We start from the raw sequence: 57,671 nt of genomic DNA on the forward strand, positions 1-57,671 counted from the left end.
CAAGCATGTGGTTGCCCTATTCGAAAGGTTTTTCGAGCGGGAATCCATCCGCTGAAGTGACACATTTTGTCCATAGCCGCCCTACCTTCGCTTTTATCCTGATTTAGAGGACTCATCCGTTTGCGCGTTGTCTGGCTAGTTGTTCTGCTGTTGATCGTACATCTGGTTCTGGCGAACCGGAGCGGTCACGCGCAGGATATGTGGCCCCAACTGGCCATGTTGGCGGTGCAGGGCTCGGCTGTGTGGGCGGTTTTTACGCGCTACCGGCGCAGCCCGTCGCTGATTCGGATGCCCTGGCTGCTGCTGGGTTTGGCCGTGTTGATGCAGGTGCTATGGGCGGGCACCAATCTGCTGGCGACGGAACTGGGCGACAAAAGCGGCTACCTCGCTGCGCTCGCAACGGTGCTCTCCGGCCTGTACGTGATCCCGTGCATGTTCATGGTGACGCGCTCGTTTGCTTTGAACGAGCCGCGCGCAGTAGCGGTGCTGGACCTGGTGCTGTCGTGCATGGTGGCAGTACTGGTGTATCAGTTCTTCACCAAGATGCTGAGCGGTCCGCTGGCCTCCGATCCTTCCAGCATCTACGTGGTGGTCTATCTGGCGGATGCCATCGATTTTTCGCTGGCCATCATGGCCATGCTGCGCTTGTTCGGCGGGCGCAGTTTTCGCTGGCGCTTCTTCTACTACGCGGCCAGCGCCTATCTGCTGGTCAATGCAACGGTTGCCACTATCTACAACCGTATCGAAATGCATGGCTTGCCATGGTGGGCGGGCTCGCTGATCGACATTCCCCATGCGCTGCTGGTGGTGGTGGCCTTGCGACAGCCACCGCGCTGGCTGCGCGCGTATAGGCCTTCGCTGGCGGTTTCGCAGACCATCGCATCCTTTGCGCCCATCCTCCTGTCGATGATGGTGGTGATGCTCGGCATCAGCGCGTCACGCATCAACTTCGTTCTCAGTCTGCTGGTGGGATGTGCCGCGGTACTGTTCTACGGATTGCGCATGGCGTTTATCCAGAGTCGCAACATGGACCGGCAACGCGCCGTCGACCTGAGCACATGGCGCCTGGAGCAGCAGGTGGGACGCGATCCGCTCACCGGCATCGCCAATCGCACGACGCTCGACACGCGTCTGCGGGAAGCATTGGAAGAAGGGCACAGAACCGGAAGCCATTGCTCGGTGTTGATGGTCGATATCGATTTCTTCAAGCAATACAACGACAGCCTCGGCCATATAGCCGGCGATGCCTGCCTGATCCAGGTGGCAGGCGCTTTGAGCCGCAGTCGGGTGCGTGTCCACGATCTTGTTGCGCGCTATGGCGGCGAGGAATTCGCCATCGTGCTGGTTGATACCAGCGCAGAGGCTGCGCAGGAGGTGGCGCGCAGGTTGATTGATACCATCGAGCGGCTGCAGATCGCTCATCCCGCCTGTCCGCTGGGGCGCATCACGGTGAGCGTCGGCATTGCCACCCAGACGCCGCAGACACCTATGGATCCGGTGGCGGTGCTGGATGAGGCCGATCGTGCGCTCTATCGGGCCAAGAGCAACGGCCGGAATCGCTATGAACTGGCGATGCGTACGGCATTCGATCCACCTGCAGTGCTCCCCGGCGCCGGCTAGCCGGGTTACGGCAACGTGTACCTCATATCGACGAATCCCTGACTGCTGAAGGTTCACGCTGTGCATCTATCCGCAACGGAGTACATGCCATGACAGCACATCGTTCATCCGACAACCGTCGCGGCAGCAACATGGAAAAAACTTCCTATCGGCAGCGCAGCAATGAGGTCGAGCTTCGCTCCGTGTCGCGCGCGTTGCAGAGCGCGGGCGGTGCAGGCGGTATCAGCGGCACGGGGCAGGCTCTTCCGCACCATGGTTTCGACGATGACACCAGGCAAAAAGCAGTAGCCAATCCCATGGGTGACGAAGCGAAGCTGCCGATGCCCAAGGCCGGTAGCAGCTATCAGACAGGCGGTACGCACCTCAACCGCGATCGACAGGCTTAAACACAAGCATCGCTTGCCCGAAGTTGACGTTTGGCTGAAGAAAAACGGTTAACACTGCGTCTTTGTAGGGCGTAGCGGAAGCGATATTTTTTCGTGCTACGCTCTGAAGCAAGGTAAACGTGGCCGGATGCTGGTTGACCAGGTGACGGCATGCACCATGCCGCAGGGGGAATATCGATGGGTCTGTTCGTCTTTTTGGCGTTGATCGTGCTGGTCATCGTCTACGTTGTTTCGCTCTACAACGGGCTAGTTACGGCGCGGAACAGCTACAAGAATGCGTTTGCGCAGATCGACGTTCAGCTCACGCGACGTCACGATCTGATTCCCAATCTGGTGGAAACGGCCAAAGCGTATCTCGCGCATGAACGCGGCACGCTGGAAGCCGTCATCCAGGCGCGCAACGCCGCCGTCCAAGGGTTGGCTGATGCAAAGCGAAACCCTGGCGATCCCGATGCGATGGAGCAGCTCACCGCTACTCAAAACGGCTTGAATCAAAGCTTGGGACGCTTGTTCGCGCTCAGCGAGGCGTATCCGGATCTGAAGGCCAACCAGACCATGATGCAGCTTTCCGAGGAGCTCACCTCCACGGAAAACCGCGTCGCCTTCGCCCGGCAGGCGTACAACGATGCGGTGATGACGTACAACAATCGCCGCGAAGTGTTTCCCGCCTCGTTCGTCGCCAACAGCTTCAGCTTTGCGCCGGCGCAGCTGTTGCAGGTGGAAGATGCGGCCGTGCGCGAAGTGCCCAAGGTCTCTTTCAGCTGATCGCTCGACGTTGTCGATAGCGGTTGATCCTACCTGGAGGGGGCAGGATGGATTTCTTCGCCGAACAGGCTCGCGTGCGCAGCAGCAGTCGCGTATTGGTTCTGCTGTTCATCGCGGCGGTGCTCGCCATGGTGATCGCGGTGGACATGCTGGTGCTGCTGGTGTTCGGGCATCCGCGACACTTCGGCCGAGTGCCGGCGCCGCACATATTCCCGCTGCTTACGATCAGTACCGTTGCCGTGCTTGGTGTCATCACGGGCTGCGCGTGGTATCGCATCAGCAGCCTTTCCGAGGGCGGCAAGGCGGTGGCCGAAGATGTCGGTGGCCAGCCAGTGCTGCCCGACACGCAGGATCCGCAACTACGTCAACTGCGCAACGTGATCGAGGAAGTGGCGATTGCGTCGGGCACACCGGTGCCAGACATTTACCTCTTACCCAATGAGCCCGGCATCAACGCGTTTGCTGCGGGCTATTCGGCTTCCGACGCTGCCATCTGCGTGACGCAGGGTTGCCTGGATCATCTGACGCGCGACGAATTGCAGGGCGTGATCGCGCATGAATTCAGCCACGTGTTGAACGGCGACATGCGGCTCAACATCCGCCTGATGGGGCTCTTGTTCGGCATCATGGCGCTGTCGGTCATCGGTCGCCAGATTGCGTGGACGGGCGGCAACTCTTATTCCTTTAGCAGGGATGACGACGATAACGGTGGCAAGCTGTCGGGATATTTCCTGCTCGGCATTGCGCTCATCGTCATCGGTTCGATCGGGCATTTCTTTGGCCGGTTGATTCAGGCTGCCGTGGCGAGATCGCGCGAGGAACTCGCCGATGCATCCGCTGTTCAATTCACTCGGCAAACGCGTGGCATTGCCGGCGCGCTGAAGAAGATCGCCGTGCTGGAAGAGGGATCGCGGCTGCAGACGGCGAACCGTCACGAAGTCGCGCACATGATGTTCGGCGATGTGGATGATTTCAATGCTTGGTTCGCCACGCATCCGCCCTTGCTGACACGTATTCACACGCTGGAGCCCTGGTTTCGCGAGCATGAGCTGGCCGCACTCGAAGCACAGATGCGTGAATCTCCGCCGGCCGAAAATAAGGAAGCGAGCACTAAGGAGTCAGCCGATCATTTCTTGCCACCGTTGGACTGGCCCGGCCAGGTTGGGGCTGCCGTGCTTGCCGCGCAGTCGTCCGTCGCGCCAAAAGTCGCCGAGCCGAAGGACGTTGCCGAGCCGAAGGACAAGGTCTTGCAACATGTCGCGACCCTGCAGCAAGGCATTCCAGCGCACCTGACCGACGCTGCCAGGCAGCCCGAATCCGCGCTTGCCCTGGCGCTGGCGCTCGCCATGTCGGCGCATGATGAGCTTCAACTGAAGCAGAAGCGGTTGATCGCCAACGCCTTCGGCGATGACGTGCAGTCCACCGTAAGTAAGCTTGCCGGCGACAAAGCAGCCATGCCGTCGGCATCGCGCATGCCGCTGGTATCGCTCGCTTTCCCGGCGCTCAAGCAACTACCGCAGGGGCGCTTGCACACCTTGCTGGAAACATTGGATGCCGTCGTCAGCATCGATCCGCTGGTGAGTCTGGACGACTATTGCCTGGTGCGACTGCTGCGCATGCATCTGCTCGAGGCGATGAAGCCGAACCGAGCGCCGATCGACGGGCAGAAGAAACTGCCTGCGTGTCGCGACAGCGTGACCCTCGTATGCGCTGTCGTAGCGACCTACGGTAGCAACGATGACGCCGCTGCACGTCGTGCATGGTTGCTTGCGATGAATCAGGCGTTTCCAGGCATGACCGTCAACTGGCAGACCTTGCCGTTGGATTGGCAAACCCCCTTTGATCGTGCGCTGGATGATCTCGACGATTTGATGCACGCCGCCAAAGAAATCCTGATCCAGAGCCTGCTCAGCGCGATTCGTGCCGACGGCGTTGTTACATCGACGGAAGCGGAGTTGCTGCGTGTGATCTGCGCCAGTTTGCATTGCGCTGTGCCTGCGCAGGCGGAAATCAGTACGTAGGCTGGATGTAACGGTGTGCGATGAAATTCCCTGATTGAGTCCCTCTCCCTCCGGGAGAGGGTGCCGAGAGGCGGGTGAGGGTTCGGGCGAGGCGCAATGCTGACGACTTGCGCAAGGCTGCGTAATCGCGCGCTGATCGTACCCTCACCCCAACCCCTTTCCCGGAGGGAGAGGGGCTCGGTCGTGCGACGCGATTACACCTCGGCTTCTTCCTTGTACGCATCGATCGGAATGCACGCGCACATCACGTTCTTGTCGCCGTAGACGTTATCCACGCGCGCCACCGGCGACCAGTACTTCTGCAGCTTCAGACTGGGTAGCGGGAAGGCGGCGAGTTCGCGCGGGTAGGCGTGCGTCCACTCGGTGCCGGTCACCATGGTGGCGGTGTGTGGCGCGTTCTTCAGCGGATTGTCTTCGCGATCCAGGCGGCCGTCTTCGATGGCACGAATTTCGTCGCGGATCTGGATCATCGCGTCGATGAAACGGTCGAGCTCGTGCTGCGATTCGCTTTCGGTCGGTTCCACCATCAGCGTGCCGGCCACCGGGAAGCTCAGCGTGGGCGCGTGGAAGCCGAAGTCAATCAGGCGCTTGGCCACGTCCTCGGCGCTGATGCCGGTGCTGTCCTTCAGCGGGCGCAGGTCGAGAATGCACTCATGCGCCACCAGGCCGTTGCGACCGGTGTACAGCGTCTCGTAGTGCGACGCCAGGCGCTTGGCGATGTAGTTGGCGTTGAGCAGCGCCACCTGCGTGGCTTTGCGCAGACCTTCGCGGCCCATCAGCGTGATGTACATCCACGAGATCGGCAGGATACTGGCACTGCCGAAGCTGGCCGCGCTCACCATGCCAACTTTGCCTTCACCGCCAAGCGTGCGGGGAAGGAAGGGTTCGAGATGCGACTTCACCGCGCACGGGCCTACGCCCGGGCCGCCGCCGCCGTGCGGAATGCAAAAGGTTTTGTGCAGGTTGAGGTGCGAGACGTCCGAGCCCCACTTGCCGGGCTTGGCCACTCCAACCAGCGCATTCATGTTGGCGCCGTCGGTGTACACCTGGCCGCCGTGCTGATGCACGATCTCGCAGATGCGCACTACGTCTTCTTCGAACACGCCGTGTGTGGAGGGGTAGGTGATCATCAGCGCGGCGAGACGATCGGAATACTTCTCCGCCTTGGCGCGAATATCGTCGATGTCGACGTTGCCGTTGCTATCGCACTTGGTGACCACCACGGTCATGCCGCACATCTGCGCGGAAGCCGGATTGGTGCCGTGCGCGGATTCGGGAATCAGACAGATGTCGCGCCTGTCTTCGCCGCGCGAGCGGTGATACGCGCGAATGGCGAGCAGTCCCGCATATTCACCTTGCGCGCCGGAATTCGGCTGCAGGCTCACTGCGTCATAGCCGGTGCATTCCACCAGCATCGCTTCCAGCTCTTCGATCAACTGCTTGTAGCCCTGCGTCTGATCGGCGGGTGCAAGCGGATGGATGCTGCCGAATTCCGGCCACGTCACCGGAATCATCTCGGCGGTGGCGTTGAGCTTCATGGTGCAGCTGCCCAGCGGGATCATGGTGCGATCCATCGCCAGATCCTTGTCGGCCAGCGAACGCATGTAGCGCAGCAATTCGTGCTCGCTGTGATGCGTGTTGAACACCGGATGCTGCAGGAACGGCTCCTTGCGCAGCAACGTGGCCGGCAGTTCGTCCGGCGTGGTGGCATCCGCTTCATCGATGTCGACGATCTCGGCGCCGAACAGCTTGGCGAGTGCGAGCACGTCGGCGCGCGTGGTGGTTTCGTCCAGGCTGATACCCACGCTCTGGCCGTGAATCTGGCGCAGGTTGAGCCCAAAGCTTACTGCCTTGGCGCGGATCGCATCGGCGTCCACGTTGGTGATGTGCAGGGTGTCGAAGAAATCGGTGCCCACCGTCATGCCGGCGCGGCGCAACGCGGCGGCAAGAATGGCGGCGTAACGATGCGTACGGCGCGCGATGCGCTGGAGGCCTTCCGGCCCGTGGTACACCGCATACATGCTCGCCATCACCGCCAGCAGTACCTGCGCGGTGCAGATGTTCGAGGTGGCCTTCTCGCGGCGGATGTGCTGTTCGCGCGTCTGCAGCGTGAGGCGATAGGCCGGCTTGCCTTCTGCATCCACCGACACGCCGATCAAGCGACCCGGCATGGAGCGCTTGTATGCATCACGGCAGGCTAGATATGCGGCGTGCGGACCGCCGAAGCCGAACGGCACGCCGAAGCGCTGGCTGTTGCCGATCACGATATCCGCACCCCACGAACCGGGCGAAGCGATCAGCGTCAGTGCCAGCAGATCCGTTGCCACGGCGACGATGCCGCCGCGCGCATGCACTGCATCGGCAACCGCACGATAGTCATGGATCTGGCCATACGTATTCGGGTATTGCAGCAGCACGCCGAAGCTGTCGACGCTGGACGCTTCCGCGGCGTCACCCACGTGCAGTTCGATGCCGATGCCGTCCGCCCGCGTGTGCAGCACTTCCAGCGTTTGCGGATGCACGTCGTTGGCGACGAAGAACACGTTGCTCTTGGACTTTGCCGAGCGCTTGGCCAGTGTCATCGCCTCGCCGGCGGCAGTGGCTTCATCCAGCAGCGAAGCGTTGGAGATATCCATGCCGGTGAGATCGGCCACCATGGTCTGGAAGTTGATCAGCGCTTCCATGCGGCCTTGCGAGATCTCCGCCTGATACGGCGTGTATGCCGTGTACCATGCGGGATTTTCGAGAATGTTGCGCAGGATGACGTTCGGCGTGAGCGTGCCGTAGTAACCCTGGCCGATGAAATTTTTGAACACTTTGTTCTTGCGCGCGATAACGCGGATCTTCGCCAGCGCTTCTTCTTCCGTGATGCTTTCGGGCATTGCAAGCGGCTGCTTGGATTTGATCTGGCCCGGCACGATCGCGTCGGTCATGGCTTCCAGCGAGTCGTAGCCGATCGCGTGCAGCATCTGCGCGATTTCGGCATCGTTGGGGCCGATGTGACGCTCGATGAAAGCGTTGTGGTGCTCGAGTTCGCGCAGGGAAGGGGAAGTAGTCTGGCTCATAGGCAAGGGCGTCCGAAGAAAACGTGCAGGCCGCACGCGGGGCGCCCCTCTGTCCTTTTGCCTGAGAGTTTGGAAGCCAGGGTTTATGTGCCTGTACTTCGTGCCCCTTCGGCGCCGGATTCAACCGGTCTCTCCAGAGTCTTGGTCCACGGCGGTATGGAGCCTGAGCGATTACGGGCGTTGCGCCTTCGGCAGCGGGTGTTTGCCCGCTTCTCCCACCGTGTACATCAAGGCGGCAATTATACCTCGCGCCGCAGCGTCATAGCTCCCTCCCAGGAAGGGCTGGGGTGAGGGGCATCCTTGCCTTGAAACCTGCGTTTTACGCACGACTTTATAAGCGCAGCGGTTCACTCATCGGCGAGCGCAAATCATGAACAAGCCACCTTTCCGCCTCGACCACCTCGACCATGTCGTCCTGCGCGCCTACGACATTCCCACCATGCTGGCGTTCTATTGCGATGTATTGGGCTGCACAGTGGAGCGTCGCCAGGAAGCGCTAGGCTTGGTGCAGCTGCGCGCCGGTACCTCGCTCATCGACTTGGTCAGCATCGACGGCAAGCTCGGTCGCCAAGGCGGCGCGGGACCGGGTACGGCCGGGCACAACATGGATCACCTGTGCCTGAGCGTGGAAGGTTATGACGAAGCGGCCATCGTGGCGCATCTGAAGGCGCATAACGTGCGCATCGGCGAGATCGGTAACCGCTACGGCGCCGAGGGTGAGGGTCCTTCCATTTATCTCTTTGATCCGCAAGGCAACATGATCGAGCTGAAGGGGCCGCCGTCGATATAAGCGGTCGACGCCACCGGTCCATGCATACGTATGCTTCGAGAATGCATGGGCCATAGGTCATGAATTTAACGTTTGTGAGCTAGTTCTCGTTATAATGCTCGGCTTCCAGGCCGTTCACGGGTCGTTGCCAGGTCGGCAAACGCGTCACGTGTGCGTGTGTGGTTCCGCGAAGCGATTCCCCCTCGGCATTCGCGTTGGACTTCACTACGGCTTTCCTTATCGCGCGGATCCCGCATGAAGCGGCTGCGTGCATGCCGGACCTATCCGGGCTGTTCCTGGCGCATGGAGTTTGAGGCATCGGCCGGCTTCCCCACCGGTTGATCCGTTTACCGCGAAAGTATTCGCAGTGTTGTCCGCGGCGTGCGGGAGCAAGTGCTCCGGTGCGCACGGTCATGTGCGGCTGTTTGCGGGCAGAAGTGCTACATCGCGCTGCCGAGGCGCGCAACGGATGTTTTCTTTCAACGCTTAGCGCCGCGGCAGATGTCGTCGCGCTTGCAGTTCGAGGGTGCCGGTGTGTGTGAATCGGATTTGTCGGGTCGGCCGTTCAATGGCGATACCGTGAATGTTGCACAAGTGTCTGACCGCGAGGTCGGCAAATTGCTTGATGATCTTCCTTCGGCGCATGGTTCCCAAACCGTGCGAGACGGACGCGCGTGGAAACGTCGCCTGCACGATCCGGCCAAGCGGGCACGTCGCGCCGCGCGCGTGGTTCGGCACATCCGTTTCGTGTATTTCGCTCATGTGGATGACGACAGCATGTTCGGCGACTACCACCACGAACTGGTGACTGCCGAAGTACTGATGGATCGCGTGCTCACTGCGCGCGCCTCCGGCATGAAAGCGGTGCATACGCATCTGCATGGCGAAGCGGAGGAATGGCTGTTCAAGCGCCCGCCGCGCGGCAGCTTCCAGCAGGTTACGCCCGAATATATCCGCTGGTACGGGCGCGATGGCGCGCGTCGTGGCGAACCCATGGTGCGCGAGGAGCTGGCCATCGAACTGATGGCCGAGTACGGCTACAGCTACAGCAATGCGCTGGACATCGCCACCAACAATTCCGGCGCGCTGGCGCGCATGGATCAGACATGGCTCATCGCGCGCGCCAAAACGCCGATCTATTGCCGCCCGCTGCATGCCACGGAATTCCATCAACTCGCACGCACCATCGAAGCGGCGTACCACGTGCCCGTCGGCGATACGCAGGTGACGCGCGCCAACATGGACATCGCGCGCCGCGCCGCTGCGGTGCTCGGCACCGTGCTGGACGAATACGTGGAAACGCCGTTTCACACGCCGGCGCTTGCCGAGACGTTTCAGGAGTTTCACGGCGCGCATTTGCTGCGCGTTGCGCACGCGCGTCTTGCCGGCTTGCAGCCGATGCCGGTGACCGGCGTGCTGGGCTGGTTTTCCGCCAAGCGTGCGCGGATTTATGCGGAAGTGCAGGCTCGCCTGGCGGCGCGGTGAATGTCATGCTCGTCGAATACCACTCCCTCCCCTACTTGTAGGGGAGGGTTGGGGTGGGGTGAGTGCTTGCCTCACGCCCTCCCGCAAGTGTTCACCCCCTCCCAACCTCCCCCTGCAAGCAGGGGGAGGGGCCGTATACCGTGATCAGAGGGAGATTGCCTTCTGCCCCGCCGCCTTCAACTTCTCATTGAGCGCAGCTACATCGTGCTGCTTCAGCTGCTGCCACTCATCAAGCGTATGGGCCAGCGTCTGCGTCAAGGTTGCATAAGACGCCTGCGCATCCGTACTTGGATCGGCATCCGCATCGTCGACCGCGCTAAGCAGTTTTTCCAGATTCGCCGACAGGGCGCGCAGGCTATCCGTGCGATGCGGCGGTGAGCCTATCGTGTTGCGCGGATCGTCGTGCAGCGGCATACCGGAAACGTCGGATATCTGTGCAATCAGCGCCGCGATCTGATCATGCAGCGGGCCGCTGGCGTGTGCTTGGCGATCGTCCAGCGCCTGCAGCAGCTGCTTGGCTTCCGTGCCGGCCTTGGAGGCTTGTGCGGACGCCGTTTCCACCTTGCCGGCCAGTTCGAATTCACGCTGCATGGCCGCCACTGTCACCGTGACGCGCGGATCAGGCTTCACGGTGAGCGGCTGCTTGTAGCTGCGTCCATCCACCGTCAGCTCCACAATGTAGTCGCCGGCCGGCGCCCATACGCCGTCTTTCGCGCGTCTGCGCGGCTTCGCCTCACCCTTGGCGGCGTAACGCAGGTTCCACACGAAGCGATGCATCCCGGGCGTAGTGAGCAGGGGCGTGGGCACGGGTACCCATTCCGGCGCGAATTCGAGCTTGACGGGATCAAGCATCGGCGGCTTGTCGTCGCTGCTGAAGCTATGCACCTTGTTGTGTTGCGCGTCGAAGATCGTCAGCGTGACCGGTCCTTTCACGTGCTGCGGCAGCGCGTAATCGATCATCGCGCCATCCGGCGGATTGGCCGCCAGCGGTTCGTCCTTCGGCATCGGTGTGCCCGTGAATGCGGGATGACGCACGCGATAGGCATCCATCGGCTTGAACAGCGTGACGGCATTGGTGTTTGCACTGTCCATCTGCCGTAGTGCCGTTACGTTGTCCATGATCCAGAAACCGCGACCGTGCGTGGCGATCACCAGATCGTCCTGATGCACGTCGATGTCGCGTACGGACGTCGATGGCAGGTTCTGCTGCAACGCTTGCCAATGCGTACCGTCATCGAACGATACGTACATGCCTTTTTCAGTACCGGCATAGAGCAGACCCTTGCGTACCGGATCTTCGCGCACCACGTTGACGAAGCTGTCGGAAGGAATGCCATTGTCGATGCGCGTCCAGTTCTTGCCGCCATCGGTGGTGCGGTAGATGTAAGGCGCATCGTCGTCGAGGCGATGGCGATCGATAGCAAGGTAGGCCACGTCCGGGCTGAAGTGCGAAGGCTCGATGCCACCCACCTTCGACCACGGCGTCAATGCGCTCGGCGTCACGTTGTTCCAGTGCGCGCCTTCGTCATCGGTGCGCCACACCAGGCCATCATCCGTGCCCACCCACAAGGCTTTTGCATCGAGCGGCGAGGGCGCGATGGTATAGATCACGCCGCGCTGCTTGTCGACGTGGTTGTCGTCGGCGGCCGTGGGTGCGTCGAGAGTGGAGGGAACGCCCGCATCGGGGCGGGTGAGATCGGGGCTGATCGGCGCCCAATGCTCCCCGCCATCGGCCGTGCGGAACAGTCGCTGATTGGCGAAATACAGCACCTTGTGATCGCGCTTGGAGAACTGAAGCGGCAGCGTCCATGCCGCACGATAATGCGCAGCCGGGTAGGCCAGCGTGGGATCGATGTTGCGCACCTGATCGGTATGCATGTCGAGCTTGTCCACGCGTCCGCCGTAGACGATGTCGTGATCGTCCGGATCGGGCGCGATCATGTCGCTTTCGCCGCCGGGCGTGATCTCGTGGAACTGCTGCATGGTGATGCCATCGCTGCTACCGCCGCGGCTGGGCAGCGCCACCGCGCCGGAATCCTGCTGCGCGCCATACACCCAGTACGGGAATCGATTGTCGGTGCTGACGTGATAGATCTGCGCGGTGGGCTGGTTGTACCAACTGCTCCAGGTGGTACCGCCGTTGAGCGTGATCAGCGTGCCCTGGTCCACGCCCAGGATCTGCCGATTCGAATTGGTCGGGTCGATCCACATCTCGTGGAAGTCGTCGCCGGTGGGATCGCCTTTCAGCGCGATGAACTGCTTGCCGCCATCGTCCGAGCGCAGCACGATGGTGTTCATCACGTAGATGCGATCGGCATTCTTCGGATCGACCGTAAGGCGATTGAAATACCAGCCGCGCTGCCAGATGCGTTGATCGTCCGTGACATGCTTCCAATGCGCACCGCCGTCGTCGGAGCGATACAGGCCGCCTTCGCCGTCCCCTGCATCGATTAGTGCGTAGACGCGGTTCGGATCGCTCATTGCAGTAGCTAGACCGATACGGCCTGGATGCGCCGCAAAGCCGTTGCCCTGTATCTGCGTCCAATGCGAGCCGCCATCGTGCGACACGTACAAGCCGCTGCCCGGTCCGTTCGACGGCGGATACACGCTCCACGGTGGACGGCGCGTCTGCCACAGCGATGCGTAGATCGTGTTCGGATCATCCGGCTTGAACGCCATGTCGATTGCGCCGGTGTCGTTGTCCTTGAACAGCACTTTTTCCCAGTGCTCACCGCCATCGGTAGAGCGAAACACGCCGCGCTCGGCATTCGGCCCGTAGGCGTGGCCTAGCGCCGCGACGTACACCACGTCGGGGTTGTGCGGGTCGACCAGAATGCGCCCGATCTGCCTGCTGTCCTCCAGGCCGATGCGGCGCCACGTCTTGCCACCGTCGGTGGATTTGTACATGCCGTTGCCGTGCGCGATATCCGAGCGCATGTCCGCTTCGCCGGTGCCGACGTAAACGGTGTCTGGTCGTGAGGGTGCGATCGCCAGCGCGCCGATCGAGCCGACGTGCTGGTTGTCGAAAATCGACTGCCACGTGCGGCCGGCGTCATTGGTCTTCCATACGCCGCCATCGACCGCACCGAAATAGAAATGCCGGTCGTCGCCGGGAATGCCGCTGACCGCCAGCACGCGGCCACCGCGGAACGGGCCGATCAGTCGCCAGTGCAGGTCCTGAAATAGTGAGGGATCGACGGTGGCGTGGGCGGCGAGTGCTGTGGATATGCCGAGCGAGAATAGAGCGAGGCGGCGCAGGTGCACGGGGCATTATCTCTTGCGGGGAGTGGGTTTCTCCCTCTCCTCTCCGGGGAGAGGGCTGGGGTGAGGGGACACGCTTGCCTCGAGTTTGCCTGCTTCGCATAACCCATCATGCGCCGTCATTCCTGCGAACGCGGGAATCCATTTTCGCTTTGCCCAAGGACAAGATGGATTCCCACGTTCGCGGGAATGACGTCCATGTGATTGCGCGACCTTCTCGCGAGGTTGGCCCCTCACCCCAACCCTCTCCCCGGAGGGGAGAGGGAGCGGCCACTGCAATGTAACGCTATGGACAAGGAATCCAAAGGGTAAACCGATGGCATATAGCCAAGCGCACTCGCATGCGCGATAAGACACGGCTGTCTTGCCGTTGCCGGGATTTCGCATGTTGCACCTGCGTCGCGCCGCGTTGCCGTTCTGCCTGTCGCTTTCGCTGGTCTCCTTTTCGTCGCACGCGCAGGACGACGACCAACCCCAGCGCGCCCGCAAGGCTACCAACCTGCCCGCCGTGAACGTGCACGGTGAAGACTGGCGCAAATACCTCAAGGCCAAGCTGCAATATCAGATGCCCGAGGTGGATGGCCCCAAGATCACCGTCACCAAGAAAACTACGGTGACGCATCTGGAAAACCAGCCCACGGTGATCGGTAACAATCTCAACCAGGCGCTTGCGCGCACGCCCGGCGTGCAGGTGTCCGAGCAGCCCACGCCCACGCAGTTCAACTTCAACTATCGCGGCATCGGCAATCCGCAGGAATCGGAATTCGTGCTGGTGATGCAGGACGGCATCCCGCTGGAAGGCGACTGGATCGGCTTCCCGACGCTCTATGCGTTTCCGATGACGCAAAGTCTGTCTGAAGTGCAGCTGATTCGCGGTGGCTCCAGCCTGCTGTACGGGCCGGAACCGGCGCCAGTGATCAACATGGTTTCCAAACGCCCGGCACCGGGCACGCCGCTGACGGTGTCCACCGAGAACGTGGTTGGCGAGCATGGTTTGTTCTCCAGCTACAACGTGATCGAGCGCAACCAGGGCGCATGGGCGTTCCGCGCCGATACGGGCTACGTGCACAGCGACGGCATGCGCGCGAACGACGGTTCGCAGAATCGCCAGGCCGATCTGTATCTGGCGTACAAGCCGGACGAACACCAGCAGTGGTGGCTGGACTTTCATGCTTTCAGTGCCGTATCCGGCGATCCGGGACGGCTAAGCTACACGCAGTGGCAACAGGATCCGCGCACCGTCACCACGCCGTACAACCGCGACTGGGTGAATCGCGATCAGCTCGTGCTGGGTCACACGCATGACTTCGGCAACCGCTGGTCGCTGGAAGCCAAGCTGTGGTTCACCTACCAGGACCAGGTCAGCCGCGCGGCGAAGGCACAGTTGCCAGGCCAGGCGCCGCCGAGCAGTACCACGCTGCAGGACGAAGCATTCCGCACCTACGGCACCGACGTACGCCTGCGCAAAAACTGGGGGCAGGGCAATGCCTTCACCATCGGCACCGTGTTGTTCCATGGCAGCGATCCGTTTCGACAGTGGAGCACTCCCGATTTGACCGTGGCGCGCGATGATCACAGCGGCACGCAGATATTGAACCAGCGCCGCAGCTCGCAATACGCTTCTGTGTTCGCCGAAAACGTGTTCCGTCTGCCGCATCGCATTCACATTGTGCCGTCCGTACGGCTTGAACACGAACGTATCGCCGTGGACGAAACGGTGCGCCCGCCATTCCTCTCGCGTCCGCTGATCCACGAATCCGATACCCGCCACATGCCGTTGTTCGGACTAGGACTGGGCAACGACTTCGGCCACGGCAACGAAACGTATTTCAACGTCTCGCAAGGCTGGCGTCCGTTGCGTTATTTCGACATCGCACCGCCTTTCAGCAATCTCATGCAGGGGAATGCTGCGCAGCTTTCCAAGTCAGTGTCGTGGGAAGCGGGCGTGCACGGTGCGCCAGTGAATGGCTTGTATTACGACGTGAGCGTGTACTGGATCAATTTCCGCAATCGCCTGGAAACACGCTACATCAATGCGATCGACACGATCTACGTGAATACCGGCGACACGCGCAGTCGCGGTCTGGAAGGCCAGCTCGACTACGACTTCTTCGCGCGGACGGAATACGCAACGCAAGGTCAACACCTGGACACCTTCGTCAACGTCAGCCTGCTCAACGCGAGGTTCGTATCCAGCGCCATTGCAGGGCAGGTCGGCAAGACGCCGGCTTTCTCTCCCGCGTATTTGCTCAAGACCGGCGTTACGTGGCGCAACGAGCGCGTGAAGCTCAGCCTTACCGCGGTCTCCTCGGCGGCGCAGTACTGGCAGGATTCCGATCAGACCTACGGCAGCGGCCTAACCTATATGCCGGCGCGCATTCCGGCGTATACGGTGGTGGACGTGGCGTCGGATTGGCAGTTGAATCGTTCGCTGCGTTTGCTGGCTGGCGTGAGCAATCTTGCCAACCGGCGTTACTTTGATCGCGTTTGGCAGAATGGGATCGAGCCGGCGTTTGGAAGGACTTGGTATACGGGTTTTGCGTTGAGCTATGACTGATGCGACGGGTAGTTCCTTGCTTGGGAGCTTCCCTTTGCCAGGCCGTTATTCGCGCTTTCGCGGGAATAACGGCAAGGAACATTTACGTGGTTCGGGACAGCTGCCTCTGACGGCACGTTGTAGCTTTGTTACTTACAGCAGGAGTCCAGCATGTCGACACGCTCTTTCCTTCGCCCACTTTCAGCTATCGCCTGCGCCTGCCTGCTCGCCAGCGCCGCACCTTTGCACGCTGATGCATCCACACCCAACGACGTAAGCAGCGCTCTGCAATGGCGTGAAGTCGGCCCCTTCCGCGGTGGCTGGGCCACCATGGCCGCCGGCGATCCCACCAGGGCCGACACGTTCTACATCGGCACCGCTGGCGGCGGCGTGTGGAAAACGACCGACGCCGGTCGTACCTGGGTGCCGACCTTCGACAGCATTCCCGCTGCATCGATCGGCGCCATCGTCGTGGCACCATCCAACCCGAACGTGATCTACGCCGGTTCCGGCCAGGTCGCCGCGCGCTATGACGTGGCAGCCGGTAACGGCATGTATCGTTCCGATGATGGTGGCAAGAACTGGCAGCACATCGGCCTCACCGAGAGCAAGCACATCGGCCGCATCCTGGTCGATCCGCACGATGCGAACACCTTGCTGGTCGGCGTGCTTGGTCATTACTTCGGCCCGAACAAGGAACGCGGCGTCTATCGTTCCACCGACGGCGGCAAGACGTGGAAACAAACCCTGTTCGTGGATGCCGACACGGGCGTCGTCGACATGGCGGCCGATCCGTCCAATCCGAACATCGTGTACGCCGCAGCATGGCAGGTGCGCAATTACCCGTGGCTGTCGTACTTTCAACCGAACGCGGGCTCGGGCAGCGGTCTCTATAAATCCACTGACGGCGGCGCGACGTGGAAGCGCATCAGCGGCAACGGTTGGCCAACCGGCACGCTCGCGCGCATCGGCATCGCAGCCGCCAGCGGCAATCGCGTCTATGCTGTGGTGCATTCCGCCAAGCCCGGGAAGGACAGTGGCCTGTACCGCTCCGATGACGGCGGCGCAACGTGGCAAGCCGTCAGTCACGAATCCTGGCTGCCGAACGATTACTTCAGCCGCATCGCTGTCGATCCGCAGAATCGCGATCGCATCTATTCCGCGGGACAGTCGATCCGCCGTTCCGATGATGGCGGCAAGCATTGGGACATCTTCAAGGGTGCGCCGGGTGGCGACGATTACCACTTCCTATGGATCGATCCGCGCGATTCGCAGCGCATGATCGCCGCGAGCGACCAGGGCGCCGTCGTCACCGTCAACGGCGGCAAGAGCTGGAGCAGTTGGTACAACCAGCCGACGGGGCAGTTCTATCACGTCGCTGCCGACAATCAGTTTCCGTACTGGATCTATTCCGGCCAGCAGGATTCCGGCACGGTGGGCATCGCCAGCCGCAGCGACTACGGTTCCATTTCCTATCGCGACTGGCGCCCAGTGGGTGGCGATGAGCGCGACTACGATCTGCCGTATCCGGATGATCCCAACATCGTGTTCGGCTCCGGTCTCGGCGGACGCGTGTCGCGCTGGGATCGCCGCACCGGCGTTGTGCAAAACGTCACCGCGTGGCCAGTGAACAGCTATGGCCAGCGTCCCACCGATTTCAAATACCACTACACCTGGATCACGCCGATCGCGTTTTCCGCCAAGGCTCCGTATGCACTGTATCTCGGTGCGCAGGTCCTGTTCCGCAGCACCGATCAGGGTCAGCACTGGGATGTGATCAGCCCTGACCTCAGCGCGAAGAAACAGGGCGCGACCGAAGGCTGCGAAGGTAACCCGACCGCACAGCAGGCACGCGATTGCGGCTACGGCGTGATCTACAGCATCGCGCCTTCGCCGTTCACCAACGACGAAATCTGGGTCGGCACCGACGACGGCTCCATCCAGCTCACCCGCGACGCTGGCAAAAACTGGCAGAACGTCACACCCAAGGAACTGCCCAACTGGGGCATTGTCAGCTCAGTCGATCTTTCCCCGCTACAGAAGGGTACGGCGTACGCCGCGGTCGACAATCATCGCCAGGACGATTTCCGTCCGCACGTGTGGCGCACGCACGATTACGGCAAAACCTGGACGGATATTTCCGCCGGCTTGCCGCAAGATGATTTCGTCAGCGTGGTGCGTGTCGATACGCAGCGCGAAGGCCTGCTGTTCGCCGGCACCGATCGCGGTGTGTACGTTTCGCTCGACGATGGCGCGCATTGGCAATCCCTGCAACGCAACCTGCCTACCGCATGGGTACGCGATCTGTTGATCCACGGCGACGACCTTGTTGCCGGCACGCAGGGCAGGGCGATCTGGATCCTCGATGACATCGCGCCCTTGCGCCAGGTCAGCGCGAATGACACGCGCAAGACGGCGCTTTACACGCCTGCCGACGCCGTGCGCGTGCGCGCCAACGAAAACAAGGACACGCCGCTGCCGCCCGACGAACCGCTCGGCAAGAATCCGCCCGCCGGCGCCATCATCGATTACCAGTTGGCTAGCGCGGCCAAGGGACCCGTCACGCTGGATATTCTCGATAGCGACGGCAAGCAGGTCCGCCATTACTCCAGCGCCGACAAGCAGGAAAACCTGCCCGCCGAACGTTACTTCCAAAAAGGCTGGCTCGGTTCGCCGGAAACGCTGGGCACCAGTGCCGGCGCGCATCGCTTCGTATGGAACCTTCGCTATCCACGCCCAGAGGCGCTGCTTTACGGCTACAGCATCGCTGCCACGTGGGATTCCGATACACCGCTAACGCCCGAAGGGCCGCTGGTGCTGCCGGGCAAGTATCAGGTGGTGCTCAGCGTTGATGGCAAGTCCTATCGCGCGCCGTTGAATGTGGTTGCCGATCCGCGCGTCAACGTTGAACAGAACGCACTCGCCGAAGGTCTCGCCTTCTCGCGCGAAGTCGGTACGGCGCTGCAACAGGTATGGCAAACCCACGGCGAAGTGGATGCCGTACGTAGCCAGCTCGACGAAGCCGAGAAGAAACTAAGTAACGATGCCGCCCATAAATCGGTGCACGACGAGATCGACGCATTCCGCAAGAAAACCGATCCACTCGTTTCCGGCGACGGCGAAATGTCCACCAACCTGGAATCGATGAACGACGCGCTGACTGCCATTGCCGCTGACGTGGAAGGCGCAGACCGCGCACCTACCGATGGGCAGCGGCAGGCGTTCGCTCAGTACAAGACGAATCTCGATAAAGCCATTGCGCAATGGCAATCGATTCACAGTACAGACCTGCCAACGTTGAACTCGCATCTGCATAACGCAGGGATAAAGGCAGTCGCCGTGCCAGCAGTGAATCAGATCCATGCCGATGCACCCGTCGATTCGGACGACATCCCCTAAATCTCGCGGCACTCCAGCTCCCTCTCCCTTTCGGGGAGAGGGTTGGGGTGAGGGGCCAATCTTGCGAAAAACTTTGCGTCCCCTCATGGCCGTCATTCCCGCGAAAGCGGGAATCCAGCGTAAATACACTGTGCGAAGCACTCAAAACCGATTTTGTATCCTTGGACGTTCTGCACGCTTCTCCGGCTTTCAACGGAAGGTATGCCGTCCTGCTGATCGACTTTCAGGCATCGGGCGAAAGCCCCGGCGATGCCATTACGTTCGGTTATAGGGAAGCGGACGATGTAAAGGCATCGCTACGCTATTTGCACCAGCAGTTGCCGGAGGAGCGGATAGGCATCATCGCCACGTCGATGGGTAGCGCCGCCACTATCCTGGCGGGATCTGGCCTGGATGCAGACGCGGTGGTGCTGGAGCAGGTTTATCCGACCATTGAGCAAGCCTTAGCTGATCGCCTCACGATTTACCTTGGAGGAGTGGGGCGATGGCTGGCCCCTGTCATGCTCACTACCTTGCACGCGCATCTGGACATCTATCCAGATCAGCTACGGCCCATTGACCATATCGGTCATCTGTCCATGCCCAAGCTGATGATAGTGGGTGACCATGATCGCCATACGACGATCACAGAGTCTTACGCGTTGTTTAGTGCCGCCAAAGCACCCAAGGAACTGTGGGTTGTGCATGGGGCCGAGCACGTTGATATGTGCCGTTACGCAGGGGGCCGCCTATAAGGCGAAAGTACTGCAATTTCTTGGCGCTCATTTGCGCGAGAGGTGAGCTCAAGCATGCAATCCGTTGCTGGCGATGTGTGATATGCGTCGCCCTTCGCTTGGGCATCCCGTTGGGGTGCTGCTGCGCAGCAACAAGCTTGCGCAATTGTAATCATGCTTTTGACGCTTTTGCGCTAGAGTCGTGCGCGTCGCTAATGCGATGGTTGTTGTCCCGAGTTAACCATGGGAGACGAGTATGACTGTTGTGCCTGAGGCTGTTGAGGCGACCGGGGGAGCGGCGTCGGGTTTGTTGGCGAGGGAACGTACCATTGCGGGGCCACGCTTCAATCGCTGGTTTGTGCCGCCAGCGGCGTTGGCCATCCATTTGTGCATTGGCATGGCTTATGGTTTTTCGGTGTTCTGGTTGCCGATGAGCAAACTGGTGCCGGGCGCGGCGAGTTGCGGCGGCATCGGATTCTTTGCGCAGTTGTTTGGAGGATCGTGCAATTGGACCGTGCCTGCGGTCACGCATATTTTCGAAACCTTCATCGCCATGCTCGGTATTTCGGCGGCGATTTGGGGTGGCTGGCTGGAGCATGCCGGGCCGCGCAAGGCAGGCTTCATCGCTGCACTGTGTTGGGGCGGCGGACTGGTGATCGGCGGCATCGGCGTATCGATGCATCAGTTGTGGCTGGTCTTCCTGGGCTGCGGCGTACTGGGCGGTGTCGGCCTGGGGCTGGGCTACATCACGCCGGTATCCACCTTGATCAAGTGGTTTCCCGATCGCCGAGGTCTGGCGACGGGCTTCGCAATCATGGGCTTCGGCGGTGGCGCGATGATCGGCGCGCCGATCGCAGTGGCCTTGATGGCGCGCTTCACGCACGGCGACGTGCCGGGTGTGGCGAGCACCTTGATGGTGCTGGGCGTGATTTACTTCATCGCGATGTCGGCGGGTGCGTTCGGTTTCCGGGTTCCGCCTAGCGGCTGGAAGCCGGCAGGCTGGACGCCACCGGCCAACACGAACAGCTTGATCACGGCCAAGCACGTGCACTTGAACCGCGCGTGGAAAACGCCGCAATTCTGGATGCTATGGATCGTGTTGTGTATGAACGTGACGGCGGGCATTGGTGTGCTGGCAATGGCCAGTCCGATGTTCCAGGACGTGTTCGGCGGGCGCTTGCTTGGTATCGACGCGGCCACCGTGCTCACCGCCACACAGAAGGCATCGATCGCTGCCGCGGCGGCGGGCCTGGTCGGGCTGATCAGCTTGTTCAACAGCCTTGGCCGCATCTTCTGGGCATCCATCTCCGATTTCATCGGACGCAAGAACACGTATATCGTGTTCTTCCTGCTCGGCATCGTGCTGTATTGCAGCCTGCCGACGCTGGGGCATATGGGCCTGGCGGGCGTGTTTGTGCTCACCGTGTGCATCATCATGTCGATGTACGGCGGCGGCTTCTCCACTGTGCCGGCTTACCTGGCGGACATTTTCGGTACACAAATGGTCGGCGCCATTCACGGCCGCCTTTTGACCGCCTGGTCGGTGGCGGGCGTCGCCGGGCCGTTCTTGATCGCAGCGGTGCGTCAGGCGCAGTTGGACGCCGGTGTCGCCAAAAACCTGGTTTACGACCGCACACTCTATATTCTTGCCGGCCTGCTGCTGATTGGCCTTATCGCCAATTTAATGGTCAGGCCGGTCAAGGAAGCGCACCATATGACCGACGAGGAACTCGCACGCGAGCGTTCGCTGCAACACGAGGCGCCTCATGTCACGGCCCATGCCGATCAGGCGGCGCGTGGCAGCTTCGGCATCGTGGGCGTGGTCGCCTGGGCCCTGGTCGGCATCCCGTTCCTGATCGGTGTATGGATTGCGCTCAGCAAGGCTGCCGCACTGTTTTGAGGATTGAGCTGTTATGAAACCCGCTAAAAGCGTCCTGCCGTTGCCGCCGATCGACGACAAGATCCGCGACGCCGTACTCGACGTGACCGCCCGGCTGAAGGACCAGCCCGGCGCGCTGCTTCCCGTTCTGCATGGCGTGCAGGCTTCCTTGGGTTACGTGCCCGAGGAAGCCATCCCGCTGATCGCGCGTGAGATGAATCTGTCACGCGCGGACGTGCATGGCGTGGTGTCGTTTTATCACTACTTCCGCACGCATCCGGCTGGCAAACGCGTTATCTATCTTTGCCGCGCAGAATCCTGTCAGTCGATGGGCGCGGCGAAATTGGAGCAACACGTGAAGCAGCGGTTGGGCGTGGATTTTCACGGAACCACCGCGGACGGTGCATGGACGCTGGAGCCGGTCTATTGCCTGGGCAATTGCGCATGTTCGCCGGCGATGATGGTCGATGATGAATTGAAAGGCCGCGTGACGCCGGAAAGCTTCGACGCATGGCTGCTGTCGGAGGCGACATGAGCATCACCGTCTACGTGCCGCGCGACGCCAGCGCCTTGTCGCTGGGGGCAGACGTCGTCGCCGAGGCGATCGAAACGGAAGCCGCAACGCGCAACACCGGCGTTCGCATCGTGCGCAACGGTTCGCGCGGCCTGTATTGGCTAGAACCGATGGTGGAAGTGGAAACACCTGCGGGCCGAGTGGCTTATGGCCCGGTGCAACCCACCGACGTGCTGGGTTTGTTTGATGCCGATTTTCTGCACGGTGGCGAGGATGTGCTGAAGCTGGGACTTACCGAGGAGATTCCCTGGCTGAAAAGCCAACAGCGTTTGACCTTCGCGCGAGTCGGCATCGTCGATCCGCGCAACCTGGATGATTATCTTGCGCACGATGGCTATCGCGGACTTGCTGCAGCTTTGAAGTTGGAACCGGCTGCCATCGTGCAAGCAGTCACCGATTCGGGTCTGCGCGGTCGTGGCGGCGCGGCATTTCCTGCGGGTATCAAATGGAAAACCTGCCTGGATGCCGCCGCCGATCAGAAATACATCGTATGCAACGCGGACGAAGGCGATTCCGGCACCTTTTCCGACCGCATGATCATGGAAGGCGATCCGTTCGTACTGATCGAAGGCATGACCATCGCCGGCCTGGCCGTGGGAGCTACGCGCGGCTACATCTACCTGCGCGTCGAATACCCGCATGCGCAGCGCGCGCTGGAAGCGGCCATCGATGCGGCCAAGGTGCGCGGCTATCTCGGTGACAACATTTGCGGTAGCGGCAAGGCGTTCCATCTGGAAGTGCGCATGGCCGCCGGCGCGTATATCTGTGGCGAAGAAACCTCGCTGCTGGAAAGCCTGGAAGGCAAGCGCGGACAGGTACGCTTCAAGCCGCCGTTACCGGCCATCCAGGGTTTGTTCGGCAAGCCCACGGTGATCAACAACGTGATCACGCTGGCGACGGTGCCGATCATTCTCGATCGCGGTGCCGCGTTCTATCGCGACTACGGCACGGGTCGGTCGCGTGGCACGCTGCCGTTGCAATTGGCCGGCAACGTGAAGCGGTCGGGGCTGGTGGAACGTGCGTTCGGCCTGACATTGCGCGAACTGATCGAGGAATACGGCGGCGGCACTGCCAGCGAACGTCCGGTGCGCGCGGTGCAGGTGGGCGGTCCGTTGGGTGCTTATATCCCCGCATCGCAGCTTGACACGCCGATCGATTACGAAGCCTTCGCGGCGATCGGCGGCATGGTCGGGCATGGCGGTGTGGTGGTGTTCGACGATACGGTCGACATGGCGGCTCAGGCGCGCTTCGCGATGGAGTTCTGCGCAATCGAATCTTGCGGCAAATGCACGCCATGTCGCATTGGTTCCACGCGCGGCGTGGAAGTGATCAATCGCATCATCGCCGGCGACATCGCAGAACGTGAGCGCAATGAAGTGCTGCTGCGTGATCTATGTCAGACGATGGTGGCCGGTTCGCTGTGTGCGCTGGGTGGCATGGCGCCGTTTCCGGTGTTGAGTGCGCTGGATCATTTTCATGAGGATTTTGAAGCTGCGAAACAGCCCGCGGCTTCGTGAGACATGTCCCTCCCCCTGCTTGCAGGGGGAGGTTAGGAGGGGGTGAACACTTGCGGGAAAGTTCGTTGCAAGTGTTCACCTAACCCCACCTCCTCCTGCTCGCAGGAGGAGAAAGAAGGTGTCTTCCCCTGCAAGCAGGGGAGGGAGCGCAAAGGTTTGAGGAGGTAGTTCATCATGCTGTCCATCGTCGAAATCGACCGCGGCACACCCGCTGTCAAATCGGACAAGCAGGTCACGCTGGAAATCGACGGCCGCAGCATCCGCGTGCCGGAAGGCACGTCCGTGATGCGCGCTGCTTCGCAAGCCGGTATCAACATCCCTAAGCTGTGCGCGTCTGACATGCTGGATGCGTTTGGCTCCTGCCGCCTATGCCTGGTTGAGATCGAGGGACGCAAGGGCTATCCCGCTTCCTGCACCACGCCGGCCACGGAAGGCATGAAAGTCAGCACCCAGACATCGAAACTGGCCGAGATCCGCCGCGGCGTGATGGAGCTATACATCTCCGATCACCCGCTGGATTGCCTGACCTGTCCGGCCAATGGCCATTGCGAGCTGCAGGACATGGCTGGCGTCGTTGGCCTGCGCGAAGTGCGCTATGGCTACGACGGCGAGAACCACGTCTTTGCGAAAACGAAGGAAGGTGAGATCAATCTGCACTTTGCGCCGAAGGACGAATCTAATCCGTACTTCACCTTCGACCCTTCAAAGTGCATCGTTTGCTCGCGTTGCGTACGTGCCTGTGACGAAGTGCAGGGTACATTCGCGCTCACCATCCAGGGGCGTGGTTTCGATTCGAAAGTGTCGGCCAGCCAGGACAATCGCTTCCTCGATTCCGAGTGTGTGTCTTGCGGCGCCTGCGTGCAGGCTTGTCCCACCGCCACGCTGTCGGAAAAATCGCTGATTGAGCGCGGCCAGGCCGAACACAGCATGATCACCACCTGCGCTTATTGCGGCGTCGGCTGCAGCTTCCGCGCCGAGATGAAAGGCGAGGAAATCGTGCGCATGGTGCCGAACAAGGATGGTCATGCCAATCACGGCCATTCCTGCGTGAAAGGGCGCTTCGCGATCGGCTACGCCACGCATCCGGATCGTATCAACACGCCGATGATTCGCCAGAAGATCACCGATCCCTGGCGCATTGCGAGCTGGGATGAAGCGATTGCGCACGTCGCCAGCGAGTTCAAGCGGCTGCAGGAAAAATACGGCAAGTTCTCCGTCGGCGGCATCACGTCCTCGCGTTGCACGAACGAAGAAACCTACTTGGTGCAGAAGCTGGTGCGCGCCGGCTTCGGCAACAACAACGTGGATACCTGCGCGCGCGTCTGCCATTCACCCACCGGCTATGGTCTGAAAGCAACGATGGGCGAGTCGGCCGGCACACAGGATTTCGATTCCATCGAATACACCGACGTGGTGCTGGTGATCGGCGCCAACCCCACCGATGCGCATCCGGTATTCGGCTCGCAAATGAAGCGCCGCTTGCGTACAGGCGCGAAGCTGATCGTGGTCGATCCGCGCCGCATTGATCTGGTGCGCACGCCGCATATCAAGGCTGATTACCATCTCAAGCTCAGGCCCAGCACCAATGTCGCCGTGCTCAATGCTCTGGCTTATGTGATCGTTACCGAAGGACTAGTGAACGAGACCTTTGTTGCTGCGCGTTGCGAAAAGCCTGCGTTCGAAAAGTGGCGCAGCTTCGTTGCGGACCCAAAACATAGCCCGGAAGCCACGGAAGCCGAGACCGGCGTGCCTGCCCCAATGATCCGAAACGCTGCGCGCCTATATGCCACCGGCGGCAATGCGGCCATCTATTACGGCCTGGGCGTGACCGAGCACTCGCAGGGTTCCACCACCGTGATGGCCATTGCCAATCTCGCCATGGCCACCGGCAACATCGGTCGCGAAGGCGTGGGCGTGAATCCGCTGCGTGGGCAGAACAACGTGCAGGGCTCGTGCGACATGGGTTCGTTCCCGCACGAGTTCCCTGGTTATCGCCATGTCGGCGATGTGGCAACGCGCACTTTGTTCGAATCGGCCTGGGGCGTACATCTCCACGACGAACCGGGTCTGCGCATTCCCAACATGTTCGAGGCGGCCATCGATGGCAGCTTCAAAGGCTTGTACATCGAGGGCGAGGACATCGCCCAGTCCGATCCGAACACGCAGCACGTCACCGCGGCACTGGAGGCGATGGAATGCGTGGTGGTGCAGGATCTGTTCCTCAACGAAACCGCCAAGTTCGCCCATGTGTTCCTGCCCGGCTGCTCGTTCCTGGAGAAGGACGGCACCTTCACCAATGCCGAGCGCCGTATTTCGCGCGTGCGCAAGGTGATGGAGCCCAAGAGTGGCTATGCAGATTGGGAGGTCACGCAATTGCTGGCCAATGCCATGGGCTATCCCATGCACTACAAGCATCCGTCCGAGATCATGGACGAGATCGCGCAGCTCACACCTACGTTCCACGGGGTGAGCTTCGACAAGATCGATGCGCTCGGTTCAATCCAGTGGCCGTGCAATGAGCAGCATCCTGAAGGCACGCCGGTGATGCACGTGGACGAATTCGTGCGCGGTAAGGGCCGCTTCATGCTCACCGAATACGTCCCGACCTCGGAAAAAGTAAATACCGTGTATCCGTTGATCCTCACCACGGGGCGCATTCTCAGCCAGTACAACGTGGGCGCGCAGACACGCCGCACCGCGAATGTCATGTGGCACGACGAGGATCGACTGGAAATTCATCCGCACGACGCGGAGGAACGCGGCATCAGCGAAGCTGACTGGGTCGGTATCGAAAGCCGTGCAGGCACGACCGTCTTGCGCGCGCGCATTTCCGAACGCATGCAACCGGGCGTGGTCTACACCACCTTCCATTTCCCCGGCTCCGGCGCCAACGTCATCACCACCGAGAATTCGGACTGGGCCACCAACTGCCCCGAATACAAGGTGACGGCGGTGCAGGTGACGCGCGTCAACCAGCCCTCGGAATGGCAGAAGCGTTACGAAGCTTTTTCTCAAACGCAGCAGGCCTTGTTGGATGCAGCCGAAACGCCCTGACACGCCGCATCCCGGCCATGGCTATGTGACTCGCCGTGTGGATCGTTATCGCCACGGCGAGCACGAACAGATCAGTGATGCCATCACCGAAGAAGTGCCGGTTGCAATGCTATACAACGACGTACCCTTCGCAGTGATGATGGTGACGCCGTTGGATCTGGAAGATTTCGCGCTGGGCTTTTCGTTGAGCGAAGCCCTGGTGGCGAAGCCGGAAGAACTGCAATCCATCGAGGTGCGTTCGCGCCTGGAAGGCATCGAGCTGGCGATGCAGGTGTCATCCGATACGGTCGAGCAACGTGCAGGCAACGGCGGCGAACGCCTGCTGCCGGGGCGCAGCGGCTGTGGTCTGTGCGGCGCACGCATGTTGGAAGATGCTGTGCGTCATCCCGCGCCCGTTGGCAATGGACCGCGTGTCGAAGCGGCTGCGCTGGAACGCGCGCTCGAAACCTTGCATGCCGCGCAACCGGTGAATAGCGCCACGGGCTCCGTGCATGCGGCGGCCTGGGTCGATGTCGATGGCGCCATCGTGCTGGTGCGCGAAGATGTTGGCCGCCATAACGCGCTGGACAAGCTGATCGGCGCGATGGTCAAGGCGCGCATCGATCCAGAGCAGGGCTTTCTGCTGGTTACCAGCCGCGCCAGCTACGAAATGGTCACCAAAGCTGCGAGTGCCGGCATTACATTGATGGCCGCGATTTCCGCGCCGACCGCGCTGGCGATTCACCTGGCCGAAAGCACGCATCTGACCCTGGTCGGCTTTGCGCGACCGGGCAGCTATGTCATCTACACTCATCCGCAGCGACTGCTTCATGCCGCCGGAGCTACAGCATGAATATCGAACGCCTCATCGAGATGACCAACGACATCAGCCGTTACTTCGCCGCCGAACCCGACCAGGCATTGGGTGTAGCAGGTGTGGCCGATCACCTGAAGCGGTTTTGGGAACCGGGCATGCGCAAACAGATCGTGGCGCATCTTGCGGCGGGTGGGGAAGGGCTGGAGCCGCTTGCGAAGAAGGGTGTTGAGAAGTTGGCGGAGTTGGATAGCAAGCTGCATGCTTGAACGAACTCTGTCGGTGAGGCGAGGTTAGCCATTGCGATTTACGTGTTGTCCCGCGCCCACCACCGAATCGATTCTGCAGGCAATTTCACCGCCACGGCTTCGGGAATAGGTCTGCCGTTAGACACCGACACCCACAATCGCCCCATACCGCAACGAAGCCCCAACTGCATCGTTCGCCCAATCACATGCCGCACTTCGATTGACGCCGCAATGGCATCGGTCGAAGCGTCGCGTGCATCGACCAGGGAAACTGCTTCCGGGTCGATTGTCCAATCGACTTCCATCTCCGCATCCGCTCGGCCATCGACGGGAAACGCAATGCCACCATCCCGCCACACCAACCGCCATGCGCCATCCGAGGCTTCGATGCGTCCACGATGCACATTGCGATGCCCAAGCAATCGCGCGGCTGCACCACTCACCGGATGGGCGTAAACGCTGCCAGGCGGCCCGATCTGGATGATGCGCTGTTCATGCATCAGCACCAGCCGATCCGCCACGGCGGCTAGATGAGGATCGTGACTCACTGCCAGTGCAGGAATCCCGAACTCGTGCACTTCGGCGATCAATTCCGCCACCACGTCGTCGCGGGTAACAGGATCGAGCGCCGACGTAGGTTCGTCCAGCAGCAGCAATTGTGGGCGGCGTGCCAATGCGCGAGCCAATGCCACGCGCTGCTGCTGTCCGCCTGAAAGGGTTGCCGGATAGCGCTCGGCGAAATCCGCCATGTGCACGCGCTCCAGCAATTGCATCGCCTGCATGCGTCTTTGCGCACCGCGTAAAGCGAACGCCACGTTCTGCCAGGCATTCAGATGCGGAAATAACGCATAGCCTTGCGGCAGATAGCCCACGGCGCGGTGTTGCGCGGCCATGCCGCCGAACGGTTCGCCTTGCGCGGGAGTAAGGCCCGCAATCGCACGCAACAAGAGTGACTTCCCTTCGCCGCTCGCGCCGAGCAATACCGTGAAGCCTTCGACATCGAAGGCCGCATGAAGGGCGATCGGACGTTCGATGCGATAGTCGATGTGCATTAGATCAAACGCCTGTGGCGCGCGGCCAGGCCCAGCACCAGCGGCAAGGGCATGGCCACCAGAAAGAACACCCACAGCAACGGATACACCGCGCTAAGCCCGACATTCTGCAAGTTCACCCACAGTTTCACCGGAATGCCCTGCGGGTAATACGCCACGATCAACACTGCACCGAATTCGCCCAGTGCGCGCACCCAGGCCAGCGCGATCGCCGCTGCCAACCCCAACCGCGCCAGCGGAAGGCTGACACGCACGAAACTGCGCCACGGCGAATGTCCGAGCGTAAGCGCGATCTGCTCCAGCTCGCGCGGCACACCTTCGAAGGCCGCACGCGCGGCGATCACGTAATAGGGCAGCGCACTGTAGAACTGCGCCATCACGAACGCCGGCCCGGAATTGGTCAGCACCAGGCCCGCACGTTCCAGCATGCTGCCGGCCGGACCATAAGGCCCGTACATGGCGGCCAGCAGCAGGCCCATCGCCAGCGGTGGCGTGAGCAGGGCAAGCAGCAGCAGCGCATCGACCAGCCACAGACCGCGCACGCGATGACGCGCCAGCCACCAGGCGAGCGGCGTGCCCAGCGCGATGATCAGGATGAGGGCAAGCAGGCTATAGCAGAGCGATACGGCGATGGCGTTGCCGTCACCGTCAGCAAAGCCGAAGGTGTGCCATGGCGTGATGAAGGCGAGGCCGATGAAGGGGGTGGCGAGTAGTAGCAGCGTCAGCAGGCCGACAAGTGCAGGCAGGCGTGTTTGAGAGAGGCTCATGCGTAGAACTCTTGCACTTGCCGCAATGGCTCCCTCTCCCCTCCGGGGAGAGGGCTGGGGTGAGGGGACAACCTCGCCTGATGGTCGATCATGCGATGGAAACCAAAGCAGCGTTTGCGCGCTTGGGTGATGTTTCCGGCCAGCCTTGGCCCCTCACCCCAACCCTCTCCCCGGAGGGGAGAGGGGACTGCGTTATGGCAAGGTCACGCACCAACGGTGTCACAGACCATTCCCGCGCGGCGCACTGTAACCATGCTCGCGAAACAACGCTTGCCCTTGTGCACCCTGCAAAAACGCCACGAAATCACGCCCTAGTTCGGGTTGCTGTGCATTGCTCAACGCGCCGGCATAGAACACCAACGGCTGCACGCGCAGCGTCTTGCCGTTATCCAGTGTGAGGGATGCGCGGTCATACCACGGCTTCTGCATGTCGGGATTGCCGAGGTTGATTTCATCGGGCAACGCGATGGTGGGCAGGTGGTGCGATTGCGCGGCGCTCAGATAGCCGATGGCTGCATCGATCTGCCCGGCTTCCAGCCTTGACATCAGCGAAGGCTCGGTGAAGATCTGCGAGGGATTCTGCGGCGCACCGGCGATCGTCTTCAGTAGATCGGGCTCCCGGTAGTAATCCGCCGCCAATTGCAACGTGAGCAACACGTTCGCACCTTGCGGATCGATGGCGGGATCGGTGCGGCCCAGGCGAACGCCTTGTTCGCTCAGCACCTCATACCATTTCTTTTCGCCGCGCGCAGCAGCGGCGAAGTCGGCGGCAAAATGGCTATGGGGACTGTAAACGACGACCATCTGCGTGCTGGCCACCGGAACGGCGCTGGCGACCAGCCCGGCTTGTTTCAGTATCTGCATCGGCCCCGGCGTGATGGTAACGAACACATCCGCCTGTAATTGATGCGCAGCAAGCAGACGCGCCAGGGCGTAGGAGCCCTGGCCGATGCCCTGGTAGGTGGCGTGATGCGCCTTAGCGAAGGCGGGGCCGGCGGCGCTGTCCATCACCACGCCCATGGAGCCGGCGTAGGCGATGCGGATGGTAGGCGATGTTTGCGCAAGTGCGCTGTTGAAATGGATCAGACTCAACAACATGCATGTCGCTAGCAGAAGCTGCCAGCTACGCCAAAGGTTCCTTGGTGCTTTGCCGGAATGACGAGCAATCAGCTTTGCGGTTAGATCGCGCAACACCTTCATAAAGCCTCTCCTTGCGATGATTTATGCAAACGCTTGCGCGCACTATCACGCACATCCACATCAAACACGATCTGCAACACCTCGCCACTCAGCGTCGACAACGAAAACTGCAAGCCCTCGCGCGAGGGCAGGCGTTGGCTGAGCGCGCGTACCTCGGTGTCGGGCAGGCTGATATGCCACACGGTACCCTCGCGTTGCCAGCCGATGCGCGGCGCCAGGCTGAGCTGGTGCATTTCGATATGGCCGTCGGGCAGGGCGGTGCGATTGTCGACGGAGCCACCGGTCAACAGTCGTGCCAGTTCTTCTTCATCGATGCGCAGCCGTAGGCTCTGGCCTTCCAGTTGCACTCTCATGCGCTCACCTCCCGCCAGGTTTCTTCGGTATTGCAGTCGATCAGTTGCGCAGCTTCGTCGGCGGATAGTGCCACCTCGCGTACGCCGACACGTTCCTGCAGCACGCGCAGGGAGCGGCCGCGCTCATCGCTTGAAGCAATCATGGCATGCAGCGTGTCGCGACAGTGAGCATCCAGCCGCAGGCGCATCGGCAGCACGTGACCGGCAAAACGCACGCTACCGGCGCCCGGTTCGGCATCGCGCAGGCGTTGCAGCAGTGCGGGCTGCAGGCGAGGCATATCGACCGGAACGATCAGCAGCTCACCATCGCCGCACGTTGCAGCCACACCAGCGATGCCGCCGATCGGCCCCATGTGCGGCAGCGGATCGGCCACGCCGTGGTAATCCGGGCGTTCGCCGCTTACCTTCACTTCGTGTATTCCGGCCGCTTGCAGCACGGCTATCAGATGCTCGATCAGCGGCCGCCCGTTCCAATGCAGCAGCGCCTTGTCGCGGCCCATGCGCGAGGAGCGCCCGCCGGCCAGCACCACACCGATGCAAGGCATCGGCTCAGTGATCGTGGTCGTGACCGTGCTCATGCGCCGCTCCGCGCTTGGCGGCAGTCTGTTCGGCTTCGCGATGCTCCTCGCACAGCGAGCACCCTTCGCTCCATGCGCTGTCGCCGTCGGTGTAATGCTCCTGCTTCCAGATCGGCGCCTCGTGTTTCACCGCCTCGATCGCCATGCGGCAAGCCTTGAACGCTTCATCGCGATGCGGCGTGCCGGCGGCGACGATGACGGCGATGTCGCCGATGCGCAGATCGCCCTTGGCATGCGCGATGTACACCTTCATCGGCCCGCCGACTTTCCTGCGCGCGCGTTCGCCAATTTCCTGGAACGTGTTGAGCGCCAATGGCTCGAATAAGTCGTAGCTCACACCGGTGACGACACGGCCGAGATTGTGCTCGCGCACCTTGCCGATGAACATATCGATGCCGCCGAAGCGCGGGTCGGATACAAAGGCGAGCGCCGCGACGGGATCCAGGGATGCGTCGCAGATGTCGATGACGGCGGTGTGTAGATCAGACATATGTTGTCACTGGTAATCCAAGACTTCAGAGGCGACCGAAAACTCTACACGCCGTCATTCCCGCGAAAGCGGGAATCCATTTTTGCTTTTAGCTTCAGAGCAACATGGATTCCCGCTTTCGCGGGAATGACGGCCAGAGAATATGGAGCTGGCATATATTGCACTTATCCCCCGCTCACCGGCGGTAATATCGCAAGCTGCCCATTCTCCGGCAGCGTGCGATGGTTATGCAGAATCTCGTCCTCGCTAGCGAACGCCGAGCGTTGTACCAATCCTGCACTAATCTGCGGCGCATGCTCGCGCAGATGCTCACGCAGCAAGTCACGCAACGTACCGATGGTGCAGGATTCGGGTGCGTCCAGTTCGACGAAGCCGTGCGGATCGGCATCGCGCAAGGCGCCAAACAAGGTGATGCGAACTTTCATGCAGCACGCCCCGGCAAAGGAAAATCGGGATGGGGAAATTCGAAATGGCCTACGCCGTGCACGTCGACCAACGCGCCCGCAGGCAGCGCATCGACATCGGCTGGCACCACTGCCCATGCATTGGCATCTGACAGCGGACGAATGCGGTAGGACTCCTGACCTTCTAGCACTTCCACCGCAAGGCGGCCCTGCGCATCGATATGCAGGTGACTCTTGAGATGAAAACGCAGGCGCGGCTTCTTGCTGTACGGCTTGCTGAGCGGCACGCGATATGGCGTTTCCGGCGGCAAGCCCAGCATCACGCGCAATGCGGGTTCCACAAAGAAACGCAAGCCAACTGCCACGGCAATCGGGTTACCCGGCAGGCCGAACAACAGTACGTCGCCGGGCAGCCTTGCAAACAGCAGCGGCTTGCCGGGGCGTATCGCTACTTTGTGGAACAGCGTTTGCGCGCCAAGCCGTTCCAGCGCCTGCGGCACGAAATCGTAATGCCCCATGGAAACAGCGCCACTGGTCACGATCACTTTGGCGCCGGCGTTCAATGCGCGTTGCAAGGCCGCTTCGAAAGCCGCGGCATCATCGCCCACCGTTTCAACATGCACCACTTCCGCGCCTGCCAGCGGCAAGCGCGCAGCAAGAAAAGGACCGTTGGAATTGCGGATCTGCCCCGGCGCGAGCGTTTGCGCGGGATTGTCGACCAGTTCGCGACCCGTGCAGATCACCGCCACGCGTGGACGTACGCCGACAGGCACCTTCGCCACACCGAGCGCGGCGAGCAGCATCAGATGTTGCGGCTGCAGAACCGTGCCCGCCTCCAGCACTTTTTCGCCGTGCGCCACATCGGAACCTGCTACGCGCACGTTCTGCCCGGGCGTCACATCCGCGAGCAAGCGCACGCTGTCGGACGAGACGCGCTCGGTCTGTTCGATGGGAATGACACGATCGAGTCCATCGGGTACGCGCGCACCGGTCATGATCTCCCATGCACCAGCACGGGCACGCGCGATGCCATCGCCCGCGGCCTGCTCGCCTTCGATAGGCAGTTCGGTACCGGCGTGCACGATCGAATCGCCGCGCAAGGCGAAGCCGTCCATCGCGGAATTGTCGAAAGGCGGCAGATCGACGGTGCTGATGATGGGAGTGGCCAAGACGCGGCTCAGGCATGCCGCGGTAGGGCAATCCTCCGAAGAAAGTCTCGTGCTGGCATCGAGCACGATGCGCAGGGCGTTTTCGTAAGGGAGCGTGTCTTGATTCATGGATGCATGGAATGCCTTGGCGTATTTCCGTGCGCGCTATTCGTTCCTCCCCCTGCTTGCAGGGGGAGGCTGGGAGGGGGTGAACACTTGCAGGAAAGTCTGAGGCAAGTGTTCACCCCACCCCAGCCCTCCCCTGCAAGCAGGGGAGGGAGTGTTATCGCGAGGTCGTATGTCGCTGTATTCACGCGTGGCCTCCGTCCGCAACCATGCTCAAGGCATGCGCCAGGATCGGTGCGAGTATGTCCATGCCTTGCGCCACCGCCTTGGCGCTGCCAGGCAAGGCGATCACCAGCGTGCGGTCGATCAGCACCGCGTGCGCGCGACTCAGCCAGGCCAATGGCGTGTGCTGGCTGCTTTCACTGCGGAACAGTTCGCCGATGCCGTCGACGTGACGATCCGCCACCATCGCCAGCGCTTCCGGCGTGCGGTCGCGCGGCCCTAAGCCGGTGCCGCCGGTGCACAGAATCAGTTGCGCGCCATGCTCGGCAAGTTCGCGCAGGCGTGCGGCCAGCGGTTCGGGTTCGTCCGGATGCAACTCGACGTCGCTCACGTTCGCGCCGAGATCGCGCAAGCGTTCAACCAGCAACGGTCCCGACGCGTCGGCGTATTCGCCACGGCTGGCGCGGTCGCTGAGTGTGATCACGGCGGCGTTGACGTTATCCAGCTTCGCTACGCCGCGCGGTTTATAGCGGTCGCGTTCCGCATCGGTCATGCCTTCCGGATGCAGCCATAAACCCTTCTTGCCGCCTTCCTTGAACAGCAATCGCACACCGCCGATGGCAAGCGCGGGTTCCACCGGCTTGGTCAGGTCGTACAAGGTAAGCAACGCCGCGCTGGCGCCGGCGAGCGCTTCCATCTCCACCCCGGTGCGCGCGAACGTCGCTACTTCGCAATACACGCGAATCGCATGGCGCTCGGTGATCGGCTCGCACCGCACGTCGATGTACTCCAGTGGCAGTGGATGACACAGTGGCATCAGTTGGGAGGCGTTCTTCGCTCCCTGCAGGCCGGCGATTTCGGCCATTACCATCGCGTCGCCTTTCGGCAGGCGGCGCTCGACGATCTGTGCGAAGGCCGCAGCGCCCGCGCTCAATTCGCCGATCGCCACCGCACGGCGCGCAGTGATGCGCTTGCGGCGCACGTCCGCCATATGGAAATGGGCGCGGTCCTCCCGCTCGTGCATGGATCAGCCTCCGGTGGATGCAAGATGGGGAGTGATGCCGGTGCGGCCTTCGTGCAGGAAATGTCCCTGTTCCTTGCGACCGATCTGGCCGCCGATGGCGCGCACCAGGTCTTCGAGCTGGTCGTCCGACTGCAGCAACGGGCGCAGCGGTATGCCGAATTCGCCGAACAGGCACAGGCGCAAGTCGCCGGTGGCAGTCACGCGCAAGCGGTTGCAGCCGGCGCAGAAATCCTTGGAGTAGGGCGCGATGATGCCGATGCGGCCGGCGTAATCTGGATGGCGGTATTCGCGTGCGGGGCCGGCGTCGGCTGCACGCGGTAACAATTGCCAGCCCGCTTCGAGCAACTGCGTTTCCAGGGTTTCCGCACGCACGTGGTGCTCGCGGAAGAATGGCAGGTTGTCGCCGGTCTGCATCAATTCGATAAAGCGCACGCCGATGCGGCGGTCGCGCAGGTAGTCCAGCCAGGCCGGCAGTTCTCGATCGTTGACGTCGCGCAACAGCACTGCGTTGAGTTTCACCGCAGGCAGATCCGCTTCCAGCGCCATGTCCACGCCGTGCAGGATGTCTTCCAGTCGGTCATGGCCAGTGATGCGTGCGAAGCTCGCTCGATCCAGGCTGTCCACGCTGACGTTGATGGCGTTGAGCCCAGCGTCCATCCATTCGTACAGGCGCTTGCTGAGCAGGGTGCCGTTGGTGGTCATCGCCAGCTTGGTAATGCCGGGCACCGCGGCGGCAGTGCGCAGGATCTCCGTGAGATCGTGCCGCACGCTGGGCTCGCCCCCGGTGATACGTAACTTGTGCATGCCCATTTCCGTAAAGCCGCGCAGCAGGCGTGTGATCTCCTGCAGCGAAAGCGGCGCGGTGGCCTTCGCATCGGCGTGGTAGCCGTGCGGCAGGCAATACGTGCAACGGAAATTGCACGCGGGGATGATCGACAACCGCAAATACGGAAACCGACGGCCGTACCGATCAGCCAGCGGGGACATGGTGTTTGTGCTCCTTTCCAGGCCGGGGAGGCGAACGCGTTTCCACGTTCACCCTGGTGATCCTTGGGAGATCACGGACGCCAAACCGTATTCCGGATGAGGGAACCGCAGGCTGGGCGCCTCGGAGTTGTGAGTGTTTCAGTTAGTGTAACTATCCCCTGGGTGGGGGGATATGTCTATTACGGTTTTGTCAGGGGCGGCTTGGCGTTTATCGAAGCAGGCCGCTGCGCAAGGCGCATGCACCATCCTGCGCGCCCAGATCATAGGCTTCGTTCACCGTTGTCTTCGGCGTGCAATCCCAGGTGGAGACGGGAATGCGTTGGCTTGGCTGCCAATACGTCCGTCCCTGCCAGGTGAACAGCGGCGGCAGCTTCGGATAGTGACGGGTAAGCATCACCAGAGTCTTCGATCGTTCCTCATCGGATTGGGCAGGAATTGGCGCGTTATCGGTATAACCGCCGTCGATGGCATGCACGCCGCCCACGGGACGCGCCGACATGATCGGTGGTGCCGATGCCGCGGCAATCAGCAGCGATTGCGCTGTGTCGATATCGGGACAATCGTTTAACACCATGAAATCCTGCCGCAGCCCCAGCCACGCCGGGAGTCGCGGATGGATGCTGTTCCATAGGTATTTGTCTACCAGGTAGGCCAACGTGCCCGCGGCGACAGAGCCGCCCATGCCTAGCCATCGCGCCGGCCGCGTAAGGCCCACGGTAAGGCGCGATGATGCGTCGCGCAGCGTGGTGAATGTGGCTGCGTTCAAAAACGCATCCACCCATGCGGGATAGATGTGCTGGTGTGCAAATTTCAACTTGAATGCCGTCAGCGCGGACCAGTCGAAAATCCTTGGATTGCCAGCATAGAGTTTCAGGCAGGCTTGCCGCGCTTTCTCGGTGCCTTGCACCAGAAACGAGGCAGCCACAGCGGCGCCGGCACTGGTTCCCACCAGTTGCGCGGGCAGGCACATGCCGCGTTCCGTCAAAAAGCCCAGCGCGCCCGCCTGCCACCAGCAGCGGTTGCCGCCACCGGCAAAGACTAGGGTGTCGATGGTGTCGAACTCGAGTTGGCGGACTTCAGTCACCTTGCCGAGCATGCGTCGTTCTTCCTAATGTGAAGGCTCATAGCTCAGGCGAGCATGACATGCGCGTTGAGGTGTATGCCACCGAATGACAATGTCGCTTCACAACCGAAAGCGCCGCAGGCAATGATTTTTGGCAGCGAAACGAACATAAGAACAAACGTGAAAGGCCCGTCAAAATCCCTTTGCTTATGTGGCATCACTCACAGGTACAAGGCATGTCACTTGTTGCGAGAGCAAGCAGTGGGCACTATCCGGCCAGGGGAGCGGCGTAGGGTCGCATCTATGGAGGGAAGTCGAATGCGGACCATATCAGCGTACGTGCTTTTGGGCATTTTCGTGCGTGCGCGGCGATTGAGTCAGCAGCGCCATCGATAGTTAATCTCTTCGGATTCAATTCCACGCTGCTTGCGGCAGAGATACTGTCTTTTCAACTCCTCAAGAGGAACTGATCATGTCCCACGCTCAAAAGCAGACGCAGGCTCACGGGCTGTTTGATAAAGCGAGCAAGGCAATAGGGGAGATGCGCGCTACGATACAAATTAAGTACGACACGGCCTACCAACTGTTCCAATAGTGCGCACGACTAGCGAAGTTTATCGAGGTCCGGAATTTTCTCCCGTATTGGATCTGTTCGCCCGCATGTCGTTAGATTCATCGATTCCAGGATTGGTTATTGGTTTTGGACTCAAAGAAAAAAATGCGGCCACTGGTACGTACACAGTGCCCAGTCCCGATGTGGTATTTCTGACGTGCTTGGCGGAATATCCTGATTATGTGCCCAGCTATGAAGCCGTTAGCGGCAGGATTAACCTTGTAAATCACCAACCCATTGAGCGGGTTAGTGGAAGTTTGCATTTTGTAACTGAAAAGAAGGATGGAATTTCTTTCACGATCCTGGATGCGCAATTCGATATTGAAGGAAGGAATTAGATACCAGGGGTGCTACGGTCAATTCTGAATAGGCGGCATGATGCCCGGAAGGCTTACAGGGTGTGTTGCGCACAGGGAGGAATAGCTGTCGCGGCGAGCCTCGTCGCACACTCTGCGAGCCTTCTAGGCATCAACTATTGCTAGGTGCCCATGCCATCGTTCGCGCCGCATATCCCGCATCCCGCTTGTCAACCGATCCTGAAGTGTCAGTATCAGCGCGAGTTGTTCCAGCACCAGTCGCCCCGCGTGTCAAGATAGTAGGCTTCGTTCACCGTCGTTTTCGGCGTGCCATCCCAGATGGCAACAGGAATGAATGCGTTGGCTGGCCCGCCAATACGTCCGTTCTTGCCAGGGGAACAACGACCGATGCCGGCTAGACCCGCCAAGCCTGCAACAACGTGCGCGTCTGCTCGAGTACGGTCGCCTTGATCAACTCGCCTTTGGCGGCATCGATTTCCTTCCATCCCAGCATGTCCAGGCATGCGCCGGGCGGGTGGTAGAACGGCATCACCTGGCCTTTCAGCGTAAGTAGCCGGATGCGGGTTATCGAATCATTGGGGCCGACGCCGGTGATGCGCGCAAGCAAGTCGGCGGTGATTTTGTTCAGCGGTTGCTTCAAGCGTCGATGCAGCAGTTTGGATGCCAGTTGCGGTTCCTCGTCGGCGAGTTCGCGAGCGACGAACAGGCGGCGGCTTGAGGCGAAGGGTTGCATGAGCACGGATTCCAGCGTCACCGCCTTGATGCCGAGGAAAGCTTCAATCAAGGCATCCGTGTTGGCGTCGTTTTTCAGTGCATCGCGGGCCTGTCGCATGGCCGGCACGAAACGGGCCTTCAGGTCGTTGGCGATGTGTTCGGCGCAGGCTTGATAAAGCCCTTCTTTGTTTTCGAAGTAATACTGCAGCGCAGGGGCGTTGACGCCCGCGGCGGTGGCAATGTCGCGGGTGGAGGCGCCGGCAAAACCGCGCTCGCCGAACAGCGTCACCGCCGCGGCGATGATGCGTTCGCGCGTTTCGTCACCGCGTGCATAGCCGCCGGCCGGTGGGCGGCGAAGGCGTTTGACCTGGCTCATTCGTAATTCCCTACGGGTCTTGCCACAAAGATATCATTTGACAAAATTATTCCAATCGGAATAAATATTCCACTCGGAATAATTTTGGGGATCAGGGCATGTCCGTACCATCTGGCGCCGTATCGAAAGATGCCGCCGCTCCATCCTCCCGCCGCTCGAACGCCGGCCGCTTCCTGCTGCCGGTTGGCGCGCTGCTGCTCATCGCAGCCTTGCTTGCGTTGGGTTACTGGTGGCTGGTGGGCCGCTTCGTGCAAAGCACCGACGATGCCTACCTGCAGGCGGACAGCGTGACGGTCGCGCCCAAGGTCAGTGGCTATGTCACCGACGTGTACGTGGGCGACAACGTGGCGGTGAAGCCGGGCGATCCGCTGGTGCGGCTCGATGGCCGTCAATACCAGGCCACGCTGGATCAGGCGCAGGCGACCATCGATGCGCGTCAGGCGGATATCCAGCGTGCGCAGGCCGGCATCCTGCAGCAACGCGCGGCGATCGAGCAGGCCAAGGCGCAGTTGCAGGTGGCGCAGATCAGTAGTCGTCATGCCGAGGACGAAGTGCATCGCTACACGCCGCTGGCAACGACGGGCGCCGAGAGCGGCGATCAGTTGTCGGTGTTGACCAGCAATCGCGATCAGGCCCGCGCAACCCTGGCGGCGGATGCCGCAGCGCTCGATCAGGCGCAGGCGCGAATGGCCGATCTCGATGCGCAGATTGCGCAAGCACGCGCGCAGTTGGAGGCCGCGCAGGCGTCCGCGCGGCAGGCGCGGCTCGATCTACAGGATACGTTGGTGCGCAGTTCACTGGCGGGCCGGGTGGGCGATCGCACGGTGCGTGTGGGGCAGTACGCGCAACCGGGCACGCGCATGATGACGATTGTGCCGGTTCAAAGTGTCTACCTCACCGCTAACTTCAAGGAAACCCAGATCGGCCGGATGCGTGCGGGCCAGCGAGCGAGCGTGCATGTGGATGCGCTGTCCGGCACGGAGTTGCATGGCGTCGTCGACAGTTTCGCCCCGGGTACAGGTTCGCAATTTGCGCTGCTGCCGCCGGAGAACGCTACCGGCAACTTCACCAAGATCGTGCAACGCGTGCCGGTGCGTATCCGCCTCGATACCGATGATCAAACCCGTAAATTGCTGCTGCCAGGTTTGTCGGTGACGGTGGAAGTGGACACGCGTGATCCGGGCGAGCAGGCGTCATCGTCCACGGCGGTCAGCAACCGTGGCTGAGACCGCCGCCGCTCATCCAGAGCGCGCCAGTGCAGCCGACTGGGTCGCCGTGGCGGCGGGTGCGCTGGGCGCTTTGATGGCGACACTCGACATCTCCATCACCAATTCGGCGCTGCCGCAGATTCAGGGTGAAATCGGCGCCACCGGCACCGAGGGCACCTGGATTTCCACCGGCTATCTGATGTCGGAAATCGTGATCATTCCGCTGGCGGCGTGGCTGACGCGGGTGTTCGGCCTGCGCAACTTTCTGCTCGGCGGTTCAGTGCTCTTCATCCTGTTTTCGATGATGTGCGGCCTGTCGCACACCTTGACGGCGATGATCATTGGTCGCATCGGCCAGGGCTTGACCGGCGGCGCGATGATTCCCACCGGGCAGACGATCATCCGCAGCCGCTTGCCGATGTCGCAGTTGCCGGTAGGCATGACCATCTTCGGTTTGATCGTGTTGCTCGGCCCCTTGCTCGGCCCGGTGCTGGGCGGCTGGCTGACGGAAAACATCAGCTGGAGCTGGTGCTTCTTCATCAATTTGCCGGTGTGCTTGGGCTTGATCGCGCTGTTGCTGATCGGCTTGCCGTCGGATCGACCGCATTGGGATGCAGTGAAGCAGGCGGACTGGGTCGGTATCGCCGGGCTGTCGGCCGGCCTCAGCTCGTTAACGGTGGTGCTGGAAGAAGGGCAGCGCGAACGTTGGTTCGAATCGAGCATGATCGTGTGGCTCAGCTTGTTATCGCTGGCGGGCATGGTGTTGATCGCGATCTCGCAGTTCACTGCCAAAAAGCCGGTGATGCGGTTGAGTCTGCTGCGCAATCCACGCTATGCCAGCGTGATCCTCATCGTGTCGGTGGTCGGTGGCGTGTTTTACGGGGTGATCTATCTGATCCCGCAATTCCTCGGCTTGATCGCAGGCTACAACGCGGAACAATCCGGCTGGATCATGCTGGCGGCCGGTGTGCCGGCTTTTCTGGTCATGCCCTTGCTGCCGCGGCTGTTAGCCAGGGTGGATTTTCGCATCCTCGCCATCATCGGGCTGCTGTGTTTCGTGGCCAGCTGTCTGTTGGATATTCATCTCACGGCGCAAAGCGTAGGGCACGATTTCCTGTGGTCGCAGCTGATTCGCGGCGCGGGTCAGATGCTGGTGTTCATGCCTTTGAATCAGGCGTCGATGGCGGCGGTATCGCGCGAAGAAGCGGGTGACGCGGCTGGCGTGTACAACATGGCGCGCAATCTTGGCGGCTCGATTGGCTTGGCGATCATCGGTACGGTGATCGATCGTCGCAATACGTTTCATGTGGCGGAAATCCGCGAATCGCTCACTGCTAATTCGTTGCTCGGGCAAGAGCGTCTCGCCGCCTATGCGGCCAATTGGTTCGCGCGCACGGGCGATATGGCGTATTCCAAGATGCGCGCGCTCGGCCAGCTTGCGGCGCAGATTCAGCAGCAGGCGTTGGTGATGACCTTTTCGGAAACCTTTTACGTACTTGCCGTTGCGCTAGCGTGTTGCATACCGTTGGCGTTGTTGCTGAAGACACCACGCTACCACGCGCCGGTGAGCGAGGGTCATTGAGGATGTTTGACATGTCTACAACCGGCATAAGCTCGCCGCGTGTTTTGCTGGCCGTGCTGATCAGCACGCTCACAGCGCTGTCCGGCTGCACCGTCGGCCCTGATTACCACGGTGCGCCGCAGGTGACCCATGCGAATGCTTTCGTGCGTGCGCCAGTGACGGGTGTCACCACGACGCATGCTCCCAGTCAGTGGTGGACGACGCTGGGCGATCCCAAACTGGATGCCTTGGTCGACGCGGCGCTGGCGCACAATTCGGACTTACATGCCGCGCAGGCGCGCCTACGCGAATCGCGCGCACAGCTGCAGCAGCAGCGCGCCAAAGAATTGCCGACGGCTTCGGCGGATGCGGCGGCGTTGCGCATGCGTGAGCCGAATGTGTCCATCTTGCAGTCATCGCAATCGTCCAACACGTCGAGTGGACAAGGCCCGCTGCAACTGTATTCGGCGGGCTTCGATGCGTCCTGGGAAATTGATCTGTTCGGCGGCACACGCCGCGCCGTCGAAGCGGCATCGGCCCAGGCCGAAGCGGTGGATGCCGATCTCGCCGATACGCAGGTGACGCTTGCCGCCGAGGTAGCGCAGGCCTATATCGGTCTGCGCGATCAGCAGCGGCGTCTGGCCTTGGCCAATCAGTCCGCCGAACTGCAGCAGCAGACGCTCACCTTGATCCAGCAGCGTCGCGCGCGTGGTGTCGGCACCGATGCGGATGTCGAGCGGCAAACCACGCAGGTGGAAAACACTCGCGCAACGCTTATTCCGCTGGATGAGCAGATCACCGAATCGCTGGATCAGCTCGCCATGCTTACCGGCCAAGCGCCCGGCGCGTTGGATAGCGAACTGTCGACGCCCGCGCCGTTACCTGCGCTGCCGGCGTCAGTGCCGATCGACGATCCGGCCACGATGCTGCAGCAACGACCGGACATCCGTGCCGCCGAGCGCCGGCTTGCCGCCAGCAACGCGCAGATCGGCGAGCACACCGCCGACCTGTTTCCCAAGGTGACGATGTTGGGCTTTATCGGTTCCAACGCGGGCGACCCCGGGCATTTGACACGGAAAAGCGCATTCACCTGGTTAGGCGTGCCCTACCTGCAATGGGATGTGCTGGATTTCGGGCGCACGCGTGGCAGCATTCGCCAGGCCGAAGCGAGTCGTGACGAAGCCATTGCCCGCTATACGCAAACCGTGCTCGGCGCGCTGCAGGATGCAAACAATGCGCTGTCCCGTTACGGCCATCAGCGCGACAGCGTGCAGCGTCTGCAACAGATCGAAGTGTCGGCGGATCGCTCCGCGAGCTTGATGCACCAGCGATACGAAGCCGGTGCGTCTTCATTGATCGATCTGCTGGATACGCAACGGGCGCAGTTCTCCGCACAACAGAATCTTGTCGCGGGGCAGGCGGATTTGTTGAGGGACTTTGTGTCGTTGCAGAAAAGTCTTGGGCTTGGCTGGAAGCGCTGAAGCCCAGGAGCGCCAAGCGTAAGTTGGGGTTCGCATGCGCTCACCCAACCTAGATGGATTCTCGCAAGGCACATCGCCTCACTCGCTGCGCATATCCCGCACCACACTCGCCAAGCGATCCCGCAACGTCAAGATCAGTCCAAGCTGCCCAAGCACCAGCCGCGCCGTCTCATCGTTCACACCATCCGCATGCGGCATCATGCTTTGCTCTGCTTCGGTATCGGATGGTGAGGCGGGCGCGTTGGTGAGCAGCGCGTCGGCGAGGTGTTCCAGTTTGGTCACGATCAGGTTGCCGGCCAGCGTGACCGTGTCGCGGGCCTCGGGGTGGCTGATCGCCTGCCGGTGCGCACCCAGCGCGGAAATATGGCCCAGCATGGTGTGGGCGATGATGAGGAAGCGCAGCAGGTCTTCATTGCCGCGTTGCTGTCGACCGGGTTCGCGCAGCATGTTGGCGAGCATGCCGCTAAGCGCGGCGTCGGCGTTATGCGCTTCGCGGCGCGCGATGCGGTAGGGCAGGTCGTCACGCTTGCCGTGCACGTATTGCGCGATGACCTGCTGCAGGTAGCGCGCGTCGTTGCGCAGGGTATTGGACAGCACCTGGTCGAGCTGGCGGCCCTGCCAATCCGGCAGAATCAGGTAGATCGCAATGGCGGCGATGGCGGCGCCGATCAGCGTGTCGAGCAGGCGAGGCCACATCACGTCGTAGCCGTTGCCGGCCTGGTTGAAGCACAGCACCGCGAACAAGGTGATGGAGGCCGTGGCGAGGGTGTAGCGCCGCAGCCGCGCGGCGAAGAACGCCACGCCAGATAGCACAATCAACAACAACTGCCACGGCGTGCCCGGCAGCAGGCGCAGCGTAGCCCAGCCGATCACCACGCCGATCATCGTGCCGGATACGCGTTGCAACATGCGCGCGAGCGTGGCGCCGTAGCTCGGCTGGCAGATCAGCAGGGTGGTCAGCAGAATCCAATAGCCATGCTGAGGATGCACGAGCCGCAGCACGCCGAAACCGGCCATCAGCGCCAGTGAGAGGCGAATCGCGTGACGGAAGCGCGGGGAACGTGAAGTGAGCTGGATGGTGACGCGTTCCCAGGCTTCGCTCAAGGATTGCGGGCCGGGATTTTGCAGAGCACCGTCTTCGCCCGCGAGTGTTGCCGGTGTGTGTTCGTTTTCCAGCAGGGATTGGATGGCCGCGATATTGCGCAACAGCGCGTCCAGCGAACGCAGCAGTTGTTCGGATGGCGCGTGGGCGGTGTGACGTTGCGCGTGAATGGCATGACGCAGATCGTTCTGCGCGGCACGCAGGTCGGTCGTGGTAGTGGGCGCGGTGCGCAGGCGCAGCGCCTGGGCCTGTTCGTGGCACTGGCGCGCCTGTAGGCGAAGGATGTGTTCGCAGCGGAACAACACGTCGCTGTGATAGAAGGCTTCGGCCAGTTCGGCATGGGGGTAATGCGAGGAACTGACACGCTCGTGGATGTCCTGCGCCTTGAAGTAGAGTTGCAGGCGCGCCGCCGTGGCACCGCGCGGGCGGCGCATGCCGATGCGATCGATCAGCACGATGCGCGTATCGTTGAGCGCTTCCACCACCTGTTCGTTTTGCATCGCCAGCGTGAGCAGCAGCGCATCGCGATCAATGCCATGTACCGGCGTGAACAGCGACGCTTTGGTTTCCAGATAATCGCCCAGCGCATCGAACACGCGCGCCAGTGCATGGCGCACGGCGAGCTGAGGCGAGAGTACGCTCCACAGCAGCGATAGCGCGCCGTACCAGGCAGCACCGGCGAGCAACTGCAAAGGTTCGATGAAGAGGAACATCGGCGGATGCGGCTGATCGGTGCCGATCATGGTGTAGACGGCCAGCAGCAGCGTACCGCCAGCGATGGTGGCGTAGCGCGCGCTTATCGAGCCGAGCATCACCAGCGCGAAGGTCATCAGCCCGAGCGCCAGCGCGAATGGCAAGGCGCGGGGCAACAACCATTCCACCGCGAAGGCCACGCCAGCGAAGCAGAACAGGGTGACCAACAGGGTGGTGAGGCGGCTGCGCCAGTGATCTTCGGTTTCGGCGAGCGCACAGGCGATCACGCCCAGCATAGCCGGGATCATCGCCGCGGCATGCTGGCGCCAAAGGCAATAGAGAATCACGCCCCCGAGCGCGAGCAATACCCGCTGGCATTCGGCGAAGCGGTCCGAGCCGCGCAGGCGGCGCCAGTAGTGGAGAAGGGCGGGTTGAGCGGGCATGGGGAAAGGATACATGCTGCTATGCAACATTTACCTTTCAGGCTGCACGCTCTTCGGAATCGCCGTGAATCGCGTAGGCTGGGATACCAATCCCAGCCTCAGTGACATCCAGAGAAGCTGGGATTGTCATCACAGCCTACAATTCAACTCCCCGCTGCCACCGCGTCCCCCATGCCAACTACCAGCAACGCCTCTCCCGAAGCGTTCGAGCTCCGCCATGTCAGCAAGCGCTACGGCGCAGTGATGGCTGTGGACGATGTGAGCCTGCGCTTCCCAGTCGGCAGCAACACGGCGCTGATCGGCAGCAGTGGCTCCGGCAAATCCACGTTGCTGCGTGTGCTGCTGGGATTGGAGTGGCCGGACAGCGGCGAAATTCGGGTGGATGGTTCGGTGCTCGAACCGGCGCAGGTATTGGCGTTGCGCCGGCGCGTCGGTTACGTGATCCAGGAAGGCGGCTTGTTTCCGCATCTCACAGCGCTGGGCAATCTCGCACTATTGCCGCATCACCTGGGCTGGAACCGGGATCGTATTCGCCAGCGCGCCGAGGAACTGGCCACGCTCACACATCTGCCGCCCGGCGCACTGGAGCGCTATCCCGCTGAGTTGTCCGGCGGCCAACGTCAGCGCGTGGCCCTGATGCGCGGACTCATGCTCAATCCCGATGCCTTGTTGCTGGACGAACCGCTGGGTGCGCTCGATCCCATCGTGCGCCATGAATTACAGGACGAGTTGAAGGCGATTTTCGATCAGCTCGGCAAGACCGTGATCGTGGTTACGCACGACATGGCCGAGGCCGCATGGTTCGCCGATCGCCTGGTACTGATGCGCCACGGCAAGATCGTGCAGGATGGCCGTCTGGACGATCTGTGCACGCGTCCGGCCGATCCCTTCGTCACCCGCTTCGTGGAAGCGCAGCGCACCTTGCGCGGGGTTGCGTCATGAAGCGCGTATGGCTTGCCGCGGCGATGGTGTTGTTGCTGCCGATGTGGGCGCATGCGGCGCCGGTGCGCATCGGTTCCAAGCAATTCACCGAATCGGTGATCCTGGGCGAAATCGCGCGCCTGGCGGGGCGACAGCAGGGCCTATCGGTACTGCATCAGCGCGAGCTCGGCGGTACCGCCATTCTATGGAGCGCACTTCAACACGGAGATATCGATGCATACCCCGAATACACCGGCACGCTTACGCATGAGCTGTTGAAAAACGTTCCACCGGATGCCGGTATTCCGGCTCTGCGCGCCGCGCTCAAGCCGTTGGGTATCGGTATCACCGATTCGTTGGGCTTCGACGATACCTACGCCATCGGCATGCGCGAGGAACGCGCCGCACAGCTCAGCATTCGCAGCCTCACGGATCTTGCGGCACATCCCGAACTGCGTCTGGGCTTTTCCAACGAGTTCATGGCACGCAGCGACGGTTGGCCGGGTTTGCGTCAGCGTTATGGATTGCCGCAGCCGCAGGTGCGTGGGCTGGATCATGCGTTGTCGTACCGCGCGCTGGCCAGCGGTGCGGTGGATGCGATCGATCTCTACAGCACCGATGCGGAGATTCCTTACTACCACCTACGCACGCTCGATGACGATCGGCATTATTTCCCGCAATACGAGGCGGTCTATTTATATCGCCTCGATCTTGAAAGCCGTTCGCCGGCTTTCGTAGATGCCTTGAAGAAACTCTCCGGCCGCATCGGCGCCGATGCAATGCGGCAGATGAACGCCATGGTGAAACTGCACAGCGAAAAAGAAACCGTGGTGGCCGCGGATTTCCTGGGCGTGCAACCGGATGGCGATGGCGCGAACATATGGACGAGATTGTGGCTCCGCACCGCGGAACATCTGCGGCTGGTGCTGATTTCGCTGACAGCAGCGGTGCTGATCGCGATTCCACTTGGCGTGTTTTCGGCGCGCGCCAAGCGCCTCGGTCAGCTCATCATGGCGCTCAGCGGTGTGCTGCAGACCATTCCATCGTTGGCCATGTTCGTGTTCATGATTCCCTTCTTCGGCATCGGCACGTGGCCGGCCATTGCTGCCTTGTTCCTGTACAGCCTGTTGCCGATAGTGCGCAACACGTATGCGGGCCTCACCGGCATTCCGCCGGATCTGCGCGAATCTGCCGCAGCGCTCGGGTTGCCGCGCGGCGTGCGCCTGCGTCGCGTGGAATTGCCGATGGCCATGCGCGCCATTCTTGCCGGCATCAAGACAGCCGCGGTGATCAATGTGGGCACGGCGACATTGGGTGCGTTGATCGGTGCAGGCGGTTATGGGCAACCCATCGTGACCGGCATTCGGCTGGACGACACGGGGTTGATATTGGAGGGCGCCATTCCCGCTGCGTGCATGGCGCTGGTCGTGCAGGGGTTGTTCGAAGGCGTGGAGCGTTGGTTGACACCGCGGGGGATGCGGTTGGAAGCGCGGCAGTAAATCAAATCACAGTATGGGTTTTCAACCTTGCCATAAAGGTGGTTATCGTCATTCCAGCGAAGGCTGGAATCCAGTACGAATACGTCGTGCGCAGCACTCGGCATAGATAGGTGTAGTGTCCTTCGGACGCATGTTTGGACTGGATTCCGGCCTTCGCCGGAATGACGGCACGGCAAGATTGTGCATTGCGTGAGATTGCTTCATCTCACCTCAACCGATCCGCCAGCAAGCAAAGGCGAAAAACCCATTGTCACTGCTCGTCCGTCACCGACGCATTCAACGCCGCCGCGACGGCCGCGTCGCCGTTGATCAAATCGGTCCATTTCAGCTCAATGCCTTTGCGGTGAGCTTTGCGGGTGATCTTGATGCCCTGGGCGTCCAGCAGCACGGTATAAGGCTGCCCCTCTACATCGATTTCGCGCCTCAAGGGTTTATCCAGCGTGGTCGTCATGAGCGATCCTCCGGGTCGACGGAAAAAGTCATTGGTTGTTCAACTGAATGGCGAGGGGAAGCGTGGTGAAGCTGCGCTACGAACAGCGCGCGCTGTCCTTCCGGAACAGCCGCGTCCGGTTTTTGTTCCCGAGTGCTTTCGAAGTGGCTCTTGCGCTGATATTCCCGAAGGGTCACGGCTGCTCCGCTTGGTGTGACGATCCTGGTGCACGGGCGACAATCGGTATTGCGCGGGCGACACGATGGATGCGCATGCACACTGTCGACGCTAACTTGCAACGGGATATGTCAAGGGCAGGGCAACTGGATGTAACCAGGATGTTTGGTGGGGCATGTGCTCAGCGCGAAAGAGCTCTCTATCGGGAGCCTATTTAATCCCGGAATGACGGTATCGCGAGCGTGCGTTTCATGGCGAGATTCAGCTCGCTTTGCGCCGTGTACCACTCTTTTGGCAGCGTTGCCTTTCTTCGACAACTACGCGTGTATCTTCCTGGTTTCAGCAATGCCGAAGCGGGCCGCGCAGCGCTCCAGTGCCCGGAGCAGATCGCTCTTGCCGTAGGGCTTGCGCAGCACGGTCATGTCTTTCATGCATGAGGATTCGAGCGTATCCCAGTCACCGGAGGCGAGTACGCAATGGCCATTGGGCAACTGCCGTTGCATTTCCTGCGCTACTTCCACGTTGGAGGGCCGATGACCGGGATGCACATCCACCATCACCACGTCGATATTCGGATGCATGCGAGAAAGACGCAGCGCATCGTGCACGCACAAGGCCTGGTAAACCACATGGCCTGCGTTCTTCAGCGCCTGCTGCAGAAGTTCTCTGGTATCCGGATTGTCTTCGACGACGAGCACGTGCATTGATATCTCCGTTATGCACGGCATCCTGTTTTCCCCGTCTATGCATCTTTCACGCGTGTGGTGACTCGAGCGTGAAGGAAAAATGTCGTCTGCGTGTCAGTCTCGTTCACTTGCCGCCTTGAGCGTGGCTGATGAAAGAGGTTTTGCGAGCTAAATCGCGACTATGGCGATCAGATTGAAGCACCAGAACGCATCATTAATGGCGAGCATGGCCGCTTGTCCGTTCACGAGTTGGTTCATTGCGATGTAGATCGATCTATCCAGCGATCCAGAACTGCTGGAATCGGTTCAACTATTCTGTGGTAGTGCGCGCATCAGTATGCGTGGAGGTTTGCGTTACGTGTGCGTGTTTGGTTGCATGTTCTTGCGATGAGCATGCGTGCCATAGATGAAAACGTGTGCGAGGTCGCCCGCGATCCCAAAGGAGAGAGGAAACGTGACGGCATGTAGCAAGCAAAGCGAATGACCAAAATCAGGCATGTCGCCATCACGGCGATCTAATCTTCACCCCATCAGAACCGCCTATATCGCATCGTCTGCGCTTAAATCGACATCCCCGCTGAGCGAAGAGGCGACTTCCGCATGCAGATCGATCACAAATGCGCATACGGGCCTTGCCAATGCAAAGTGCCGGAGGCAGGGCAGTATTGCGGCGATTATTGTAGTCAGGCCGACAAGCTGCGCGCGGAAGGCAAGCAATGCAGTTGCGGGCATGAAGAATGCAAAGCGGCGCAAGGCATCTGATTCGCATCTCCACTTCTCAGCATCCCGGCATGTCTGCTCAGCTCGATCAGCAATGCATCGATACGCTACGTTTTCTCGCCGTCGACATGGTGCAGAAGGCCGACAGCGGTCATCCAGGCTTGCCGCTGGGTGCGGCACCCATGGCGTACGTGCTGTGGGATCGCTATCTCAAGCACAATCCCCGCAACCCGCTGTGGCCTGACCGCGATCGCTTCGTGCTTTCGGCCGGGCACGGTTCCGCACTGCTTTACGCACTGTTGTTTCTGGCCGGTTATGCGCTGACGTTGGACGACATCAAGCAGTTCCGCCAATGGGGCAGCAAGACACCGGGGCATCCGGAGCGCGGGCATACGCCGGGCGTTGAAGTGACTACCGGGCCGCTGGGACAAGGTTTCGCCAATGGGGTGGGCATGGCGATTGCGGAAGCGCATCTCGCCGCGCGCTATAACCGTGATGGATACACGATCATCGATCATCACACGTATGTGTTGGCCAGCGACGGTGATCTGATGGAAGGTGTGGCGTCCGAAGCGGCATCGCTGGCAGGGCACTTGAAGTTGGGCAAGCTGATCTGCCTCTACGACGACAATCGCGTCACACTGGCCGGCAGCACGGACGTGACGTTTTCCGAGCATCGCGTCCAGCGCTTTCAGGCGTACGGCTGGCACACCGCGACAGTGGAAGACGGCAACGATCTGGCCGCCATCGATATGGCGCTGAGCCAGGCACGATTGGAAGTGGCGCGTCCGTCGTTGATCCGCGTGCGCACTCACATTGGTTTCGGTTCGCCAGAGCAGGACAGCTACAAGGCGCATGGTTCGCCGCTGGGTGAGGAAAACGTGCGCAAGACCAAGGAAAAGCTTGGCTGGCCGGTGGAGCCGGCTTTCCTGGTGCCGGATGACGTGGTCTCGCACATGCGCAAGAACGGCACAGCAGGGCACGATCGGGAAATCGCGTGGACGCAGCTAATGACGGAGTACCAGAACCATTACCCGGATCTTTTCCAGGAACTTGAAACGCGCCTGCGCGGCGAATTGCCGGAAGGATGGGATGCGGACGTACCGTTTTTCGAGCCCGACGAGAAAGGACTCGCTACGCGCGAATCCTCGGGCAAGGTGATGAACGCGCTGGCGCCTAGGCTGCCCGCGTTGGTGGGCGGTTCGGCCGATCTGGATCCTTCCACCAAGACAGCCCTGAGCAAGTTTGGCGATTTCCAGCCGCCGCGCACGGGCGAGCCAGGCGAACGCGATCCAGCTGTAGAACACGGCGACTACACCGGCCGCAACATCCACTTCGGCGTGCGCGAACACGCGATGGGTTCAATCGTCAACGGCTTGGCGGCGCATGGCGGCTTCATTCCCTACGGCGCCACTTTCCTGGTGTTTTCCGATTACATGCGTCCGCCGATCCGCTTGGCTGCGCTGACGGGCCTGCACGTGGTGCATGTGTTCACGCACGACAGCATTGCGCTGGGTGAAGACGGGCCTACGCATCAGCCTGTGGAACACCTCGCCAACTTGCGCGCGATACCGAATGCGGTGCTGATCCGTCCAGCAGATGCCAACGAAACCGCCGTAGCGTGGAAAGTCGCGGTGGAAACGCGCGACCGTCCCGTGCTGTTGGCGCTGAGTCGGCAGAAACTGCCGACGCTCGATCGTCAACGCTACGCCTCGGCCGAAGGGTTGCGACAGGGCGCCTATGTGCTGGCGGATGCGCCGGACGGCAAGCCTTCGCTGATCCTGATCGCTACCGGCTCTGAAGTGCCGTTGATCGTAGAGGCGGCCAGGCGGCTGGGCGAGGAGGGCATTGCCGTGCGCAGCGTATCGATGCCTAGCCATGAGCTGTTCGAAGCCTTGCCGCAGAGCGAGCGCGACAAGGTATTGCCCCCATCGATCGGCACACGCCTGGCGGTGGAAATGGGCGTTTCCCAAGGTTGGGAGAAATACATCGGCCCACATGGCGCCATGCTGGGTGTGAACCGTTTCGGTGCATCCGCCCCCGGCGAAACGGTGGTGCGCCAATATGGGTTTACGGTCGAGCGGGTGTGCGCAGCAGCACGTGCGTTACTGGCTTGATCGGCGGGAGGGAGGAACAGCGCGATGCGTATCCGTTCAGTTAAAACGCTGCCTGGGAGGGTCTACGAGGCGATTTGTCAGCGTCCATTCGGTTTTTACAACGATACGTTGACAATTACTCCACAAAGCCTTGCATACAAGGGGGTCAAGGTGAGGCTTGTAGTCGTTAAATAGAGATGTACGGCTAAACCGTAGGGAATGCGTTCCCGAGGGCGATCACGGCTCAATCGGCCACGACGCGAAAAATCACATGTCACGTCAGGAGAAAATCATGAATCGCACGGCACTTGGTATCGCAGTTGCCTGTATCGGCTTGGCTATTGGCGGATGCAGCAACCCCAATAGCAACTCAAGCGGCGGTGCCCCCAGCAGTCCGGCCACAGCGCCAGCGCCGGCCGCACCTGCCGCGCCCGCCACGGCACCTGCGCCTTCGCACAGCGCCATGTCACCGATGACGCCGCCGGCCAGCAGCACTGCGCAGATGCCAGCCTCGACGTCGACCGCCGGGCACTAAGCTACTAGCGAAGATCGCGTCTCGGGCCGTCCGCTTCCTCTCGCGTAGAGGGAGCGGACGGTGTGCGTGTTCCTGCGATTCACCGAATAAGATGAGGCCGCAGGAAGCGTCCATGGCTTCCCGCGGCCTCCGTCCACGGCTCTTTATCGCGCTGACTGCTCATTAGCGGTACATCGCAGCGCACGAAGCGTGCGCCATTGTACGTAACCGGTCCGGCTGCATGGGGTGATGGCAGTCATCATTTGCGTGAACTTGTCGCCGAAGTTCGCAGTTCGCGCACGCCAGAAAATTTTACGTCTTTTCCGCGGTGCATGAATGGCGGTGTGTTTACCATCGGCGCTTGAACGCGGGGAGGTGGCTCATGAACGCGGGTGACGATATCAGCATTCTCAATGGCCTGATCGGTGCGACGCTGGACAGCGCCAGGCATTATCAAAGAGTGGCGAGCAATATCGGCAACCCACGTATTCGCGCCTTGTTCGAACATCTGTCGACGCAGCGCAAGCAGATCGCTCAGACATTGCAGGAGCAGTTGGCGGCGGTTGAAGGGATGCCGGCCGCGCATGCCTCGCGCGTGTTCGGCAACCTTCGTCATGCGATGAACTATGGCTACACCGCGCTGATTGATGAAGTGGAACGGGGCGAGGAGCACGTCAAGGCGAAATACGAGTGCGCCCTCGAGAATGAACGGCTTTCTGGGCTGTCGCGCACGGTGGTGGAGAACGCCTACGCGTCGGTGTGCGAAGGCTGTGCCGAGACGCATGCGCTCAAACGCTATCCGAACGCGGAGCAGCGCCACAGCGAGCGGCTCGAGCAGTGGTGAGCAGTCAGCGGTAGGGCGGTGTCTGGGGCGTAGGCGGTCGCGCATCCTGATGCTGCGTGGCGCGACAGGAGTGAATTTGAAACCAGCCTAGTCATGTATGAGTCGGTCGCGCGTGAATCGTGCACAACATTTCAGTCATCTCGCTCAGTCGAGCAGAAAACTTCCCCGGACACAAAAGGGCCTTCGCCAGAATGGTGATGAGGCAAGCCCATGCGTTGGCCCAAAATGTGCTAGTGGCTGATGCTCGCGAATGCATACGTTTTGTTGATAAATAAAGCAGCTTATCTTGACCTCGCTTTCACATTGCTCACTCCGGTTTTAGCTATCGTCCACGTTACGCGTACATATTCACTATCCATTGGGCCGCTGCCGAATACGTTCAACGGATCGCCGAATCGGCATTGATCGGGTGGGGATGGCATGAAGACTGTTCTGCTCGTTGACGACAACCGGGATGTACTCGAGGTGACCGCGTACATGCTCGAGGATGCAGGCTACGAAGTAGTGGCCGCGAACAGTTCCGAGCAAGCCTTGCAAGTCGCTTCCATACGTCCGGACATCGGTGTCGTAGTGACCGACCTCAACCTGAAGCAAGGCATGAGCGGCATCGAAATGGGTGTGGCGATGCACGAGGAAGGGCTCATATGCCCCATGATCGTGATGTCCGGCGACAGCGAGCCGCCTGAGAAGAGCCTGCAATCGTGGATGAAATATCTGCCCAAGCCTTTTGACCGCAAGACCTTGCTGGCCGCCATCACCGAGCACGCATAAGCACCATTCCATCGTTGCTGGTGTAGATACATCGGCTGGCCGGCATATTGTCGTAACGATCGGGATCAAGCGCAGGGAAGCCAGCCTGCAACCCGGTGTGAGTTTGACCAAAGGCTTATCGTATGGAACACGAATCCGCACAGGCGCGTATTCGGCTGGGGCTCATCGGCGCATTCGTGTTGTTGCTTTGCGTGTGCACGTTGGTGATCGTCGCGGCGCTCTCCAGCACGGGGGCCGATCGACTGGTCGAGCATTCCATGCAGGTCAGGCAGACCCTCGAGCAACTCCTGGGTACCGTGCAGGAAGCCGAGGCCGAGCAGAGCGGCTATCTGCTGACCGGTGACGACAGCTACATCGAGACGGTCCACAAGGCAAAGACGCAACTGCCCGTGCTGGAAGGGCAACTGCGCCAGCTCACCGAAAAAAGCATGGCGCACCAGAAACAGCTCGATGCGCTTTATCCGCTCATCGAGGCGAAGATGGACGAGCTCTCCAGCACCATCCGGCAGCGGCAGGATGGTCATCGCGGCGCCGCGATGTCGCTGGTGAAGACCAACCTGGGGCGCAATCGGATGAGCCGCATTCGCGATCTGGCTGCCGATTTCGATCGCACCGAGCTGGACATGCTGCACGATCGCAGCTCGGCGGCCACCATGCATCGCTCGTTTCTTACCACGGCCACGATTGTGTTGATGTTGTTTGCGGCAGCGCTGGGGCTGGTCATCGTGATGAAGGCACGTCGCTACGCCAACGACATGCGCGAGAAAAACCAGGTGCTGCGCGAGGAAATCAGGCAGCGCGAAGCCGCCGAGCTGCAATTGCGCCAGGCGCAGAAAATGGAAGCGCTTGGCCAGCTCACCGGTGGAGTGGCGCACGATTTCAACAATATGCTGGCCATCATCGTCGGCAACCTGGAAATGGTGATCAAGCGTCTGCCGGAAAGCGAAGGCCGTTGCCGCGTGCTCGCCAACAACGCCTTGACCGGCGCGCAGCGCGCGGCGGAGCTGACCAAGCGACTGCTTGCCTTCTCTCGTCAACAGCCTCTGCAGCCCAAGTCGGTTGATGTCAACCAGTGTGTGCACGATGTCTCGGTAATGTTGCGTCGTTCTCTGGGCGAGAACGTCCAGATCGAAACCGCGCAGGGCGGTGACCTGTGGCGCGCCTTCGTCGATCGGCCGCAACTGGAAAGCGCCATCCTCAACCTGGCGGTGAACGCGCGCGATGCCATGAACGGCATGGGCAAGCTCACCATCGAAACGGCCAACGTGTTCCTCGACCATACGTACACCGATGCGCACGACGATGTCACGCCCGGCCAGTACGTCATTGTCGGTGTCACCGACACCGGTTGCGGCATGTCGGAGGACGTGATGAACCGGGCGTTCGATCCGTTCTTCACGACTAAGGAAGTGGGGCAGGGCACTGGTCTGGGGCTGAGCCAGGTGCATGGGTTCGCCAGGCAATCGCAGGGGCACGTCAAGATCTACAGCGAACCCGGCGTGGGCACCACGGTAAAGCTCTATCTACCGAGGGATACCTCCAACCATGAAGAAAAACCGAAGGTGACCTGCGCCGCGGACGCCGCCTGTGTGCCGGAACGCAAGGTGCTGGTGGTGGAGGACGACGCCGACGTGCGGGAGTTCGTCGTTTCCGTTCTGCAGGATCTGGGTTACGAGGCGATTGCCGCCGAGAACGCCGAGTCGGCGCGGAGGCTTCTGGACAGCGATCGTAGGATCAACGTGATGCTCACCGACGTCGTCATGCCCGGCGCCAACGGAAGGCAGCTTTACGACGACGTCCGCGATGCGCGGCCCGATCTTCCCGTGCTATTCATGACCGGGTATTCGCGCAACGCTATTGTGCACAACGGTGTGCTGGATGCAGGCGTACGGCTTATTACTAAGCCCTTCACCGTGGATGAACTCTCGCGCGAACTGCGCGCGGCAATCGTGGCGAACGAAGTGAGCGCGCTCACGAACTCATGACCCTTGCCTTGCGTGATCATTGATTCCGGGCGTGTAGGTTGGTGGTGAGCCCCTGACCTGATATGGGGTGAGCCACAAACCTGTGGCCTGCGTGGAAACGTTGGGGTTCACATACGCTCACCCCCAGCCTACGCGCTCCGAATCGACGGCCGTGAAAAATTGCCCTCTCTCCCTACTATGAGAGGAAGAGCTAGTTGTCCCGCCAGGACGCTCTCTCAGTCCTCTTGAACTGCGCCGCTTCCTTTTTCTTGGCCTTGCTCGACGTGCCGTTGCGGCGCTGCCGTTCGTGATCCAAGGGTGCGATGCGTTCCTGTTCGAACAGGCCGATCTTGCGCTTGCGCATGGCGATGGTGGCGTTGCGGATGCTCATGGGGATTATCAACGTCGGAGTCATGCGGTGCACCTTCGCAAAAGGTGCTTGAAAAGAACGCGCACGAGGCGTCAACGGTTTTCTTCACGGGAGTTCGCCGCGAGACGCCCCGCTTACTGCGATGCTCACGTTTCTTTCGCGACAAGGATGATTGCGCGATATGTCAGTTCCATGAAACACAGTTTGCGCGCATCTGTTGATGCGCGGCTTGAGTGCTATCCGCGAAACGCACAGGCTGACATGCAAGCAAATGCGTCTGCCGCGCCGCTGTCCAGAGAAAGTTTGACGCATCCACATCATCGCGACCGCGCGAATTGGCAGCACTCACGTCGCTTACCTATTTTTCCGCCAAGCGCAGAAAGTCATCGCGTGCAAATTCCTTCTTTGCCTGATGTTGTGACGCATTTCTCATTTACAAAGCAATGTCCCAACATGACGCTGTTATGGCACTTTTTGATTGGCCCAATCGGATAAGTCGGACTAGACTACGGCCTCGTCACACGGCTGTGAAAAATTTCATAAGGATCATTGTCGAACATCGCAAATTCGACGGCTTGACTTGGCAAGAAATTTCGCTGAGGAAGCCACCATTCGATCTGTATTTTTGATGCAAAGTGTTTCGTGCCGTGATGTCCGCTACGAGGCCACGTGCGAAGCCAGTGGAGCAGGCGTGAGTGCGGATCGTTACAGCGGATGATCATGAAGTAGTGC

The 57,671-nt window shown here is 61.1% G+C and carries 44 protein-coding genes, 1 pseudogene and 3 riboswitches (1 of these 48 running past the window's edge); of the genes and pseudogenes, 27 read left to right on the top strand and 18 right to left on the bottom strand.

Annotation, left to right across the window (positions count from 1 at the left end):
- Window positions 1-198: 198 nt before the first annotated feature.
- From ISP18_RS08115 to ISP18_RS08130, 4 genes are all read left to right on the top strand, one after another.
- Window positions 199-1,620 carry a GGDEF domain-containing protein gene (locus ISP18_RS08115; RefSeq protein ID WP_380009230.1) on the top strand — a complete coding sequence of 474 codons (1,422 nt, stop codon included), beginning with the start codon at window positions 199-201 and terminating at the stop codon, window positions 1,618-1,620.
- Between the two features lie 89 nt (window positions 1,621-1,709).
- Window positions 1,710-2,006: a hypothetical protein gene (locus ISP18_RS08120; protein WP_380009233.1), complete on the top strand. Its 297-nt coding sequence runs from the start codon at window positions 1,710-1,712 to the stop codon at window positions 2,004-2,006.
- 177 nt (window positions 2,007-2,183) lie between these two features.
- Window positions 2,184-2,771 (top strand): LemA family protein, encoded by a 588-nt coding sequence (locus ISP18_RS08125; RefSeq protein WP_380009236.1) that lies wholly within the window; start codon window positions 2,184-2,186, stop codon window positions 2,769-2,771.
- Between the two features lie 47 nt (window positions 2,772-2,818).
- Entirely contained in the window at window positions 2,819-4,792 is a 1,974-nt protein-coding gene (locus ISP18_RS08130) for a M48 family metallopeptidase (protein ID WP_380009238.1), read from the top strand.
- A gap of 194 nt (window positions 4,793-4,986) precedes the next feature.
- Here ISP18_RS08130 and gcvP read toward each other — a convergent pair whose 3' ends face one another.
- A complete protein-coding gene (gene gcvP, locus ISP18_RS08135) occupies window positions 4,987-7,857 on the bottom strand; it encodes an aminomethyl-transferring glycine dehydrogenase (RefSeq protein ID WP_380009241.1) in 2,871 nt (956 codons plus the stop codon).
- Between the two features lie 47 nt (window positions 7,858-7,904).
- Window positions 7,905-7,996, bottom strand: a riboswitch (glycine riboswitch).
- 3 nt (window positions 7,997-7,999) lie between these two features.
- A riboswitch (glycine riboswitch) is annotated at window positions 8,000-8,085 on the bottom strand.
- 142 nt (window positions 8,086-8,227) lie between these two features.
- Between gcvP and ISP18_RS08140 the strand changes: the two genes are divergently transcribed.
- Together ISP18_RS08140 and ISP18_RS08145 are read left to right on the top strand one after the other, a co-directional pair.
- Window positions 8,228-8,647 carry a VOC family protein gene (locus ISP18_RS08140; RefSeq protein ID WP_380009244.1) on the top strand — a complete coding sequence of 140 codons (420 nt, stop codon included), beginning with the start codon at window positions 8,228-8,230 and terminating at the stop codon, window positions 8,645-8,647.
- A 480-nt stretch (window positions 8,648-9,127) separates the two neighbouring features.
- A complete protein-coding gene (locus tag ISP18_RS08145) occupies window positions 9,128-10,111 on the top strand; it encodes a hypothetical protein (protein WP_380009247.1) in 984 nt (327 codons plus the stop codon).
- Window positions 10,112-10,255: 144 nt separating this feature from the next.
- On the opposite strand, the gene ISP18_RS08150 is transcribed toward ISP18_RS08145, so the two are convergent.
- Entirely contained in the window at window positions 10,256-13,375 is a 3,120-nt protein-coding gene (locus tag ISP18_RS08150) for a WD40/YVTN/BNR-like repeat-containing protein (RefSeq protein ID WP_380009250.1), read from the bottom strand.
- Between the two features lie 382 nt (window positions 13,376-13,757).
- On the opposite strand from ISP18_RS08150, the gene ISP18_RS08155 reads away from it, so the two are divergent.
- The 9 genes from ISP18_RS08155 (at window position 13,758) to ISP18_RS08195 (ending at window position 28,106) form a co-directional block, all read left to right on the top strand.
- A complete protein-coding gene (locus tag ISP18_RS08155) occupies window positions 13,758-15,929 on the top strand; it encodes a TonB-dependent receptor family protein (RefSeq protein WP_380009253.1) in 2,172 nt (723 codons plus the stop codon).
- 150 nt (window positions 15,930-16,079) lie between these two features.
- Window positions 16,080-19,307, top strand: a complete 3,228-nt coding sequence (locus ISP18_RS08160) for a WD40/YVTN/BNR-like repeat-containing protein (protein WP_380009256.1) — start codon at window positions 16,080-16,082, stop codon at window positions 19,305-19,307.
- Window positions 19,308-19,468: 161 nt separating this feature from the next.
- Window positions 19,469-20,041, top strand: coding sequence for an alpha/beta hydrolase (locus tag ISP18_RS08165; protein ID WP_380009258.1), 573 nt, complete (start codon window positions 19,469-19,471; stop codon window positions 20,039-20,041).
- Between the two features lie 235 nt (window positions 20,042-20,276).
- Window positions 20,277-21,920: an OFA family MFS transporter gene (locus tag ISP18_RS08170; RefSeq protein WP_380009260.1), complete on the top strand. Its 1,644-nt coding sequence runs from the start codon at window positions 20,277-20,279 to the stop codon at window positions 21,918-21,920.
- 13 nt (window positions 21,921-21,933) lie between these two features.
- Window positions 21,934-22,434: a formate dehydrogenase subunit gamma gene (locus ISP18_RS08175; RefSeq protein WP_380009263.1), complete on the top strand. Its 501-nt coding sequence runs from the start codon at window positions 21,934-21,936 to the stop codon at window positions 22,432-22,434.
- Window positions 22,431-23,990 (top strand): formate dehydrogenase beta subunit, encoded by a 1,560-nt coding sequence (locus ISP18_RS08180; protein WP_380009266.1) that lies wholly within the window; start codon window positions 22,431-22,433, stop codon window positions 23,988-23,990. Before ISP18_RS08175 ends, ISP18_RS08180 begins: the two co-directional genes overlap by 4 nt.
- Before the next feature lie 174 nt (window positions 23,991-24,164).
- Window positions 24,165-27,044, top strand: coding sequence for a formate dehydrogenase subunit alpha (gene fdhF / locus ISP18_RS08185; protein ID WP_380009269.1), 2,880 nt, complete (start codon window positions 24,165-24,167; stop codon window positions 27,042-27,044).
- Window positions 27,025-27,876 (top strand): formate dehydrogenase accessory sulfurtransferase FdhD, encoded by an 852-nt coding sequence (fdhD, locus tag ISP18_RS08190; RefSeq protein WP_380009272.1) that lies wholly within the window; start codon window positions 27,025-27,027, stop codon window positions 27,874-27,876. The genes fdhF and fdhD overlap by 20 nt, the downstream gene beginning before the upstream one ends.
- Window positions 27,873-28,106 (top strand): formate dehydrogenase subunit delta, encoded by a 234-nt coding sequence (locus ISP18_RS08195; protein ID WP_380009275.1) that lies wholly within the window; start codon window positions 27,873-27,875, stop codon window positions 28,104-28,106. The genes fdhD and ISP18_RS08195 overlap by 4 nt, the downstream gene beginning before the upstream one ends.
- A gap of 599 nt (window positions 28,107-28,705) precedes the next feature.
- On the opposite strand, the pseudogene ISP18_RS08200 reads toward ISP18_RS08195, so the two are convergent.
- The 11 genes and pseudogenes from ISP18_RS08200 to ISP18_RS08250 all read right to left on the bottom strand — a co-directional run.
- Window positions 28,706-29,137, bottom strand: a pseudogene (locus ISP18_RS08200) (ATP-binding cassette domain-containing protein); the annotation flags it as partial.
- On the bottom strand, window positions 29,137-29,904 hold the full coding sequence (locus tag ISP18_RS08205; protein ID WP_380009278.1) for an ABC transporter permease subunit: 768 nt from the start codon (window positions 29,902-29,904) through the stop codon (window positions 29,137-29,139). The pseudogene ISP18_RS08200 and the gene ISP18_RS08205, both read right to left, overlap by 1 nt.
- A 219-nt stretch (window positions 29,905-30,123) precedes the next feature.
- Window positions 30,124-31,104, bottom strand: a complete 981-nt coding sequence (locus ISP18_RS08210; protein ID WP_380009281.1) for an extracellular solute-binding protein — start codon at window positions 31,102-31,104, stop codon at window positions 30,124-30,126.
- On the bottom strand, window positions 31,101-31,457 hold the full coding sequence (locus ISP18_RS08215; protein ID WP_380009284.1) for a hypothetical protein: 357 nt from the start codon (window positions 31,455-31,457) through the stop codon (window positions 31,101-31,103). The genes ISP18_RS08210 and ISP18_RS08215 overlap by 4 nt, the downstream gene beginning before the upstream one ends.
- Window positions 31,454-32,035: a molybdenum cofactor guanylyltransferase gene (gene mobA / locus ISP18_RS08220; protein ID WP_380009287.1), complete on the bottom strand. Its 582-nt coding sequence runs from the start codon at window positions 32,033-32,035 to the stop codon at window positions 31,454-31,456. Before mobA ends, ISP18_RS08215 begins: the two co-directional genes overlap by 4 nt.
- The gene (locus tag ISP18_RS08225; protein ID WP_380009290.1) at window positions 32,007-32,525 is read right to left on the bottom strand and encodes a molybdenum cofactor biosynthesis protein MoaE; all 519 of its coding nucleotides are present in this window, start codon (window positions 32,523-32,525) and stop codon (window positions 32,007-32,009) included. The genes mobA and ISP18_RS08225 overlap by 29 nt, the downstream gene beginning before the upstream one ends.
- Window positions 32,526-32,689: 164 nt before the next feature.
- Window positions 32,690-32,950, bottom strand: a complete 261-nt coding sequence (locus ISP18_RS08230) for a MoaD/ThiS family protein (protein WP_380009293.1) — start codon at window positions 32,948-32,950, stop codon at window positions 32,690-32,692.
- On the bottom strand, window positions 32,947-34,206 hold the full coding sequence (locus tag ISP18_RS08235; RefSeq protein ID WP_380009296.1) for a molybdopterin molybdotransferase MoeA: 1,260 nt from the start codon (window positions 34,204-34,206) through the stop codon (window positions 32,947-32,949). The genes ISP18_RS08230 and ISP18_RS08235 overlap by 4 nt, the downstream gene beginning before the upstream one ends.
- A 181-nt stretch (window positions 34,207-34,387) precedes the next feature.
- Window positions 34,388-35,389 (bottom strand): bifunctional molybdenum cofactor biosynthesis protein MoaC/MoaB, encoded by a 1,002-nt coding sequence (moaCB, locus tag ISP18_RS08240; RefSeq protein ID WP_380009299.1) that lies wholly within the window; start codon window positions 35,387-35,389, stop codon window positions 34,388-34,390.
- A gap of 3 nt (window positions 35,390-35,392) precedes the next feature.
- A complete protein-coding gene (moaA, locus tag ISP18_RS08245) occupies window positions 35,393-36,376 on the bottom strand; it encodes a GTP 3',8-cyclase MoaA (protein WP_380009302.1) in 984 nt (327 codons plus the stop codon).
- Window positions 36,371-36,515, bottom strand: a riboswitch (molybdenum cofactor riboswitch). (Overlaps the previous gene by 6 nt.)
- Before the next feature lie 69 nt (window positions 36,516-36,584).
- Window positions 36,585-37,472, bottom strand: a complete 888-nt coding sequence (locus ISP18_RS08250; RefSeq protein WP_380009305.1) for a patatin-like phospholipase family protein — start codon at window positions 37,470-37,472, stop codon at window positions 36,585-36,587.
- A gap of 609 nt (window positions 37,473-38,081) precedes the next feature.
- Here ISP18_RS08250 and ISP18_RS08255 point away from each other — a divergent pair.
- On the top strand, window positions 38,082-38,390 hold the full coding sequence (locus ISP18_RS08255) for a hypothetical protein (protein WP_380009308.1): 309 nt from the start codon (window positions 38,082-38,084) through the stop codon (window positions 38,388-38,390).
- A gap of 373 nt (window positions 38,391-38,763) precedes the next feature.
- Here the strand turns inward: ISP18_RS08255 and ISP18_RS08260 are convergent, their stop codons facing one another.
- The gene (locus ISP18_RS08260) at window positions 38,764-39,459 is read right to left on the bottom strand and encodes a CerR family C-terminal domain-containing protein (protein WP_380009311.1); all 696 of its coding nucleotides are present in this window, start codon (window positions 39,457-39,459) and stop codon (window positions 38,764-38,766) included.
- Between the two features lie 98 nt (window positions 39,460-39,557).
- Here ISP18_RS08260 and ISP18_RS08265 point away from each other — a divergent pair, with 98 nt between their 5' ends.
- Genes ISP18_RS08265 through ISP18_RS08275 form a run of 3 tightly spaced genes read left to right on the top strand, consistent with a single transcriptional unit; the run spans window position 39,558 to window position 43,709 of the window.
- A complete protein-coding gene (locus tag ISP18_RS08265; protein ID WP_380009314.1) occupies window positions 39,558-40,685 on the top strand; it encodes an HlyD family secretion protein in 1,128 nt (375 codons plus the stop codon).
- Window positions 40,678-42,249 (top strand): MDR family MFS transporter, encoded by a 1,572-nt coding sequence (locus tag ISP18_RS08270; RefSeq protein ID WP_380009317.1) that lies wholly within the window; start codon window positions 40,678-40,680, stop codon window positions 42,247-42,249. Before ISP18_RS08265 ends, ISP18_RS08270 begins: the two co-directional genes overlap by 8 nt.
- 11 nt (window positions 42,250-42,260) lie before the next feature.
- Complete coding sequence (locus ISP18_RS08275; RefSeq protein ID WP_380009320.1) at window positions 42,261-43,709, top strand: efflux transporter outer membrane subunit; 1,449 nt, start codon at window positions 42,261-42,263, stop codon at window positions 43,707-43,709.
- A gap of 78 nt (window positions 43,710-43,787) precedes the next feature.
- Here the strand turns inward: ISP18_RS08275 and yccS are convergent, their stop codons facing one another.
- Window positions 43,788-45,947 carry a YccS family putative transporter gene (yccS, locus tag ISP18_RS08280; protein ID WP_380009323.1) on the bottom strand — a complete coding sequence of 720 codons (2,160 nt, stop codon included), beginning with the start codon at window positions 45,945-45,947 and terminating at the stop codon, window positions 43,788-43,790.
- Between the two features lie 171 nt (window positions 45,948-46,118).
- Here yccS and ISP18_RS08285 point away from each other — a divergent pair, with 171 nt between their 5' ends.
- Together ISP18_RS08285 and ISP18_RS08290 are read left to right on the top strand one after the other, a co-directional pair.
- Entirely contained in the window at window positions 46,119-46,889 is a 771-nt protein-coding gene (locus tag ISP18_RS08285; protein WP_380009326.1) for an ATP-binding cassette domain-containing protein, read from the top strand.
- Window positions 46,886-48,367: an ABC transporter permease/substrate-binding protein gene (locus tag ISP18_RS08290; protein ID WP_380009329.1), complete on the top strand. Its 1,482-nt coding sequence runs from the start codon at window positions 46,886-46,888 to the stop codon at window positions 48,365-48,367. The genes ISP18_RS08285 and ISP18_RS08290 overlap by 4 nt, the downstream gene beginning before the upstream one ends.
- A 250-nt stretch (window positions 48,368-48,617) precedes the next feature.
- Here the strand turns inward: ISP18_RS08290 and ISP18_RS08295 are convergent, their stop codons facing one another.
- Both ISP18_RS08295 and ISP18_RS08300 read right to left on the bottom strand, forming a co-directional pair.
- Complete coding sequence (locus tag ISP18_RS08295; RefSeq protein WP_380009332.1) at window positions 48,618-48,818, bottom strand: hypothetical protein; 201 nt, start codon at window positions 48,816-48,818, stop codon at window positions 48,618-48,620.
- A gap of 473 nt (window positions 48,819-49,291) precedes the next feature.
- A complete protein-coding gene (locus tag ISP18_RS08300) occupies window positions 49,292-49,678 on the bottom strand; it encodes a response regulator (RefSeq protein ID WP_380009335.1) in 387 nt (128 codons plus the stop codon).
- 773 nt (window positions 49,679-50,451) lie between these two features.
- Between ISP18_RS08300 and tkt the strand changes: the two genes are divergently transcribed.
- The 5 genes from tkt to ISP18_RS08325 all read left to right on the top strand — a co-directional run bounded on the left by tkt (window position 50,452) and on the right by ISP18_RS08325 (window position 56,590).
- Window positions 50,452-52,497, top strand: coding sequence for a transketolase (tkt, locus tag ISP18_RS08305; RefSeq protein ID WP_380009338.1), 2,046 nt, complete (start codon window positions 50,452-50,454; stop codon window positions 52,495-52,497).
- Window positions 52,498-52,768: 271 nt separating this feature from the next.
- Entirely contained in the window at window positions 52,769-53,011 is a 243-nt protein-coding gene (locus tag ISP18_RS08310; protein ID WP_380009341.1) for a hypothetical protein, read from the top strand.
- Between the two features lie 361 nt (window positions 53,012-53,372).
- A complete protein-coding gene (locus ISP18_RS08315; protein WP_380009344.1) occupies window positions 53,373-53,834 on the top strand; it encodes a PA2169 family four-helix-bundle protein in 462 nt (153 codons plus the stop codon).
- 420 nt (window positions 53,835-54,254) lie between these two features.
- The gene (locus tag ISP18_RS08320) at window positions 54,255-54,605 is read left to right on the top strand and encodes a response regulator (protein ID WP_380009347.1); all 351 of its coding nucleotides are present in this window, start codon (window positions 54,255-54,257) and stop codon (window positions 54,603-54,605) included.
- 122 nt (window positions 54,606-54,727) lie between these two features.
- Entirely contained in the window at window positions 54,728-56,590 is a 1,863-nt protein-coding gene (locus tag ISP18_RS08325; RefSeq protein ID WP_380009350.1) for a CHASE3 domain-containing protein, read from the top strand.
- Window positions 56,591-56,780: 190 nt separating this feature from the next.
- Here ISP18_RS08325 and ISP18_RS08330 read toward each other — a convergent pair whose 3' ends face one another.
- Window positions 56,781-56,960: a hypothetical protein gene (locus ISP18_RS08330; protein ID WP_380009353.1), complete on the bottom strand. Its 180-nt coding sequence runs from the start codon at window positions 56,958-56,960 to the stop codon at window positions 56,781-56,783.
- Between the two features lie 674 nt (window positions 56,961-57,634).
- Between ISP18_RS08330 and ISP18_RS08335 the strand changes: the two genes are divergently transcribed.
- Window positions 57,635-57,671: the beginning of a response regulator gene (locus ISP18_RS08335; protein WP_380009356.1), read on the top strand. 626 nt of this gene lie beyond the right edge of the window; only the first 37 of its 663 coding nucleotides appear in the window; it begins with the start codon at window positions 57,635-57,637; the stop codon falls past the right edge of the window.

Origin of the sequence: Dyella humi (assembly GCF_044904605.1) — a bacterium.
In the GTDB taxonomy this organism is placed as follows: domain Bacteria; phylum Pseudomonadota; class Gammaproteobacteria; order Xanthomonadales; family Rhodanobacteraceae; genus Dyella_B; species Dyella_B humi.

What these genes read in the sequence shown, in the direction of transcription:
- ISP18_RS08290 (WP_380009329.1), top strand. Translation starts at nt 46,886, where the DNA reads ATGAAGCGCGTATGGCTTGCCGCGGCGATGGTGTTGTTGCTGCCGATG.
- ISP18_RS08265 (WP_380009314.1), top strand. Translation starts at nt 39,558, where the DNA reads ATGTCCGTACCATCTGGCGCCGTATCGAAAGATGCCGCCGCTCCATCC.
- ISP18_RS08160 (WP_380009256.1), top strand. Translation starts at nt 16,080, where the DNA reads ATGTCGACACGCTCTTTCCTTCGCCCACTTTCAGCTATCGCCTGCGCC.
- ISP18_RS08330 (WP_380009353.1), bottom strand. Translation starts at nt 56,960, where the DNA reads ATGAGCATCCGCAACGCCACCATCGCCATGCGCAAGCGCAAGATCGGC.
- ISP18_RS08130 (WP_380009238.1), top strand. Translation starts at nt 2,819, where the DNA reads ATGGATTTCTTCGCCGAACAGGCTCGCGTGCGCAGCAGCAGTCGCGTA.
- fdhF (WP_380009269.1), top strand. Translation starts at nt 24,165, where the DNA reads ATGCTGTCCATCGTCGAAATCGACCGCGGCACACCCGCTGTCAAATCG.
- ISP18_RS08260 (WP_380009311.1), bottom strand. Translation starts at nt 39,459, where the DNA reads ATGAGCCAGGTCAAACGCCTTCGCCGCCCACCGGCCGGCGGCTATGCA.
- ISP18_RS08195 (WP_380009275.1), top strand. Translation starts at nt 27,873, where the DNA reads ATGAATATCGAACGCCTCATCGAGATGACCAACGACATCAGCCGTTAC.
- ISP18_RS08115 (WP_380009230.1), top strand. Translation starts at nt 199, where the DNA reads ATGTGGCCCCAACTGGCCATGTTGGCGGTGCAGGGCTCGGCTGTGTGG.
- tkt (WP_380009338.1), top strand. Translation starts at nt 50,452, where the DNA reads ATGTCTGCTCAGCTCGATCAGCAATGCATCGATACGCTACGTTTTCTC.
- ISP18_RS08285 (WP_380009326.1), top strand. Translation starts at nt 46,119, where the DNA reads ATGCCAACTACCAGCAACGCCTCTCCCGAAGCGTTCGAGCTCCGCCAT.
- ISP18_RS08210 (WP_380009281.1), bottom strand. Translation starts at nt 31,104, where the DNA reads ATGAAGGTGTTGCGCGATCTAACCGCAAAGCTGATTGCTCGTCATTCC.
- fdhD (WP_380009272.1), top strand. Translation starts at nt 27,025, where the DNA reads ATGCAGCCGAAACGCCCTGACACGCCGCATCCCGGCCATGGCTATGTG.
- ISP18_RS08295 (WP_380009332.1), bottom strand. Translation starts at nt 48,818, where the DNA reads ATGACGACCACGCTGGATAAACCCTTGAGGCGCGAAATCGATGTAGAG.
- ISP18_RS08180 (WP_380009266.1), top strand. Translation starts at nt 22,431, where the DNA reads ATGAGCATCACCGTCTACGTGCCGCGCGACGCCAGCGCCTTGTCGCTG.
- ISP18_RS08325 (WP_380009350.1), top strand. Translation starts at nt 54,728, where the DNA reads ATGGAACACGAATCCGCACAGGCGCGTATTCGGCTGGGGCTCATCGGC.
- ISP18_RS08205 (WP_380009278.1), bottom strand. Translation starts at nt 29,904, where the DNA reads ATGAGCCTCTCTCAAACACGCCTGCCTGCACTTGTCGGCCTGCTGACG.
- ISP18_RS08140 (WP_380009244.1), top strand. Translation starts at nt 8,228, where the DNA reads ATGAACAAGCCACCTTTCCGCCTCGACCACCTCGACCATGTCGTCCTG.
- ISP18_RS08300 (WP_380009335.1), bottom strand. Translation starts at nt 49,678, where the DNA reads ATGCACGTGCTCGTCGTCGAAGACAATCCGGATACCAGAGAACTTCTG.
- ISP18_RS08315 (WP_380009344.1), top strand. Translation starts at nt 53,373, where the DNA reads ATGAACGCGGGTGACGATATCAGCATTCTCAATGGCCTGATCGGTGCG.
- moaA (WP_380009302.1), bottom strand. Translation starts at nt 36,376, where the DNA reads ATGTCCCCGCTGGCTGATCGGTACGGCCGTCGGTTTCCGTATTTGCGG.
- ISP18_RS08250 (WP_380009305.1), bottom strand. Translation starts at nt 37,472, where the DNA reads ATGCTCGGCAAGGTGACTGAAGTCCGCCAACTCGAGTTCGACACCATC.
- ISP18_RS08170 (WP_380009260.1), top strand. Translation starts at nt 20,277, where the DNA reads ATGACTGTTGTGCCTGAGGCTGTTGAGGCGACCGGGGGAGCGGCGTCG.
- ISP18_RS08175 (WP_380009263.1), top strand. Translation starts at nt 21,934, where the DNA reads ATGAAACCCGCTAAAAGCGTCCTGCCGTTGCCGCCGATCGACGACAAG.
- ISP18_RS08155 (WP_380009253.1), top strand. Translation starts at nt 13,758, where the DNA reads ATGTTGCACCTGCGTCGCGCCGCGTTGCCGTTCTGCCTGTCGCTTTCG.
- ISP18_RS08275 (WP_380009320.1), top strand. Translation starts at nt 42,261, where the DNA reads ATGTCTACAACCGGCATAAGCTCGCCGCGTGTTTTGCTGGCCGTGCTG.
- ISP18_RS08225 (WP_380009290.1), bottom strand. Translation starts at nt 32,525, where the DNA reads ATGTCTGATCTACACACCGCCGTCATCGACATCTGCGACGCATCCCTG.
- ISP18_RS08230 (WP_380009293.1), bottom strand. Translation starts at nt 32,950, where the DNA reads ATGAAAGTTCGCATCACCTTGTTTGGCGCCTTGCGCGATGCCGATCCG.
- ISP18_RS08125 (WP_380009236.1), top strand. Translation starts at nt 2,184, where the DNA reads ATGGGTCTGTTCGTCTTTTTGGCGTTGATCGTGCTGGTCATCGTCTAC.
- yccS (WP_380009323.1), bottom strand. Translation starts at nt 45,947, where the DNA reads ATGCCCGCTCAACCCGCCCTTCTCCACTACTGGCGCCGCCTGCGCGGC.
- mobA (WP_380009287.1), bottom strand. Translation starts at nt 32,035, where the DNA reads ATGAGCACGGTCACGACCACGATCACTGAGCCGATGCCTTGCATCGGT.
- ISP18_RS08310 (WP_380009341.1), top strand. Translation starts at nt 52,769, where the DNA reads ATGAATCGCACGGCACTTGGTATCGCAGTTGCCTGTATCGGCTTGGCT.
- ISP18_RS08215 (WP_380009284.1), bottom strand. Translation starts at nt 31,457, where the DNA reads ATGAGAGTGCAACTGGAAGGCCAGAGCCTACGGCTGCGCATCGATGAA.
- ISP18_RS08320 (WP_380009347.1), top strand. Translation starts at nt 54,255, where the DNA reads ATGAAGACTGTTCTGCTCGTTGACGACAACCGGGATGTACTCGAGGTG.
- ISP18_RS08120 (WP_380009233.1), top strand. Translation starts at nt 1,710, where the DNA reads ATGACAGCACATCGTTCATCCGACAACCGTCGCGGCAGCAACATGGAA.
- moaCB (WP_380009299.1), bottom strand. Translation starts at nt 35,389, where the DNA reads ATGCACGAGCGGGAGGACCGCGCCCATTTCCATATGGCGGACGTGCGC.
- gcvP (WP_380009241.1), bottom strand. Translation starts at nt 7,857, where the DNA reads ATGAGCCAGACTACTTCCCCTTCCCTGCGCGAACTCGAGCACCACAAC.
- ISP18_RS08145 (WP_380009247.1), top strand. Translation starts at nt 9,128, where the DNA reads ATGTCGTCGCGCTTGCAGTTCGAGGGTGCCGGTGTGTGTGAATCGGAT.
- ISP18_RS08235 (WP_380009296.1), bottom strand. Translation starts at nt 34,206, where the DNA reads ATGAATCAAGACACGCTCCCTTACGAAAACGCCCTGCGCATCGTGCTC.